The sequence below is a fragment of the Stenotrophomonas sp. NY11291 genome (genome assembly GCF_023277365.1).
Classification (GTDB): Bacteria; Pseudomonadota; Gammaproteobacteria; order Xanthomonadales; family Xanthomonadaceae; genus Stenotrophomonas; species Stenotrophomonas geniculata.
Map to the genome: position 1 here is coordinate 1 of NZ_CP096975.1, position 57297 is coordinate 57297.

Here is a 57297-nt window from a genome sequence, read left to right on the forward strand (position 1 = left end):
TAAGTAGGGGACAAGCATTCCGAAGGCGGGCGCTCGGTGGTAGTCTGAGCCATCCATTTCCCCCCTTTCCGGCCTGTGTTTGGGCGCCTTGTCGCGTCCATGCCCCGGCCACCGGACGATTATTGCTGATGGATGCTTGGTCCCGTAGTCTCGAGCGCCTCGAAGCGGAGTTCCCGCCGGAAGACGTTCATACCTGGTTGAAGCCGCTGCAGGCCGATCTGCGCGTGGACAGCCTGGTGCTGTATGCACCGAATGCCTTCATCGTCGACCAGGTCCGCGAGCTGTATCTGGCCCGGATCCGCGAACTGCTGGCGCATTTCGCCGGCTTCAGCGACGTTTTTCTTGAAATCGGCTCGCGCCCGCGCCCTGTGGAGGCGCAGAACGCGCCGGTTTCCACGTCATCGGCGCATGTGTCCAGCGAACCGCAGGTGCCCTTCGCCGGCAACCTGGACAATCACTACACGTTCGCCAACTTCGTGGAAGGCCGCAGCAACCAGCTGGGCCTGGCCGCCGCCTTCCAGGCAGCGCAGAAGCCGGGCGACCGCGCGCACAATCCGCTGCTGCTGTACGGAGGCACCGGCCTGGGCAAGACCCACCTGATGTTCGCTGCCGGCAACGCCATGCGCCAGGCCAATCCGGGGGCGAAGGTGCTGTACCTGCGTTCTGAACAGTTCTTCAGCGCGATGATCCGGGCCCTGCAGGAAAAGACCATGGATCAGTTCAAGCGCCAGTTCCAGCAGGTCGACGCGCTGCTGATCGATGACATCCAGTTCTTCGCCGGCAAGGACCGCACCCAGGAAGAGTTCTTCCACACCTTCAACGCGTTGTTCGATGGCAAGCAGCAGATCATCCTGACCTGTGACCGCTATCCGCGCGAAGTAGAGGGCCTGGAAGCGCGCCTGAAGTCGCGGCTTGCCTGGGGCCTGTCGGTCGCGATCGAACCGCCGGACTTCGAGACCCGCGCCGCGATCGTGCTGGCCAAGGCACGCGAACGCGGTGCCGAGATTCCCGATGATGTTGCGTTCCTGATCGCCAAGAAGATGCGCTCCAACGTGCGCGACCTCGAGGGTGCGCTGAATACCCTGACCGCCCGCGCCAATTTCACCGGCCGCGCGATCACCACCGAATTCGCCCAGGAAACCCTGCGCGACCTGCTGCGCGCCCAGCAGCAGGCGATCAGCATTCCCAACATCCAGAAAACCGTGGCCGACTACTACGGGCTGCAGATCAAGGATCTGCTGTCCAAGCGTCGGACCCGCTCGCTGGCCCGGCCCCGCCAGGTCGCCATGGCCCTGACCAAGGAACTGACCGAGCACAGCCTGCCCGAGATCGGCGACGCCTTTGCCGGTCGCGATCACACCACGGTGCTGCATGCCTGCCGCCAGATCCGGACCCTGATGGAAACCGACGGCAAGCTCCGCGAGGACTGGGACAAGCTGATCCGGAAGCTGAGCGAATGATGCACGGATGCCGATGAGGCGTCATCGCACAAAACGGTGCAGAATCCGGTAGCAAGCGCGGGACACGTTGTGGATAAAAATGGCGTTTGAAATCGCTCCGAATTTATCCACAGCTTTCCCCACCCCTTGGGGGTCGGTAATACAGAGAGTTTCGAGGTCTGAAATTCTTTTATTTACAAAGACTTAGCGTTGTTTTCCAGCGATTCTGTCTCTACCAGCACCACCAAGCTTTTGATTTATTCCACATTTTTTAAAGCATAGGGGCACGGAACCACATGCGTTTCACACTGCAGCGCGAAGCCTTTCTCAAGCCGTTGGCACAGGTCGTCAACGTGGTCGAACGCCGCCAGACCCTTCCGGTTCTGGCCAATTTCCTGGTCCAGGTGCAGAACGGCCAGCTGTCGCTGACCGGTACCGACCTGGAAGTGGAGATGGTGTCGCGGATCGCGGTTGAAGACGCCCAGGACGGCGAAACCACCATTCCCGCCCGCAAGCTGTTCGAGATCATCCGCGCCCTGCCCGACGGCAGCCGGATTACCGTCTCGCAGACCGGTGACAAGATCACCGTGCAGGCCGGTCGCAGCCGCTTCACCCTGGCCACCCTGCCGTCCAATGACTTCCCGTCGGTGGACGAAGTGGAAGCCACCGAGCGCGTGGCCATCGGCGAAGCGACCCTGAAGGAGCTGATCGAGCGCACCGCGTTCGCGATGGCCCAGCAGGACGTGCGCTACTACCTCAACGGTCTGCTGTTCGACTTGCGTGGCGATGCACTGCGCACCGTTGCCACCGACGGCCACCGTCTGGCCCTTTGCGAAACCGACCTGGCCAAGCCCAGCGGTTCGAAGCGCCAGATCATCGTGCCGCGCAAGGGCGTGACAGAGCTGCAGCGCCTGCTGGAAAGCGGCGATCGCGAGATCGAGCTGGAAGTCGGCCGCAGCCACGTCCGCGTCAAGCGCGACGATGTCACCTTCACTTCGAAGCTGATCGATGGCCGTTTCCCGGACTACGAAGCGGTGATCCCGATCGGTGCCGACCGCGAAGTGAAGGTGGATCGTGAAGCACTGCGTGCCTCGCTGCAGCGCGCCGCGATCCTGTCCAACGAGAAGTACCGCGGCATTCGCGTGGAAGTCTCGCCGGGCAACCTGAAGATCAGCGCGCACAACCCGGAACAGGAAGAAGCTCAGGAAGAGATCGAGGCCGACACCACGGTCAGCGATCTGGCCATCGGCTTCAACGTGAACTACCTGTTGGATGCCCTTTCCGCCCTGCGCGACGAGGAAGTGATCATCCAGCTACGCGACTCCAACTCCTCGGCGCTGGTGCGTGAATCCAGCAGCGAGAAGTCGCGACACGTGGTGATGCCGCTGCGTCTCTGACGGAAACGCTGTTTCACGTGGAACCCAGAAGCGCCCGGGACCTCCCGGGCGTTTTTTTATGTTCCACGTGGAGCATTGTCGAAACGGATCGTAGAAATCCTGGACGTGCCCTGCTCGGCCCCAAACCAACTCGATCTCGCTTGCTTGAAGCAACTCGGAATCCAGGACGTTGGGAATTCGTCTTGCAGTGCTCGTCGGGCTCCATGCCATCTGGGTTCTGGCAGCGAGCGCTTCGCATGTCCCACTTCGTTGTCCTGATCTTCAATGGTGGAAGCAGCAGATCATCTTCCCCGGGAGGAGGTCCTTCGCTTCTGCAAACGGCACTGTCCACTGGCCGGCTCGGGGGCACACTTGGGCAATCCTAGCTTCTAAATCTGGGTATAAATCTAAAGCATGGTGGTGATGGTAGAGCCAGATTTCGTGGAGAAATGTATTATCTGTTTGTTTTTAAAGGGATTTATGAGCCTGAAACCCCCTGTATAGAGGGCCCTCGGCCTGGGGGGGAACCTGTGGATAGTTTTCAGCGCTGAGCAAAAGGGCTTTTTTATCCACAGATTGCCCACACCTTGTGTATAAGTCATACATGCCTCCTGTGGACAGTGTGGAACTAGCGTCCTGGATTTCTTGAAATCTGTGGAACCCTCCAAGGCATCGGATCGCAGATTTGAAGGAATCGGCGGGGTCATCCGTCGGAACCACCCGCGAGGTGTCCCGCGATGGCCCTGCAGTGCTCATGAAATCGGCGAAATCTGAGGGCCTGGACTCTGGAACCCCGCGCAGATTTGAAGAAATTTCGGGCAGTTCCTGCCCGGAACGGGCGCGTCACCCGCATTCCACGTGGAACGCGTCCATCGATGGGTGCAGAAGCTGCACCTTCGGCTCGACCGGCCTGCCCCGCGCCCGGCTTGACCGATGCAGTAAGCTGATGGATTCCCTGCCCCTCTACCGCCTCGTGCGGATGGTCTTTCGCGCCCCATGCAGATCCGCCGCCTCGCCTTGCATCAACTGCGTCGCTTCAGTGCGGTGGACCTGTCGCCCCAGCCGGGATTGAACCTGCTGACCGGCGACAACGGTGCCGGCAAGACCAGCGTGCTCGAAGCCCTGCACCTGATGGCCTATGGGCGCAGCTTCCGTGGTCGAGTGCGCGACGGTCTGGTGCGTCAGGGCCAAGAAGCGCTGGAAATCTTCGTGGAATGGGACGAACAGCGTGCCAATCACCCGCCGCACCGCCGAAAAGCCGGGCTGCGCCACAGTGGCCAGGATTGGAAGGGGCGATTGGACGGCGAAGATGTCGCGCAGCTGGGTAATCTCTGCGCAGCACTGGCCGTGGTGACGTTCGAGCCCGGGAGCCATGCACTGGTCAGTGGTGGTGGCGAACCCCGCCGCCGCTTCCTCGATTGGGGCTTGTTCCACGTGGAACCGGATTTTCTGTCCTTGTGGCGCCGCTACTCCCGGGCGCTGAAGCAGCGCAACGCCCTGCTCAAGCAGGGCGGGCCGTCGCGGATGCTCGATACCTGGGATCACGAGCTGGCCGAGGCCGGAGAACCGCTGACAAGCCGCCGCCAGCACTACCTGGAGCGTCTGCAGCAGCGCACTGTGGCTTTGGCCGGCAGCCTGGCGCCGCAACTGGGCATCCACGGACTGGACCTGAGTCCTGGATGGCGGCGGCATGAGCTCCCCTTGGCCGATGCCTTGCTTCTGGCCCGGGAACGTGACCGGCAGGCCGGGTATACCTCGGTCGGCCCGCACCGGGCGGACTGGAGTGTGGATTTCCACAGCATTCCGGGGCGTGATGCACTGTCCCGCGGCCAGGCCAAGCTGACGGCATTGGCGTGCCTGCTGGCACAGGCCGAGGACTATGCGGAACAGCGCGGCGAATGGCCGGTGATCGCGCTGGATGATCTGGCTTCGGAACTGGATCGCACCCACCAGGCGCGGGTATTGGAGCGCCTGCTCAATGGCCCGGCACAGATCTTCATCACCGCCACCGAAACCCCGGCGGCGCTGCAGGAACTGACCCACATCGCCCGGTTCCACGTGGAACATGCACAGATCGTGGCTGTGCCATAGTGGGCACACCAGGGCCGCTCGACCCCGGCTGGTATAATTCGGGTTGGAATCCTTTCATTCTCGGCGCATCGCCCCAAGCGGTGGCCGACCTGCGGAGCCTACGGCAAGCGCAATGAGCGACGAACAGAACACCCCGGCAAACAACGGCAATTACGACGCCAACAGCATTACCGCCCTGGAAGGCCTGGAGGCTGTCCGCAAGCGTCCAGGCATGTACATCGGCGACGTGCATGACGGTACCGGTCTGCACCACATGGTGTTCGAGGTCGTCGACAACTCGATCGACGAAGCGCTGGCCGGCCACGCCGACCATGTTGCAGTGACGATCCACGCCGACGGCTCGGTCTCGGTGTCCGACAACGGCCGCGGCATTCCGACCGGCAAGCACGAGCAGATGAGCGCCAAGCTCGGCCGCGAAGTGTCTGCGGCCGAAGTGGTCATGACCGTCCTGCACGCGGGCGGCAAGTTCGACGACAACAGCTACAAGGTTTCGGGCGGCCTGCACGGCGTCGGCGTCAGCGTGGTCAACGCGCTGTCGCAGAAGCTGCTGGTGGACGTGTTCCAGAACGGTTCCCACTACCAGCAGGAATTCAGCAACGGCGCAGCCGTGACCGCGCTGGCCAAGCTGGAAGCCACCACCAAGCGTGGCACCACCGTGCGCTTCTGGCCGTCCACCGTCGCCTTCCACGACAACGTGGAATTCCACTACGACATCCTGGCCCGCCGCCTGCGCGAGCTGTCGTTCCTGAACTCCGGCGTCAAGATCGTCCTTGCCGACGAGCGTGGTGATGGCCGTCGCGATGATTTCCACTACGAGGGCGGCATCCGCAGCTTCGTGGAGCATCTGGCCCAGCTGAAGACTCCGCTGCACCCGAACGTCATCTCGGTCACCGGCGAGCACAACGGCATCGTGGTGGACGTGGCGCTGCAGTGGACCGACTCCTATCAGGAGACGATGTACTGCTTCACCAACAACATTCCGCAGAAGGACGGCGGTACCCACCTGGCCGGTTTCCGCGGTGCGTTGACCCGGGTGCTCAACAACTACATCGAGCAGAACGGCATCGCCAAGCAGGCCAAGATCAACCTGACCGGCGACGACATGCGCGAAGGCATGATCGCGGTGCTGTCGGTGAAGGTGCCGGACCCGAGCTTCTCCAGCCAGACCAAGGAAAAGCTGGTCAGCTCCGACGTGCGTCCGGCGGTGGAAAATGCCTTCGGTGCGCGCCTGGAAGAGTTCCTGCAGGAAAACCCGAACGAAGCCAAGGCGATCGCCGGCAAGATCGTCGATGCCGCCCGTGCACGTGAAGCTGCGCGCAAGGCCCGCGACCTGACCCGCCGCAAGGGTGCGCTGGATATCGCTGGCCTGCCGGGCAAGCTGGCCGACTGCCAGGAAAAGGATCCGGCACTGTCCGAACTGTTCATCGTCGAGGGTGACTCGGCAGGTGGCTCGGCCAAGCAGGGCCGCAACCGCAAGAACCAGGCGGTGCTGCCGCTGCGCGGCAAGATCCTCAACGTGGAACGCGCGCGCTTCGACCGCATGCTGTCCTCCGACCAGGTCGGTACGCTGATCACCGCGCTGGGCACCGGCATCGGCCGTGACGAGTACAACCCGGACAAGCTGCGTTACCACAAGATCATCATCATGACCGACGCCGACGTCGACGGCGCCCACATCCGCACCCTGCTGCTGACGTTCTTCTACCGTCAGATGCCGGAGCTGATCGAGCGCGGTTACGTCTACATCGGCCTGCCGCCGCTGTACAAGATCAAGCAGGGCAAGCAGGAGCTGTACCTGAAGGATGACCCGGCGCTGGACAGCTACCTGGCCAGCAGCGCAGTGGAAAACGCTGCACTGGTGCCGGCCACCGGCGAGCCCGGCATCGAAGGCCTTGCGCTGGAGAAGCTGCTGCTGGCCTACGCGGCCGCGCTGGATTCGATCGAGCGCAACGCACACCGCTACGACCGCAACCTGCTTGAAGCGCTGGTCGATTTCGTACCGATGGACCTGGAAAGCCTGCGCGCTGCCGGCGAAGGCGAGGGCCTGGATGCACTGGCCAAGCGCCTCAACCAGGGCAGCCTGGGCAGCCCGCGTTTCACGCTGGAACTGCAGGAAGCCAACGACGAGCGCCCGGCCGCTGTGCTGGTGACCCGTCGCCACATGGGCGAACAGCACATCCAGGTGCTGCCGATGTCGGCCTTCGAAAGCGGCGAACTGCGCGCAATCCACCAGGCATCGAAGCTGCTGCACGGTCTGGTCCGCGAAGGCGCGACCATTTCCCGCGGTGCCAAGTCGATCGAAGTCGACAGCTTTGCCAAGGCACAGAACTGGCTGCTCGAGGAGGCCAAGCGCGGCCGCCAGATCCAGCGATTCAAGGGCCTGGGTGAAATGAATCCGGAGCAGCTGTGGGACACCACGGTGAATCCGGAAACCCGTCGACTGCTGCAGGTGCGCATCGAAGACGCTGTCGCTGCTGACCAGATCTTCAGCACGCTGATGGGCGATGTCGTCGAACCGCGTCGCGACTTCATCGAAGACAACGCGCTGAAGGTCGCAAACCTGGATATCTGACACAATCGGGACACGGCCGGTGCGCGGGGAGGCGCGCCGGCCTTCGACTCTTGAACACAGGTACCTGATGTCCGCATCCGCCCCGGTTTCCGCTCCGCCCCCGGTTCCGCCGGCTTCTGCCGCGCCGCGTGCCGTTTCGCCGTTGGCGGGGTTCTTCATCGACCTGGGCATCGCCGCCGTCACTCTGTTCGGCCTGAGCCTGATCAGCGGCCTGCTGTGGGGCCTGTACCGTGGCGTGGTGGTCGGTTACGCGAACGCACAGGCCGGCGCTGGCGCACCCGAGGCCAGTTCGGTAGCGGCGTCACTGGGCCAGCCCGGCGCGCTTGCGCAGATTCTCATGGCGCTGTTTGCCACCGGCGGCGCCGCGCTGCTGCTGTACTTCTGGCGACGTCCGGCCAACACGGCCGAGCGCCACGCGTCGCGCCAGGCGCTGCGCCGTCCCTCCACCTGGGGCTGGACCCTGCTGGTGGCGACCCTGATCGTGCTCGGCAGCAATGGCATCGCCTTCCTGGCCAAGCAGTTCGGTATCGAGCCGGTTCCCACCAACCTGGCGCTGATGCAGAGCGCGATCGCGCGCTTCCCCTTGTTCCTGGTGCTGTTCGCGGTGGTACTGGCACCGGCCTACGAGGAGCTGCTGTTCCGCCGCGTGCTGTTTGGCCGCCTGTGGAAAGCCGGGCGTCCGTGGCTGGGCGTGGTACTGAGCAGCCTTGCTTTTGCCCTCATCCATGAAATCCCTGGCACCAGCGCCAACGGCCCGGCCGAGATTGCGCAGCTGTGGCTGGTCTATGGCGGCATGGGGGCTGCGTTCTGCTGGTTGTACCAGCGCACCGGTACGCTCTGGGCCGCGATCGCCGCGCACGCGCTGAACAACGGTGTGGCGCTTGCCGCACTTGTGTTCTTCGGGGCAACGTAACGCCGTGTCCGCTTGACGAAAGATTAAGCCGCTACGCTACACACTGCGCATATGAACACGGGGGTGGATCCATGAAACAACTGCTGCTGGCCCTTGTCATCACCACCCTGGTCAGCGCCTGCGCGACCACGACCTCCCCTACCGGCCGCCGGCAGATGGTGGGCGGGGTGTCGCAGGCGCAGCTGGATCAGCTCGGCGCTCAGGCGTTCGCCGAAACCAAGCAGAAGGAAAAGATCAGCACCGACGGCCGCCAGAACGGTTACGTGCAGTGCGTGGTCAATGCCCTGGTCGCGCAGCTGCCGCCTCAATACCGTGGCGTACGGTGGGAGACGGCGGTGTTCGTCGACAAGGAGCCCAACGCCTTCGCCCTGCCCGGCGGCAAGGTCGGCGTGAACACTGGCATCTTCACCGTCGCCAAGAACCAGGATCAGCTGGCTGCCGTAATCGGCCATGAAATCGGCCACGTCATCGCCCGCCACCACGAGGAGCGCATCACCCGGCAGATGGGCGCGCAGACCGGGCTGGCCGTGCTCGGTGCGCTGGCCGGCGCGGCCTACGGCGAAGGCGCTGCCAGCACCGTCAACCAGCTTGGTGGCATGGGCGCGCAGACCGCCTTCCTGCTGCCCGGTTCACGCACCCAGGAAAGCGAGGCCGACGTGATCGGCCAGCGACTGATGGCCCAGGCCGGCTTCAACCCGGCGCAGGCGGTCGACCTGTGGCAGAACATGATGGCTGCCAGTGGCGGTCGCAGCCCACAATGGCTGTCCACCCACCCCGACCCAGCCAACCGGATCCAGGAACTGCGACGCGATGCACCGGCTCTGACGCCGGTCTATCAGCAGGCGCAGGCGGCCGGGCTGCGGCCAAAGTGCGGATGAGTGCGCATTTCTATGCTGTATTGCAGCACATAAAACGATTTCTCACGCCATCTGTTTCTGATACGTTTGGCGGCTCAGATTTTTCTGACAGTCCGACTTTGCCGCTAACCGGCGGTTCGATCGAGGTGAACGATGATTTTCCGTAACCACAAAGCTGTGCTTTCCGTCCTCGTCGCGACCGCCCTGACCGGCGCCGTGGTCACCGATGCCTTCGCGCAGTCCTCGCGTTCCTCCGAGCGTGGCAACCGCGGCGGCAAGCAGGCCAAGGCCGAAGCGCTGTACCCGAACGCGACCCGCGAGGAGCCGACCGTCAAGGCATCGGCCAAGCTGGGCAGCAAGCTGCAGAAGATGATCGACAGCTACAACAAGGAAAAGTTCCCGGAGACGCGCACGCAGGCCGACGCGATCCTCGCTGACAGCGCCGCGAACGAGTACGACAAGTCGCTGGCCGCGCAGCTGGCCTCGCAGGCCGCCTACCAGACCGACGACACGCCGGCTGCCGTTGCCTACCTGAAGCAGGTCCTGCAGTTCAACGGCCTGGACAACAACGGCCACTTCCAGTCGATGCTGATGCTGGGCCAGCTGCAGCTGCAGGAAGACCAGACCGCCGAAGGCCTGGCGACCCTGGACAAGTACTTCGCCGAGAGCAAGTCGACCAAGCCGGAAGAACTGATCGCCAAGGGCCAGGCGCTGTACCAGCTGGAGCGCTACCAGGAAGCGATCCCGGTGCTCAAGCAGGCCATCGCCGGTGCCACCGAACCGAAGGACAACTGGAACCAGCTGCTGATGGCGGCCCTCGCCGAAGCCGGCCAGTCCGGCGAAGCGGTGAAGGAAGCCGAGGCGCTGGCCGCCAAGAACCCGAACGACAAGAAGGCCAGCTGAACCTGGCCAGCATGTACATGCAGGCCGACCAGATGGAAAAGGCTGCCGCGGTGATGGACAAGCTGCGCAGCAGCGGCCAGCTCACCGAAGAGCGCGAGTACAAGCAGCTGTACTCGATCTATGCCAACACCGAACACAAGGAAAAGGACGTCATCGCGGTCATCAACGAAGGGTTGCAGAAGGGCATCCTGAAGCCGGATTACCAGGTCTACCTGGCGCTGGCCCAGTCCTACTACTACTCCGACCAGGTGCCGCAGGCGATCGATGCGTGGCAGAAGGCTGCCCCGCTGTCCAAGGACGGTGAGACCTACCTGAACCTGGCACGCGTCCTGCATGCCGAAGGTCGCATCCCGGAGGCCAAGCAGGCCGCCCAGCAGGCGCTGGCGAAGGGTGTGAAGAACCAGGCTGATGCCAAAAAAATCATCAACCTGAAGTAAGTAGGAATAACGCCTGAATGCCTGCACAGTTGATGCGCAGGCGCTCAGGATTGGTATAAGCTTGGAGGTTCCTGCGGTGTCATGCACCGCTGATCAGGGATTCCGCCCCCGGCATCCCGGCCCCACTATTGAGCTCTTGGCGCATGACGGAACAACTAGTCGTTCACCGGTACGAACAACCCGATGACAAGGGGCTGAGCTGGCCTCGCATCGTCGGCATCGCGTTTGTAATTGCCCTGCATCTGGCCGCGTTCATGATGCTCCTGATCCCCGCCGTGGCTCCCAAGGCCGTGGCTGAGAAGGAGCGCAACGTCATGGTGACGATCGTCGACGCCCCGCCGCCGCCGCCCCCGCCGCCGCCGCCGCCGCCGCCGACCGATACTCCGCCGCCGCCGGTGAAGAATCTGTCGCCGCCGAAGCCGTCGCCGGTCCCGCCGCCGCCGCAGGCGCCGGTCGTGGACGTGCCGGAACCGCGCCCGAACGACATCGTCACCCCGCCGTCGCCTCCGGCGCCGCCGGCACCGCCGACCTCGATCGAGGCCAGCGTGGACATCTCCTCGAAGGCCATGAATCCGCCGCGCTACCCGCCGGCAGCCTTCCGCGCGGGTATCCAGGGCGAAGTGATCCTGATCATTGATGTCGATGCCAGCGGCAACGTCACCAATGTCACGGTGGAAAAGTCCAGCCGTAACCGCGACCTGGACCGTGCTGCGATGGAAGCGGCTCGCAAGTGGCGCTTCAACGCCGCTGAAGCAGGCGGTAAGAAGACGGCAGGTCGCGTTCGCGTTCCGGTCAACTTTGCGCTGAACTGATGCGCCCGGGTGGCCGCCTGGCCACCCCCGCTCCCGGTTCGATTGTTTAGCTTAGCTACACCCTTTATCACCACACACAACAAAGGTAAGCGTCATGCTGCAGGAAATTTTCATCGCCGCTGCTGCCGGGGGCAATCCGTCCAACGCCCTGTCGCAGATGGGCTTCGAGCACCTGATCCACGAAATGACCACCAAGCCGGGTGATTTCGCGGTTTCCTGGGTCGTGCTGCTGACCCTGGTCATCATGTCGGCCATGTCCTGGTACTGGACCGTCATCAACATCTTCCGTGCTACCCGCCTGAAGAGCGCCGCCGATCGCGTCGTCAGCCTGTTCTGGGACACCCCGAACGCGCAGGACGCCATCCGTGCGATGGAAGAACAGCCGGCTTCCGAGCCGTTCTCGAAGATCGCCCTGGACGCTGCCCAGGCGGCTGCCCACCACCAGCGCGCTGAAGGCGGCGCCACCGGCGGCGTGGGTGAGAACCTGAGCCGTTCGGAGTTCGTCGACCGCGCCCTGCGTCAGGCCGTGACCCGCGAAAGCAACAAGCTGCAGTCGGGCATGACCCTGCTGGCCACCGTCGGCGCAACCGCTCCGTTCGTCGGTCTGCTGGGTACCGTGTGGGGCATCTACGGCGCGCTGATCAAGATCGGTGCCACCGGCTCCGCTTCGATCGACGCCGTTGCCGGCCCGGTGGGTGAAGCGCTGATCATGACCGCGATCGGTCTGTTCGTCGCGATCCCGGCCGTGTTCGCCTTCAACTTCTTCAGCAAGATCAACAGCGCGACCATCAGCAAGTTCGATACCTTCGCGCACGACCTGCACGACTTCTTCGCCACCGGCTCGCGCGTCCGCTAATTGCGGCGCGCGTCACCCAGCGACGAACGTAAGTAGTCACCAAGATCTAGACGGAGCCCGTTATGGCTTTCAGTAGTGGTAACAGCGGCGGCCCCATGGCCGACATCAACGTTACGCCCCTCGTGGACGTGATGCTGGTGCTGCTGATCATCTTCATCATCACGGCGCCCCTGATGTCCCACAAGGTCAAGGTGGATCTGCCGGAAGCCAACCTGATCCAGAAGCCGGAAGATGCTGAAAAGCGTTCCGGACCGATCACCCTGGCAGTCAAGGAAGACGGCTCGATCTACTGGAACGACGAAGAAATCAACAAGCAGACTCTCGAGTCGCGCTTGGCGACCGCCGCCCAGCAGACCCCGCAGCCGCCGCTGAACCTGCGTGGTGACCGCACCACCAAGATGCGTGTCATCAACGACCTGACCAAGGTCGCGCAGGAGCAGGGCATGCTTGACGTCGGCTTCGTCGCGACCAAAGAAAAGGGGCAATAAGCCATGGCATTCAGTAGTGGTGGTGGCAAGGGCCCCATGGCAGACATCAACGTCACGCCCCTCGTGGACGTGATGCTGGTTCTGCTGATCATCTTCATCGTGACCGCGCCGATCATGACGTACCCGATCGCCGTGGACCTGCCGCAGCGCGTGCTCAACCCACCGCCGCAGCTGGTCGAACCGCCGCCGCCGATCGAACTGAAGATCGACGCCAGCAACCAGGTCTCGTGGAACAACAGCCCGATCAATACCAGCGAGCTGCAGCAGCGGATGGAGCAGGAGGTCCAGCGTGACCCGACCAACCAGCCGGAACTGCGCATCGACGCCAGCCCGGATTCCGAGTACGACGTGATGGCCAAGGTTCTGGCCGCTGCGAAGAACGCTCAGATGAAGAAGATCGGTTTTGTGCAGCAGTAATCGCTACACCGCAACACAACAGTCATGACGCGACTGCAGACGCCCCTGGAAACAGGGGCGTCTTTTTTGTTCTCATCCTGGCACACGGGTCGAGGTTGGATCCCATCGGGTGGCATGCGCCGCTATGATCGGCGGATGCTCGCCCTCTTCGACTCCCTGCGCCACTGGCTCGACGGCATCGCCCACCTCGGCACGATCCTGGCGGTAGCCTACCTGCTGTACCTGTTCGCGCTGGCGGGCTGGATCATGCTGCAGAAGCGCGAGCCGGTGGCGACGCTGAGCTGGATCCTGTCGCTGGCGCTGCTGCCGTACCTGGGCCTCTTCATCTACTACCTGCTGGGCCCACAGAAGGTGAAGCGGCAGCGTTTGCGCCGTGGCCGCGCGCGGTCGGGCATGGAGCACTACAGCGACGTCTGCCCACCCGACGCCGACTGCACCGAGCTGGCCAAGATCGCCCAGGCCACGACCGGGCTTGCGCCGAGCAGCGCCACCGAAGTGACCTGGCTGGTGGACGGCGCGGCGACCTACGCGGCGCTGCTTGAGGCCGTCGCACAGGCACGCGACCACGTGCATCTGGAGTACTACATCTTCAACCCGGACCATGCCGGAACCGCCCTGCGTGACGCGCTGGTGGAACGTGCACAGGCCGGCGTGCAGGTGCGCCTGCTGCTCGATGCCGTAGGCTCTTCCGCCCTGCCCCGCCGCTTCCTGCAGCCGCTGCTCGACGCCGGTGGCGAAGCGATCTGGTTCCACCCACGGCAGCTGCTGAAGCCGTTCAAGCGCCCGTGGTTGAACCTGCGTACCCACCGCAAGCTGGTGATCGTCGATGGGCGCCTCGCCTTCACCGGTGGCATCAACATCACCGACGACGAGGATGAAAGCCGCAGGGCGGATGCCTACCGCGACCTGCACATGCGCATCCGCGGCCACGTGGTGCGCAGCCTGCAGCTGGTGTTTGCCGAGGACTGGCTCTACGCAAGTGGGCAGGATCCCTCGCGCATGGACATCGCCCGTCTGTGGCCGGCCGACATGCCGCTGCGCGGCGATGGTGCGATCAACGCCCAGGTGCTGGTCTCCGGTCCGGACTCGGGCTGGGAAACGATCCATCGCCTGCACGTGGCGGCGATCCAGGAAGCGCATGAGCGTGTCTGGCTGGTCACGCCCTACTTCGTGCCGGGCGAAGCGGCGCGGATGGCGTTGACCTCGGCCGCGCTGGGCGGCCTGGACGTGCGCCTGCTGGTACCGAAGATGAGCGATTCCTGGTTCGTCACCCAGGCCGCCCGCTCCTACTTCGACGAGCTGCTGCATGCCGGGGTGAAGATCTACGAGTACGGCCCGCGCATGCTGCATACCAAGGCCTTCATCGCCGATGACGGCGTCTGCATCGTTGGCAGTGCCAACTTCGATCACCGCAGCTTCCGGCTGAACTTCGAGCTGTCGATGATGATCAGCGACCGTGACCGGGTGGCTTCCCTGGCCGAACTGCTGCAGGGTGAGTTCGACCGTTCCACGCGGGTGCGCGACCAGGCCGGCCGCTCGTTGTGGCTGCACCGCCTGCCCGAGGCCTTCGCCCGGCTGGCCTCGCCGCTGCTCTGACGCAGCGCTACACTGCGGCGATCACCCGGGGAGCCCCACTATGTACTGGTTGTACCTGCTGCTGGCGCTGGGCTGTTTCGCCTTCGCGCTGAAGACCCCCAGCGCCGGGCTGATGACTCTGTGCCTGCTGGCCGCCCTCGCCTTCCTGCTGGCCTGGGTACGAGGCCGCTACGTGGCCCGCTTCGGTGATCTGCAGCGCGACCCTGCCACCCTGGTCGATGCCGAGGAACTGCGCCGCCTGCGCGAGCGGGCCCAGGCCCGCCCCGGTGACGACCACAACGATCACGATCCATCCCCTCTTTCCAAGTAGTTCCGTTCCATGACCCAGCTCAGCGTCAACGTCAACAAGATCGCCGTCCTGCGCAATTCGCGCGGCGCTGCCGAACCGGACGTGGTGCGTGCCGCCCAGGCCTGCCTAGATGCCGGCGCGCATGGCATCACCGTGCATCCGCGACCGGACCGCCGCCATATCACCGCCGAGGACGTGCTTGCGCTGTCCACACTGACCCGCGCGCGCGGTGTCGAGTTCAACATCGAAGGCAACCCGTTCGCGCCGCCGCGCGAGGGTTACCCCGGCCTGCTGCCGCTGTGCGCGCAGACCCGCCCGGCGCAGGCCACCCTGGTGCCTGACGGGGACGGCCAGATCACCTCCGATCATGGTTTCGACTTCGAGCGGGATGCCGAGCGGCTGCGCCCGCTGATTGCCGAACTGAAAGCGATGGGTTGCCGCGTCAGCCTGTTTGTCGACGCGGGCAACCCGCTGCTGGAGCAGGCGGCCGAAGTCGGGGCCGATCGCATCGAGCTGTACACCGGCCCCTACGCCGAAGCCCACGCGGCCGGCGATGCTGACGCGATGCTGGTGCTGTTCGCCACTGCTGCACGCCGTGCGCAGGCCGTCGGCCTGGGCGTGAACGCCGGCCACGATCTGTCGCAGGACAACCTGCGCGATTTCCTGGCCCACGTGCCGGACGTGCTGGAGGTGTCGATCGGCCACGCGCTGATCGGCGAGGCGCTGTATGAAGGGCTGGATGCTACGGTGCGCGGCTACCTGGCGCTGCTCTGATGCATTGCAGCCGAGCGTAGGCTCGGCTCTACAAGGTCTCTGCATCAACTGTAGAGCCGAGCCCATGCTCGGCTCAGCACCGCCCTGAACCCTTCAGGCGGCCGTCGCAGCCATTGAGACGGCCACGATGTACGCTGCCACAATGGGTATTGCGATCAAGGGCCGAGGTTCCACGTCCCACCTTGCCGGGCGCTTTGAAAGCACCGTCAGCGAGGCGGTGGACGACGGCTGGGCGGTGGACGAGAGCGAGGAGTTCCTTGCCCCGCGCCTCCGCACCGAGGTGCGTGCCGAGACCGCGCGTAGCATCATCACCCGCAACACCTCGCCGGACGTCGGCTTCAGCCAGTCGGTAAATCCCTACCGCGGCTGCGAGCATGGTATCAATACCCCCTGATTGTTCACTAGATAAATACCTAGAGATCAACAACTTAGGGGAGAATCGGTAAACACATTGCTCTGGCCACAAGCCCCGCGCAGTGCCGGCCAACACGCCCATCCTGGAGGTATTGGCCAACCTTCGTGGTCTGCAAAGAGAGTTAGAGCCCTGCGGCGCGTAGCAGGGCCGACATCGACGTACCCATGCCTTTAGCCACTCGCTCCAAGGTAGCGAGAGTGAGGTTCTTTTCGCCACGTTCGATCTTGCTGTAGTAGGCGCGGTGCATCTCGATGTGGTCAGCAAAGGCTTCTTGGCTGACGCCCAGATCAATACGATGCGCTCGGATCACATCTGCAAGTTTCGCTTGGTTCGTATGCTCGACCATACGAAGCAGCTTGTGGTTCTAGTACTTTAAAGACTACGCCTCTAAAGGTAGTCTACTTATAAGTACTAATCGCCTCTCCCATGAACTTTTACCTCGTATGTCCGGAACTGGAGTTCACTCTTGAGCTTCCCTTTTCTCCCATGGGCAGGGAGCAAGTCGCAATGCAGGTGCGTCGAATGCAAGAAGAGGAAGGGCAAGCAAGAGGCTTTGAGTGCCGCCTGGCAGAAGAGCTCTCAAAGCTCATTCCCCAACTAACGGATTGGGACATCAAGCCGCCTACGGGTGCGCAGATGGCATACGCGACTTCGCTTTGCGCACAGTTGGGCATTCCACTGCCTGCAGCAACGCGTCGATCGCGGGCATTGATGCAGATCTTTTTGGCGGAAGCCAAAGCGCTCCATGGCCAACGCAGCTGACAAAGGCCTTGCCAGCCGAAGCTGTGGATAAGCTTGGGCAAAACCTCTTCGCCAGATGACCGTATGGCCTACAGCTACCTGAATTTCACGGTGTTGCGGCGCCTGTGGTTAGCAATAATACTAACAGCCAACCACCCCAAGTTGTTGTCATGGAACAGGATGCTCGAAAGGCCCAAGTTCCCCTCAAAGGTAGAGGGGCCGCATCGCGTGTCCCAAGCCGTTTCGATACCACTGCAACAGTGGGAGTCGACGATGGCTGGGAATCGGTCTACCAGGAGATGGAAAACGCGCCACGGCTGAGAACTCAGGTGCAGGAAGAGCGAGCGCGCACAGTGATCAGCCACAACTCATCCCCTGACGTTGGGTTTAGCGCGTCGGTAAACCCGTACCGCGGCTGCGAGCATGGGTGCGTTTACTGTTTTGCTCGCCCTTCTCACTCCTATTTGAGCCTCTCACCAGGCTTAGACTTCGAGACGCGCCTGTTTGCAAAGACAAATGCCCCGGAGCGGCTCAGAGCAGAAATTAGCAAGTCGAGCTACAAGTGCGCCCCGATTGCCCTGGGGATAAACACAGACGGCTATCAGCCGGTTGAAAGGAATTACCAGATTACACGCCAATGCCTTGAGGTGCTTGCCGACGCAAAGCATCCGGTGAGCTTTGTCACCAAGAGCGCCTTGATCACCAGGGACACCGAACTGCTGGCGTCGATGGCCAAGGATCGGTTGGTTACGGTCTACTTCTCGGTCACCACGCTCGACAGGAAGCTATCTGCAAAACTGGAACCACGAGCTGCTGCTCCCCACGCAAGGCTGCGAGCAATGCATCAGCTGCATGAGGCAGGAGTACCGGTAGGGGTTTTGATCGCACCGGTCATTCCCATGATCACCGACCATGACCTAGAAGCCATCCTAGAGGCTGCTCACGAACACGGCGCTCGGGCAGCAGGCTACGTGCTTCTCAGGCTACCTAACGAGATTAAGGACATTTGGAGAGAATGGCTCGAGCTGCACTTCCCGGACCGCGCTGCGCATGTGCTTAGCTTGATGCGACAGATGCATGGTGGAAAGGAATATGACGCCAGCTTTGGCACAAGGATGTCCGGAACTGGCCCTGTAGCGGACTTGATCCGGAAGCGCTTTGAAAAGAAGCATCGTGAGCTCGGTTTCACTAGGCTGCCAGCGCTGGCCACTCATCTTTTTCAACCTCCCCAAGAAAAGTCGCCACAGGGGCAACTTTTCTAGCCGAAGGGAAAACGTGGCTAGCATCAGTACAAAGCTATGGATGCAGTCCGAGCGGCGCCTACAGGGATAGGGCGTCCTGGGTTTCTGAGTACTGATACCATCTCCCCGAAAAGGAAATAGCATCTCCTCCTCAGCGAGCTTAGACGGCTCTCCAAACATATTTGGTTATCCCGCTTCCTCATGAAAAGGACCAGCGTATGCCCAAGCAAGTGAGAGGTTTATCAGTCTACCGAAGCACGATTGAGCGGCTGCCACAGTTTCGTCTTCTTAGCGGTCCAATCACAGAACACCAAGCGGCGATGCTGGGATTCGACAGCCTTCCACTCGCAGGCGCTTCCATTGTGCCAAGCGCCGAAGGACCCGCGACGTTATTCAATGCCCGAGGCAAAGAGGTCATCCGAAAGGACCTTCCGATGGTCACCAAGTCTCGATCAATCAATACCTCGTGGAAGGACTGGCACGGACGCACTCACCACGGTACCCAGACAAGATCCTATGAGACCTATCCCAGGGAATACGTTGCACCACCTGGTGAATTCCTCACTGCTGTAGATACAGACAGTGGTATCGCAATGGCTACTAGGATCATTGACCGGACGGAGCCAGAAGAGAGTATTGCAAACCTCCTCAACATCTACCTGGAATGCTTCCAACACTTCGAAATCGTTGACCCGGACCTTGCGGTGCCGGTGAGGGTCGAGAAGATCAACTGGCGCATTCTCCCGCCGGGGAAGTTCCCGTTCGATAGAGCAATGCAGGTATTGGATAGCTATCTGAAGCAGTTGACCGACAGCGACCGCGCAGTCGCTAAGCAGCGCATCCGGACCATCACTCGTCACGAGCCCGACTTCATGGCAGTCGGACTAGGCGGTTTCAGTGAGTACATCGTCTTTGGGTTCACGCGAAGGAATCGGTACGTGTTCGAGAGTCCCGAGTCAGGCAATGCCACTTACATCTTCAGGAACGAGTGGGAGGCGGTGTCTCAGCTCACCAAACGCCAGATCCTTCAAGAGCAGCTGCAGGAGACCAGGATCATCCACACCTCGCGTTGGGCCGTAGAGGTCTCAGAAGAAATCCAACGGAAGTGAAGTGGTTGGGCAAAGTTTCAGAAGGGCGTAGCCCGAACCGGTACCATGTGACCCACGCCATGGATAGGTACCTACCGATGCGTTTACTCAGGCTTAGAAGCTTAGATAGGAACTCCCAATGAAGCCAACCATCCTGGCACTGGACCTCGAAGGTACGCTCATCTCCAACGCAATCAGTCAGATTCCTCGCCCTGGGCTTCACCGGTTCCTAGAGGATGTCCGATCGCAGTTCGAGGAACTTGTACTGTTCACTACGGTTCCCGAGGCACTTGCAAGAAGAATTGCCGGACTCTTGGCTAGGGAAGGCAGTGTTCCGGCATGGTTTGTCGAACTTCGATACATCCATTGGTCTGGAAGGACAAAGGATCTTTCCTATGTCTCCCCCCGCGTGGGTGAAGCCCTTCTCTTGGATGACCATGGCCCATATGTGCATGATGGGCAGGAGAGACTGTGGGTCGAGATCCCGATGTTCGGCTCTCCGTACTCGCCAGACGATGACGGGTTGCAGAACGCAGCTGAACGCCTGACCGATCGCATCATGGAACTGCAGAGTGCATCCAACCAGGGCCACATGATCGCCGGTCATGGCTGAGCAGCGCGTTGTCTCGATGGCTCATTGAAAGAGCGCGCATGCAGCGGCCGTCCTCTCTCACATTCGGCACAGTTAGGGATCATCACGCGGGTAGCACTCGAGAAATTCTCTGATAGCGTCGCCCCGGAGAACCCGGAGAACCCGGAGAACCCGGAGAACCCGGAGAACCCGGAGAACCCGGAGAACCCGGAGAACCCGGAGAACCCGGAGAACCCGGAGAACCCGGAGAACCCGGAGACGGCCACCCAAAGGTCGCCAGCAATCAGAAGTGGTGCAGTGCCGTTGCGGCAACCCTACTTTTTCCGGCAGCAATTGAATTGGTAGCTCCAGGCGCACCCACCGCCCAGCCAACACGCTTCCCTAAAGGACGCGCAGTAGCAACCGCGGCGTCTCCCAATTGGTGATGTCAACTCACTGCCAGCCTTGGGTAGCCATTGACCGCGCGCTATCGATTGCCGCGCCAGGCGGACACGCACGTTGGTACTGAAGGGGCAAATCTAGCCTGGGCAACGAGCGAACCCACCTCTCTATTGCGCACTTCACCCGTACCAGCGAGCGGGCCTTCCTTCACACCGAACGTACCAGTAGGGTCACGATCACGCGTAAATCAATGAATCAATGGAAGTAAAAAGAAGGCATGATTCTCATTTCAGTTGTTAAAGTACCGTAAGGCTCACGGCAAAAAAAACTTCTCGTATACCTGATAGCTTTCGGCGCCATGGCCTATGACGTCGAAATATGCACCGCACGTGCGATCGCTCCGGAAGCGACAGAAATCGCGGGTACGCGAGGCGTACCCTTACCCGAGGGATTCTGCTTTTTGGTCAGCAGGGCTGATGGAACGATCGTTCAGCCCGCATTTGAATTCTTAGCAGATGCCCATCTAACGATCGGTCCAAAGCCAAAGCTTGCCTGCAGCAAGAACACGACAGCAGCTATCGCGGCGGACCTCACCGACTTCCATCACTTTCTTGACGCAAGAAAAAAGCTCGTTTCCGACGTAGATGAGGATCTCCTCAGATCCTATGCGGACACCTTGACTGACCTAGACTCAGCGGTGACCCTGGACAAGCTCGCCGCCGCGACTATTCATCGAAGATGGTCGACCCTGACCAAGCTGATCGCATTCTGCGTAAAGCGGGGATACCTGAGAAAGGCACCAGCGCTGCTGAGCAAGCAGACGAAGCGAGGAACTGTTCAAGTTCTCGACGTTGGCGTCGATCTTCCCGGGCTGAACGACGCTGACGAACTCATCACTGCGCTCCATCCCGAGACCGTCGTCGGTATTCTTGACGAACTAGGTCCCAACCCTTTGCTCGAACGGAACGGTCTCGTTGAACTAGCATTCGCTACCACCGCACAGCGACTGATGGCTGAGCTTTGCTATCAAGCAGGACTGAGGCGGGCGGAAGTATGCGATCTGAAAGCGCAGACCGTCCTTGAGACTCATACGAGAGGGCGCGATCCTTTCAGTGCAGTGGCTATCCCCGTCGTCGGGAAAGGTAACAAGAAGCGCAACGTTCCCGTTCCAGTTTGGCTACTCGAGGCGCTGAAGCGTTATGCAAAAGGTGTTCGGCAGCGCCTCATTGACCTCCGACTGGGGTACCACAAGCTCGAGGATCACGGCGTCCTCTTCGTCCTCAACGCAAACAACCGCAAGCATGCGGGCAATCCGATAACCCCGCAGATCTTCGACCGGCATTTCGCCCAGGCCAAGGACAGGCTGCTCAAACGGCTTTCCAAAGAGCTTGACCTGGCTCGCTACGAATCCACGCAGCGCGAGCGGATAACCATTCACGCCCTTCGACACACCTTCGCCTTGTACACGTACATGGAGAAGCGCGCAAACGGTGACATGGATGCGATCAAGTATGTCCAGTCAGTACTGGGACACAGTCTCAGGGATACGACCGAGTCCATCTACCTGCGAAGCGCGAACGCATTCGAGAGCGAAACCAGGGAATCGATCAGGCTGCACCTTGAAGGTCAACCCTTTATGCGAATCGGCGTCGAGGCCTGACGAGCTGGAGCGCGCACGGCTCCGCGGCCAAGGCATACGCACTAATCCTCGCATGTGACCGACTCACCTATCAAATCAGATTGAACACGGATTGGAGCGTTACGTGGCAGGAAGAAGGTCCGCCCAACTGCGGCACGCCGTAGTAGTTGAGGAAAAGGTAGGCAACACAAAGAAATGGGATGTCCGCGAGAGCGCGGGTCGCCTAGAAGTCGCGTTCAGGCGCGCCGGAGACCTGCGCGACAACATCGTCAATCTCAGCCGTTGGAAGGGCATAGGTGCAGCGGCACCGCTCTTCGCCGAGGCGTTCTGTCGAGCTAACAAGAACAGCAGGGAGACGACTAGATCCTCTTCAGCTAACAACATCGTGAGTGGCCTGGTGCAGTACCTAACCGTAAAAGGGGTAAAGATAAGCGGCCCAGACGACACTCCGATGGATCTCGGCGAATCATTTCTAACGTATCTGAAAGGTGGGGATACCACGCACCCGACAGTTCTCTCGGTGCAGACCCAGCGCCACTATTACGGGACCTTCAAGAAGGTCGTTCTTGCACTGCACGAGATGGATCCACGGTGGAAGGTGATCCGTATTCCGCCAAAGCCGTTCGCAGGACTGCCACGGAAGAGCAAGCCCAAAGAGCTGGACCGTGCGGCTTGGGCCAACGTCATGAAGGCGGCTGTCGAGGAATGCATATCGACAATGGACGAAGTGTGGCCGCTTCTAGATAGGGTTCACAGTGCCCTCGCTCAGAAGAAAAAGGGCGACGCTGTATCGCTAAGCGACCCGGCAGAGGCAATTGCTCAAATCTTGGCAAACTTTGACGGTCATCTTCCTCGCCAAGCCGCGGTTCACAAGCTCCCAGGCGTAGGAAAGATCAGCGAAAGCGAGTACTTCCGTCTGAGGAGACTAGCGCACCCCATCGGCGGCGATCTGATCCCATTCTTTCTCGTACTAGCCATGCACTCGGGCTTCAACGAGCAGCCACTTAGAACACTCACCCTAGATGGCATATCGGAGCACTACCCGCTTGGACAAAAGCGAACGGTGATCAAGTCCTCTAAGCGCAGGGCAGGAACTTCCGCTCAGGGCGCGACACAGCGAGCAGCCTTCCCCGCTAGCGATCACCCGCTAGCGCCGGAAAGATTGATCAGTTTCGTGATTGCTTGGACCAAACGAATTAGAGACTACGCTGCTGGTGAGCTTGCCAATGACTTCTTCCTCCACGCCGTTTCCGAAGGCGGGCGGCACAAGCGCCGAGGAATGCACATCGATTCCTACTCAGCCAGAACCGACGACGTGACCACGCGGGTGACCGGTTACATCACATTGTTCTGCAAACGAAGGGGGCTTAAGTACTCTGGCTCCCAAGCAAACAGGCTTGCGTTCTCCGAAGCGGTTGATGGGCTGACCGACGGCGACGCCTTCGAGCTCCGAGCAATGCTAGGCCATCGGCTATTGTCAACTGGCCAAGACAGTTACCAGACAACCACGATGCAGCGTCGGCAGAAGGAACAGCTGGCAGGAGCCCTGACGGCACAGGAGCGTTGGGTGACTTCAAACGGAAAGATTGACACGCGATCCGCGCGGAGTGACCGCGATCAAACGGCAGCAACGCAGGGCTTCTGCTGTGCAGATCCATTCCAAAGTCCTCAACCCGGGCAGCGCCATGGGAAGCTCTGCACCGCCTATGGTGCTTGCCCTGCGTGCCCACTCGCTGCGGCTGACCCAAACGAGGCCTATGCCCTCGCCCGCTTTCTTCAACTGCAGGAGCTATACGAAGAAGCCAGGGCAGACCTTGGCAGCGAGATCTGGAGGCGAAAGTTCGAGAACGCCTACCTTGCTCTCCGCGATTCATGGATTCCGGCAGTGAGCACAGCTGCGAATCAACAATCAGCGGCGATGATCATGCTGACGACCCTGCCCGGACTTGAATAGCTAGGGCGCTAACGCCACTAGCGCGTCCACTCTAGAGAGAAAGCCATGCCCGCACTAAGAAATTTCGAAAAAGCACAGGCAGAGACTCTGCATCCTTCATTCCAAGTGGACTATGACAGTGATATCTGGACCTTCGCCCAGACCACGGTCGGCCAACAGAAGGAGTTTGTCACAGTTGACTGGGCAATCCCGCTGGCGCGTGGAGAATTGCTCACAGACCACAAACACAGAGCACTCCTCGCCGAGCTGAAGTGCTACCTCAAGACCGCCATCATCGAGGACACGGTGCGCATGACGGTTGGGTCTATCCCTGCCACCTACATGGGCTTGAGGGAGCTGGTCAAGTTCATGGGGCAGCGGAAAATCCACTCCCTCTTTGACATTTCGACAGCGGTAAGCTGGGAATATATCGAAGGTCTCGAAGAGCAGTACATGACCGCTGGAGATGACACCGGTCGAGACAGGGCGTGGACGCATGCGACCGCCTACAAACTCATCCACCCACTTACACAGATCTACGAGATCGCGGACAGATTGCGCGCTAGAGGCGGACAAGCACCGTCCGAAGCGCCGTTTGACGGACGAAGGACCTATGACGTCGTGACAGAGCCGCTTGGGCTTGCTCGAACGGGTGGATTGATGCCTGTCCCGGACGAGATCTCCGTACCAATCCTTTCTTACGCATGTGAGTGGATTGACCACGGCTCTGAGGATGTGATCAGACTTCAGGCTGAGGTCATCCCTATGCTCATCGACGCACGGAGTGCCACGGGCGCGAGACGAATTGCCTGTCTTCGTCAGATCAAACGGCACATCGAGGAATTCCAGATGAGTCCGATCCCAGGGACACTAATTTCCTGGCATGAGCCATTGACCGCCATAGATCGGATTGATGACGCTGGAGACGAGCGCGGGATTAGCGGAACTCAAAGCCTGAGACGCCTAATACTGATGACTCAGAGCGCATGCAGTATCTTGCTCCAGGGATGCACTGGAATTCGAGCTCATGAGCTGATTGGCCTCTCCCTGGACCACGATCCGACGCTACAGCACGGCGTGGTCAAGTCAGTGACATCGCTAGACGGACTGATGGAAGTTTTCTCCATTTGTGGCATTTCCGCCAAAAGGGAAGCGACGCGGCATGAGTGGACTGCCGGGCTGCGCCCGTTGGGCACAAATCACCTGCCGATCGTAATAAAATCCATCGAAGTACTGGTGCGGCTAATGGAGCCTTGGCGAGCTCTATCGGGTAGTAAGTCACTGATGCTTAGCTTCTCCCACGCCAAGTCCCTTCCGTCGGGTCCCGATGGAATCGGCCGAATGACAGCCTCCAGAAATTCTCTGCTGCAGCGTGAGTTCGCCGTCGAAGCCCTCACGAAGAAGCGTGGCATCGAAACGACGCAAGCTATCTACGAGGTGAGATCCCTTCGCCCGCAGCGATGGAGGATCACCTTTGCGCACTATGTCTTCCGATCCAAGCCGGAACTAATGCCAGCGCTACGGACGCACTTCCGTCACATGAGCGAGCAGATTACGGATCAGGGGTACATTGGAAACGATGCGGCCCTGCTCGAGAACTTGGAAGGAGAGAGAGTCATGGAGACCTCTCGGTTCCTCGTTCAAATCACGCTTGGCAAGCCAATCGGAGGTGGACCGGCGCAGCGGCTTCTCATGCAGCATGCCGAATCAATGACCGAGGCACTGTCCGAGATGGACGGAGAGACGCTGATCGATAAGGCCGTGGCATACGTGAAGCTCACCGACCTGCGGATATGGACAGGGACTTACGCGAGTTGCCTGATTGATATGTTGCCTGACCGTTCCAGTTGCAACCCACAAGCAAGCCTCCTCACTGTTCGCGCCTCGCCGAACTTCGGCCTACGGTCGCCCGGGCTGTGCGCGGGGTGCAAGTGTTGCATCATCCTGCCAGAGCATAAGGACTTCTGGGAGGATCGCCTCCTGAAAAATCAGGCCATTGTCCAGGCAGAGCGGACCAACTCTAGGAATCAGCCTTCCAAGATTGCTAAGAGTCGTGTTGTTCAGAGTCGAACAGTCCTGAGGATGATATCCAACGCTACCGGGGACGCTTCCGATCGTTCCGGCGAAAGTTGACGACATTGGCTCCATCGTCTCTGTTGGTACTTCTTTTCTGAAGCCGGGACACTGCTAGTTGGAGAGATGCGTTGTGGATGTTGGTCTTGTAAAGCAGAGCCTTTAACCTTGCATTCTCAGCCTTAATCTTAGTGAGCTCTTCAGCCACCGAGCCTCGCTTCTCCTCTTCAGCCAGCTCCTGAATTTTAAGCCAGACGTGCCCAAGTCGAGCGTGCCTTGATCCAAAGCTCCCTCTATTTACCCCTGCTTCGGCAGCGACCGAGGTAGGCGTGATGATCCGATGACCTGCGGCCATCTTTGCTTTCAGCAGTTCATTGGTCGGGCGTCGCTTCACCAGGCGGTCAAGAGCCGCCAAAGCCCTGTCCTCTACTGAGTTGGGTCTGCTCATTTTGCCGTCCGCTGATGTCTCATTAGTAGGCAGATAGCGTACGCCACCTTCGCCGCCCAATCATCTATGTGGACAAGGAGGACCCTGGAATTAATCCTGATGCACTCGCTGCCCGGCGAGATCGACATGCTTCAGACCCAGATGTTCAGCAACGACTTTGGTACAGGGTCTACCGTGACCATCGCAATGACGAAGCGCCGCAAACCATCGTGCTTGATAGGGCGAGCATGGCTAGGTTAGCGGGCTATGGGGCCGGGGTCAGCGTTGAGGTGCGGGAACAGATCACCAACCCTTTCGCACCACGTGTGAGTGCTACATAGAGGTTTTGCGCGCTCATGCTCTCTGGATAAAGGACCACGGCAATGTCTGCCTCGAGACCTTTCAGCAGGAGAGTGCTGCCGACTGCTTTGCGCGCAATGGGACGGCTGAGGTGACGATTTCGCTCCCGGGCTTGAAGCGCGGCTCCCAATAGATCTTGCTCTTGGTTAATAACGCTTCGCATGGCTGATCGACAGCAGTGCAGAATCTCGGGTCGATAGACCCGAGTGCCTGTCTGTTCGGCCAAGGCGTCCACCAGCCGTAAGGCGCTAGCCATGCTCCGCTCGGACTCAAAGGCGACTGCCTCAGCTTCTACAGGAGTTGGAGGGGTCTTGGCTCTCCCTCTACGAATGGTGCCGACACGCGTCACAAGATTTGGCGCGCCGACACCCGTCATCATGAGAGCGGAAAAGGTGGCCAAGTCCTGCAGCGCAGTAGGAGCCTGAAGATTGAAATGCCTCGCGAAGTTGACGAGGTCTCGCATGTCCACGGCTTCTACCGCCATTGCCCCAGGCGTTTGGCTGGTGAGCTGATGGCGCCCTTGGACATTCATGGACTCGCCAATGACCAGAACCGTTCCTTGGCTGCCAGGCGCATTGGTTCGTGCCGCAGTCAGCCTTTGTTGCACCTCACGACCGGCAACCAGCTGGATCCACCGAACGGATGGCGGAGCCGTGGTCAGATCAATGGGTAAGCTCGCCGTAAGAGCATGCCTTTGGGAGAGCAGCCACTGGCCCAGCTCTTCGTTACCTGCAATCTGCCAGCGCCAAGGAGTTCGAAGGCTACCCTCGGCTGGGAAGGATGATTGAACGTCCCGTTCCCAGTGAACCAGCCGATTTCCGCCAAATCCGAAGATGGCCTGTAAAGGGTCTCCGAGGACGCAGGTGGGCAAAAGGGAAGCGAGGGCGGACACGATGGAGTGTTGGACGGTGCTGCAATCCTGATACTCGTCAACCAACAGCCGGGCGTAGGTGGCTGCGATGGGTTGAGCGATATGCCCCGACTCCAAGAGTCTTCGGACTGATTCACGGATCGCGGGATAGTCGCTACTCGCGTTGTTGAGCTTCAAGAGTTCGGGATGATGGCCACTGCGCGTCGGGAACTTGGCGATGAGACGCATGGCGAATCCATCAATCGTCGAGAGTCGATAGGCAGAGCAGGGAACCCCCGCGCGTTTCAAGCGTGTCCTCAACGCGGTGACGCCAGCATTTGTGTGAGTTAGAACAAGGACCGGCCTGTCCCCAGCGTGGGATTTCAGCGCGTCGGCAATCAGCTGAGTTTTGCCGCACCCTGCTGGGGCGGTAATAGATCCGCGTTGGATGGCTAGCAGATCGATGTCAGGCGGCACGGGTAAAGGCCCAGAGTTGGTCTACTACTGCCTTAAAGCTGGCGTCCGCATCGGCGTAGCCGCGAGAGACGATATCCAGGACGATTGACTGGTAAGTCGTGAGAGACTTGAACCAGCTCTTCTTTTTGGTGCGCGAGACCTCGCCAAGCAGTACGCGAATATCGAGCGGATACGGCGACTTCGGCCTCAATGCTTCGATGGACGCCAAGCTTGTTAGACCGTTCGATTTGGCAACCAGCTGTTGGTTCACAAGGTCTTCACCGACACGCTCTTTAGCCTTCAGGAGCAGGGCATCAATTGATGTGTCAGGAAGGCAGAGGAACAGCTCGTCCTCCAACGTCATTCCTGCCCGCCAAGTCGTGAGGCTGCCACCTGATTGGAGATATGCCTCTGCAACACCTGGCGCGGCGGGCTTGTCAGCGTCGATGAAGACGAGGACTCGGTAACCCAACTTCATAAGCGCAGTTGCACGGGCAAAAGCGTTATCCGGAGTGCCTCCGCCTGCGTTGACGTATGCACCACCTAAAGCCAAATAAGATGGTTCTTTGTTGGCCACTCCCCATAGATCGAGGCCACGCACAAATCCCACCTCGCTTGCTCCCTCGCACACAATCACAGACTTCGCCAGGAAAGCTTCCGGGTCAGTCCGCAGCGTGCTTTGAATCTCGTCGGTTGAGCCAGCGGAAATGACGACATGGCCAGCCGGTCGTGGTCGAACCACAAGTAGCTGCTCACCTGAAAGCTCGCGAAGTGCCACAGGGGAGTGTGTTGTGAGAAACGCTTGGAGAGGCGGGGGCGTCTCCTTGGCTCCCAAGGAATCCAGCAGCCGCATGAGCCGATGGGGTTCCAATCCATATTCCACCTCATCCACCAAGGCAATCGGCGCTGACTCCGATGCGGCCCGTTGAAGTCCAGTCACCAAGAGTCGAGAAGAACCCGTACCAAGTGACCGAAGGGGGATGCCTGCCTCGCTGTGGAGCGCGATGGCGCCTTCGCCGATGGAGACGGAGTGCGAATCGAGTAAGGCTTGCGGCATCGACCCGACGTTAACCCCAAGGCTCTGGGCCGTTGTTTGGACGATTCCGAGTGTCTGACTCAGGTGGGGCGACGCTTGAGCGCCAAAGTTGGCGCGTGCCTGACGCGCTGCGAGAGCGAGCTGGGCTCCCAATTCTGCGCGTTCGTCGGTTAGCCGGTTGAGGACCGATCCGCGGCTCCAAGACAAGTTGGAGCTTGCAAAGCTGCCTATACGTGCCGGGGCCAATGCGATTCGTTCTTTCCAAGGCAGGCTTCGTTCCAAGCCTTGTTGAAGCGACCTATCGGAAACCAGCGTCCAGCTGGGCTCAAGGTCCGCCCCGACTTGAAGCTGCAGGGTAAGCACCGTCTCCAGGCCCGCGGCGGGTTCGTCTTCGAGGGTGTCAAATACCGCATCGAACCCTCGCAAGAAGTCCCCATAGACATCAATGTCCATCAGCGATGCTGGCAGTTCCCCGAATGTCACGGCAATACGAATTGGCTCTGAGACATCGAGGCCAAAAAAGTCCATGTCGCCGAAGGAGATGCTTCGTCGAGCACCCAAGCACAGGTCGATGGCATCGAGGATGGTGGATTTGCCACTGTCGCCAGGACCGATCAAACAGTTGATGCCCGGAGCTGGCGCCCAGTCGAGTGCCTTGATGGACCGAAAATTCCGGATGGCCAAATGGCGAATTCGAGGCATGGGGGCGTCCTGTAAGAGGCATGGTCAACGATCCGTGTAGGACGCGGACTGACACCAACTTCGACCACGCCCCTGAGGCAATCCTAGCCCTAAAGCCTTCTGCCAGTCATCCGCTCATTGGTGGAACTTGGCGCCATGACAAAGCTACTTCGCGAACTGCCCCCGCTTTAGCTCGGTAACACCGAAAGAACAGTTCCAAATTCACTTCTTCCGTAGTCGCCTCGCCCCTATACAAGAAGGCTAAGCATCCTGGACGACGGAGGTCCACTCATGGCCGGAAGAGGACATCAATTAGGTCGTAAGGTAATGAAGTACCACGCTTCAAAACGCTGCCTGGGAACTTGGATTGGCCATTGCGATCGTAGTCGCCTCGCCCCTATACAAGAAGGCTAAGCATCCTGGACGACGGAGGTCCACTCATGGCCGGAAGAGGACATCAATTAGGTCGTAAGGTAATGAAGTACCACGCTTCAAAACGCTGCCTGGGAACTTGGATTGGCCATTGCGATGCCCTAGGATTATTGGGTTGACACTCTGATAAAGTTGGACCGAGCTCGAAAGATCCACAGGGAAAGGGGGGGGGGCGGCATGGCTCGAAATACGTCTGGAGCAGCTGGGCTGGTGGTGGTCGGATTTTTCGCATTACTTGTCGCAATGTGCAATGGGGGCGGGCAGCGCGACTCACAGCGCTCCTCAGTGGATCAGGCACCGGTCGCTCCTCCGGCTCAGACGGAATCCTCTCGTCCGGAGATGACAGAGACGCAGTTCGTGTCAACCAGTACGCTCAACCAACGGTCTTCTCCCAACGGACAGATCATCGGAAGGCTCGACGGCGGCGACTCTGTTGTGGTGTATGAACGCAAAGGAGCGTGGGCACGAATATCGGCCCAGGGCGCCCCTGCCAAATGGGTCAGCTCGAAGCTACTTTGTAGCGGAAGCGGCTGCTACCGGCCTAATAATCGGCCCGTGTCACCCTCGCGCGAAAAGTTCCGGCCCGCACGTACCGATTATTCTGATGGGAGCTGTCCGTGCTCTGGATCACGCGTCTGTATTGGTCCTCGCGGCGGACGCTACTGCATTACGTCTGGAGGCAACAGGCGCTACGGTGTGTGACCAATCTGGCTGCCTACGTCGGCTTCTGGCCGATAGCGGACATAGGCCCCGCGGCGAATGTCCACCTCTTCTTTGGCGATTCGGTCAGAGCTCAATTCAATCTGATCAACTGCCTACCAGCTTGTCGACTTCGCCTGCGAAATGATCTTGGGATCTGGGAAGCTACCCTTGAGAGTGCACCGAGGCGACCGCGATGCCGGCCGGATTTCCCCTCAGGCGCTATGCCAGTCTACAATATACCGTCAAATACCCAACGGATCGGCTAGCGATGACTCCACCCTGACGCTTGATTGAAGAAGCGACCCAGACACTTAGGTCTGGAAGGGTGCCTGTTTCTTTCGTTTGGCGCGCACTGCTGTGCGCGGAGATCATTTTCTATGTCTGCAATTTATCCCCTGCGCCAGCAATGGCTCGGTAACATCCGTGGTGACCTGCTGTCGGGCATTGTCGTTGCGCTAGCCCTGATTCCTGAGGCAATCGCGTTTTCCATCATCGCCGGCGTCGACCCAAAGGTAGGTTTGTATGCCTCGTTCTGCATCGCCGTCATCACCGCCATCGCCGGTGGCCGCCCTGGCATGATCTCGGCTGCGACCGGCGCCATGGCGTTGGTGATGGTCACGCTGGTGCGCGAGCACGGCATTCAGTATCTGTTTGCCGCCACCATCCTTGCCGGCGTCCTGCAGATGCTGGCCGGCGCCCTGCGGTTGGGCTCGCTGATGCGCTTTGTGTCGCGCTCGGTGGTGACCGGATTTGTGAATGCACTGGCGATTCTCATTTTCATGGCGCAGCTTCCCGAGCTCATCGGCATGCCGTGGATGGTGTATGCGATCTGTGCTGTGGGTCTGGCAATCATCTACCTGCTGCCGCTGCTGACCAAAGCCGTTCCTTCGGCATTGGTGGCGATCGTGGTTCTCACGGCCGCTTCCATGTATTTCGGCTTCCAGGTACGCACCGTAGGCGACATGGGGGCGCTGCCTGACAGCCTGCCGTCGTTCCTGATTCCGGATGTGCCATTCACCTGGGAAACACTCCAGATCCTGCTGCCGGTTTCGGCGACTTTGGCGGTCGTTGGCTTGTTGGAATCGCTGATGACCGCGCAGATCGTCGAAGACATGACCGATACCCCGAGCCAGAAGAATCGCGAATGTGCTGGCCAAGGCTTGGCTAACACCGTAACGGGCTTCTTTGGGGGCATGGCAGGCTGTGCAATGATCGGCCAGTCGGTGATCAACATCACTTCCGGTGGCCGGGGCCGTCTCTCGTGCCTTGTGGCCGGCGTGGTTTTGCTCCTTCTGGTTGTTTATGGGTCAAACCTGGTGAGTCAGATTCCAATGGCCGCACTGGTCGCGGTGATGATCATGGTCAGCATCGGCACCTTCAGCTGGCGCTCGCTGCGCGAGCTGGCCATTCATCCCAAGAGCTCTTCGGTCGTGATGATTGGCACGGTCATCGTGACCGTGGCTACCCACGACCTCGCCAAAGGCGTGTTGACAGGCGTGATCCTGTCGGCGGTGTTCTTCACCCGCAAGGTCGGCAAGATGCTGATCATCGACGACACCCAGGTCGAGACCGACTCGCGCGTCTACGTTGTGAAGGGGCAGGTGTTCTTTGCGTCTGCCGGACAGTTCGTGAGTAGCTTCAACTATCTGGATGTCCCCAAGGAGGTCATCATCGATCTGAAGGACGCCCACTTCTGGGACCTGACCGCCGTTGATGCGCTCGACCGGGTAGTGATGAAGCTGCGCGAGCACGGCGCGACCGTTGAGGTGTTCGGTCTCAACGATGCAAGTGAGACCTTGGTAGACCGCTTGGGAAAGCATCGTACGCCAGGCGCCACACGGTCGTCGGGTCATTGAACAGATGAGCGAAGCGGGCACCGAGGGGTGCCCGCTTCCTTTTCGGCAGTCATCGAGTTGACATATGGCAAGGCAATACTTCGATTATTCTAGATAAATGGTTGCGATGACATGCGTCCCCTGAATGTTCTGTTCCTTTGCACAGGCAACTCGGCGCGCAGCATTCTTGCCGAAGCACTGGCCAGCCATTTAGGGCGTGAACGTATCCGCGCTTACAGTGCGGGCAGTCATCCCAAGGGCGTAGTTCATCCGGTGGCCCTGCAGGTGCTCTCGGAGATTGGCTTCGACGTTGCCGGGCTGTCGAGCAAGCCGTGGGAGGCATTCGCAGGTCCGGAAGCACCGCAGATGGATCTCATCGTAACGGTGTGCGATCGTGCCGCGGGTGAAGCGTGTCCCGTGTGGCCAGGCCACCCGGCTACCGCCCACTGGGGCATCCCCGACCCGGCCGCAGTGCAGGGCAGCGCTGAGCAGGTCCACAAGGCGTTCCTGAGCACGCTTCACCAGCTCCAGCACCGTCTCGGATTGCTGTTGGCGCTCAAGCCTGAAGCGCTGGACCGCATGGCCCTGCAATCGCAGGTGCGGGCGCTGGGCAATGGCACCGAGGCTCAGGGGCCAGATGGCAGCGGAGAAACAGCCCCGACGTAGTCGCTGATTTGCCTTGCTGCCTCGCGCGCGTATCGGGTCATCCCAATCAGCGTGGCCGAATCGTCGGCCAGGAAGGCTGGCTCCCGTTGGGTGATCCACGTGGTCTCGGTCACCTTGGAGACTATCGAGCTCCAGCCCGCCGGCAAGAACAGATGCAGGGATTTCCACGCATGCTGCCACGCCCCGCCAAGCGACGTTTCGGCATCAACAATCACATAGGACAGCCCGCTGCGGCGCAGAAAGCAGCCAGCCGAAAGACCCACCTGGCCACCTCCGATCACCACCACATCGACGCTGTCCATCGGGACTTCCTCATGCTGCCGCACCTGGGCGGTTCAGCGGCTCCGTGCATCGGCAGGAAAGTAGCGTTTGCCCAGCCGCAGGGCGACGTGGACCAGCAGAATCAGCACGGGCACTTCCACCAGCGGGCCGATCACGGCCGCGAAGGCTACCGGGGAGGCCAGCCCGAACGCCGCGATCGCCACGGCGATGGCCAGTTCGAAGTTGTTGCCTGCTGCGGTGAACGCGATCGCGGTGGTGCGGGGGTAGTCTTTGGCGATCAGCTTGCCCATGAAGAAACTGATGACGAACTGGATGATGAAGTACAACGTCAGCGGGATCGCGATGCGTACCGCGTCCATCGGAATCCTCAGCACATCGCCGCCCTTCAGGCTGAACATCGCCACGATGGTAAACAGCAGTGCGGCGAGGGTTACCGGGCTGATGGCGGGCAGGAACGTCTCTTCATACCATTGCACGCCCTTGCGCGCCTTCAACCATCGGCGGGTGAGGAAGCCCGCCAGGAACGGGATGCCAAGGTAGATCAGAACAGCCTCGGCGATGGTCCAGAAACTGACATCGATGACGCTGCCCTGCAGACCGAACGCCGGCGGCAACCAGGACAGGAAGAACCACGCATAGACGCTGAACAGCGCAATCTGGAAGATCGAGTTGAATGCCACCAGCCCGGCGACGTACTGGCCGTCACCGCGGGCAAGCTGATTCCAGACCAGCACCATGGCGATGCACCGTGCCAGCCCGATCAGGACCAGGCCGGTCATGTACTCGGGGTAATCGCGCAGGAACAGCACGGCCAGGCCGAACATCAGGAACGGACCGACGATCCAGTTCTGCAGCAGCGAGAGCATCAGTACCCGTTTGTCGGCGAAGACCCGCGGCAGTTCCTCGTACTTCACCTTGGCCAGCGGCGGATACATCATCAGGATCAGACCAATCGCGATCGGGATGTTGGTCGACCCTATGGAGAGGCTGTTCAACGCGCTGGGTACACCTTCGAACAACGCCCCCATGCCGACGCCGAGCGCCATGGCGGCGAAGATCCAGAGCGTGAGATACCGGTCCAGGAAGGACAGGCGGGAGGTATCAGTGGTCATGGGGATTTCCGGAAAGACGGTCAGTTGATCTGTGCGATCGGGTCGAGCCGGGCCTTGAGGGCCTCGCTGTCATCCCAGACGCTGTCTGAGATCTCCAGAAACGCCTTCAGGCGCGCCTTGATGATCTGGTGCGCGCGATCGAACGCTTCGGCTTTCTGTCCGTCCGAGCCTTCAACGCCGGCCGGATCGAACAGGCCCCAGTGCACCCGTACAAAGTCGCCGAACACTACCGGGCATGCCTCGGCTGCCGCGCTGTCGCAGACGGTGACGATCAGATCCATCGGCGCGGCATCCGCTTCGGCGAACTCGTCCCACGACTTGCTGCGAAGGCCGTCCACCGGGAAACCCTCGCGCTGCAACTGAGCAATGGCAAACGGGTTGACGCGGCCGGCCGGCTGGCTGCCGGCGCTGAAGGACTCGTAGCGGCCTTGGCCCCACTTTTTCAGGGTCGATTCGGCCAACACGCTGCGAGCGGAATTACCGGTACACAAGAACAGGACGCGACGGGTCATCTGAGCAATCTCTAAGGTGGGTTGGTCAGCAGCCAGCGGGTCGTTCGCAGGCCTGTTCGTCGGCACAACAGTTCTCCGTGAGATAGGCCACCAATGCGGTCATCGCCTCGAACTCGGCCCGGTAGCAGATCGTCCGACCACGTTGCTCGGCGCTGATCAGGCCCGCAGCCAACAGTTCCTTCAGGTGGAAGGAGAGCGTGGCACCAGGCAAGCAGAGCGTCTGGGCAATGTCACCGGCCAGCTTGCCGCCTCTGCCGGCCTGTACAAGCAGGCGGAAGATCGACAGGCGGGTGGCGTGGCCCAAGGCAGCAAGAGCGCGGGTTGCAGCGTTATGTTCCATGATTCTAGAATAATAGAATCGATTCCGTAGGACAACCCCGTGCAGCAGATCCCCAACTTGGTCCCAGGTGCCTTGGACATCCCGACGGCCACCAAGCTCAACGACCCGGCCGCGCAGCCGCACCGCCCGCGCATCCTGATCCTGTACGGGTCGCTGCGACCTCAGTCGTTCAGTCGCAAGCTGGCGCTGGAGGCGCAGCGGCTGCTGGAACAGCTCGGGGCGGAAACCCGCCTGTTCGATCCACATGAGCTGCCGATGCTTGACTCGGTGCCAGCGACCCACCCAAAGGTGCAGGAGCTGCGCCAGGCCTCGCTGTGGTCGGAGGGACACGTGTGGGTCAGCCCGGAACGCCATGGCACCCTTACCGCGGTATTCAAGAACCAGATCGACTGGCTGCCACTGGAAGAGGGCAGCGTGCGCCCCACCCAAGGCCGCACGCTGGCCGTGATGCAGGTCTGCGGCGGTTCGCAGTCGTTCAACGTCGTCAACGCGCTGCGTGTGCTCGGCCGGTGGATGCGGATGGTGACGATCCCCAACCAGTCCTCGGTCGCCAAGGCCTGGCAGGAGTTCGACGACGAAGGTCGAATGAAACCCTCGGCGTACTACGATCGCGTGGTGGACGTCATGGAGGAACTGGTCAAGTTCACCCTGCTGGTACGTGGGCGCACCGACTACCTGGTGGACCGTTACAGCGAGCGCAAGGGGGCCATCGAGGCGGCGGCGCTGGCGGCCGCTGCAGGGGTGGTGGAAACTGTTTTGAACGAGGAGGAAAGTGCGTGAACGCGGTCATCTACCACAACCCCAAGTGCGGCACCTCGCGCAACACCCTGGCGATGATCCGCTTCGCCGGGATCGAGCCGGAAGTGATCGACTACCTGGCCCACCCGCCCAGCCGCGCGCGCCTGGGCGACCTCATCAGGGCCGCGGGCTTGAGCGTGCGCGACGCCCTCCGGCAGAAGGGCACTCCTTATGACGAGCTGGCACTGGGCGATGCGGCACTGAGCGACGACGCGCTGCTTGATGCCATGCTGGCGCACCCAATACTCATCAATCGTCCTTTCGTGCAAACCGATAATGGCACGCGCCTGTGCCGCCCTTCCGAACTGGTGCTGGATATCCTGCCGAAGCTTCCCGGACCATTCCGGAAGGAAGATGGAGAGTTGGTGGCCGAGCACAGGGGAAGCCCGGCGACCTAGTCTGGGTGCTGGGCCGGGCTGGCCGCCTTTGAGAACAACCGGAGATCCTGCCCCATGCCAACGCTCCATCCCGCAAAAAGCGAAAGTGCGTGGCGTGTCTTCCTGGTGTTCCTACGACTGGGACTGACCTCGTTCGGCGGCCCGATCGCCCATCTGAGCTACTTCCGCCTCGAGTTTGTCGAGCGCCGCCGGTGGCTGACGGACCGTAGCTACTCGGATCTGGTGGCCTTGTGCCAGTTACTGCCAGGCCCAGCCAGCAGCCAGGTTGGGATGGCGCTGGGCTTGGCTCGCGCCGGCTGGCTTGGCCTGCTGGCCGCCTGGGCAGGTTTTACCCTGCCATCGGCCGTACTGATGATCCTGTTCGGATTTGGCGTTGCTCGATACCAAGGCATCCTCGAATCCGGTTGGCTGCATGGCCTGAAGATCGTTGCAGTTGCCGTGGTGGCGCAGGCTGTATGGGGAATGGCCCGGACCCTATGCCCGGACCGCCTGCGGGCAGGGATGGCGCTTGTCGCCGCCGTATTGACGCTAGCACTGCCCTCGGTCTTCGGCCAGATGGTGGTGATCATCTGCAGCGGCCTGCTCGGTCGCTGGGCGCTGAAAATCGAGCCTGCCCAGGGCCAGTTAGCTTGCAGCTATCCCGTCTCGCGAAGAACGGGCTCGGTAGCGCTGATGCTGTTGGTGCTGCCGCTTGTTCTGCTGCCTGTGTGGGTGGTGGCTAGTGGCTCCCCGTTGGCTGTGCTGTTGGAGGGGACGTACCGTGCTGGTGCCTTGGTCTTTGGCGGCGGCCATGTCGTACTGCCGTTGCTGCAGACCGCGGTTGTCCAAAGCGGCACGGTGACCACTGCGGATCTGCTCGCTGGGTACGGTGCGGCGCAGGCGGTGCCAGGCCCTCTCTTCACTTTCGCGGCGTACTTGGGAGCCCTGGCCAAGGGGCCGCTGGGTGGCTGGCTTGGAGGCCTTGTGCTGTTGGCAGTCATTTTCCTGCCAGCCTTTCTTGTGCTCGTGGGGGCGCTGCCGTTCTGGGAGGCCCTGCGCCACCGAAAGGGTTTGCAAGCTTCGATTGCTGGCGTCAACACCGGGGTGGTCGGGATTCTGCTGGCTGCGTTGTACAACCCGGTGTGGACGAGTGCGATCCATGACCGATGGGATGCCGCGATGGCGCTGGTTGCGTTCGGGCTACTGGCCCTCGCGCGTACACCGCCGATCTTGGTTGTGTTGCTGGCTGCCATGACGACCTGGGCCCTGCCACGGTAACGCCGCCAGGTCAATCAGGCGCGCCTCTGCAGCACAACATAACGTCTGCTTCTGGCCAGCAGCGGTCATTCACAATCCCTCGGTCAAGTCGAGTCGCAGGACGCGAACGTGACAGGCCCTAGCTAGAGATGTTATCTCGCGCGACTATTCTCTCGACCAGTGTATTGATCGCCGCCTCCATGGCGTGGGCAGTCTTGTCGCCGCTCTGGTTGGTGATGACGAAAATGCCAAGGTCATACTTCGGCATGATGTAGATATAGCACTGCGAGCGGGGCACACCACCATGATGGGCATAGTAGGTGCCCTTCAAGTGGTCGCCGCCGACGATGTTCCAGAAATAGCCGATGCTGAACTCGGAATCGAATTCGACAAGAGTACGGTGTGATTCCGTCACGACGGGCCCACCGGCCAGCTGGAACTTGAGGAACTTCACCATTTCCGGAACGGTCGCCTTTACGTTCCCCGATGCTCCCCAAGGCAACTCCGGCATGGGCGAGGTCGGTACCGCGTTGTCACTGTGGTAGCCGACCGCAAGCCGGGGCGCCTCAGCATCGCCCAGCCTGATTCTGAGGTCCGCCATTGCCGCGGAATCGCGGAAGAATTCGCGTAACAGCGACTCATAGTCGCTCTTGTAAACCGTCTCCAGAATATGCGCCGCCAGTTGGGTTCCAGCACTGGAGTAGGCGTAATCCTTTCCGGGCACCTGGTGAATCTCGACGGCATGCAGGTCCCTGAAGAAATCCGCCTTGCCATAGCCGGCGTAAATGGCATTGAGTTCACGAGGCGTACGCTGATCGGTGAAGTCCGCGAGCACCGTGTTCGCGCGTTCCGGCAACATGTTCGGAAGACCGCTCGTATGCGACAGCAGGTGACGGATGCGGATGGGGTCGCCCTTGTACTGCAGGTTCGGATAATTGCCGTGCAGATACTCCCGGACATCGTCGTCCAGCCCCAGCCTGCGCTCCAGGACGGCATTGGCCATCAGGGTCCCTGCCATGGTCTTGCTCAACGAACCGATTTCGTAGAGGGTCGCGTCGGTCGGAGGGCTCAGCCTGCCGGCTTCCATGTTGCCGCGATGACGGATGAATTCCTGGCCCCGATATACGACTGCGATCGAGGTTGAGTGGAGCAATGGCTGCTGTATCAGTGTTGCGGCCACCTCATCGAGGTCCGCCCCGAGATCCTTTGCCGGCACATGCTCGCCCTTGCAGCCGGCAGCCAAGAACACGACGGACAATACGAAGTAGTTGAGCCACCGCCCGTTTCGAACAATCCTCGAAATCGCTTGCATGCGTCTGTGCTTGAAGGGTTGTGGCAAGAACTCTCAAGATAGCCGAACACCGAGGGCCGCACACCTGTCCCTGTTCTCGCGGCGGCCGCCCCTGGCGCCAGCCAGAAGGTGTGCGTGTGGACGTCCGCTTCGTGTCGAAAGCACACGTCGTCCCGGAGCTTCGTCGGCATCAATGGGTGGAGTCGTTCGTCCGCGACTGGTAGAACTCGCCGATGCGTCGAACAAACCGCTGCGGGTTCGCACCGGCAAGATTGGTCAGCACGATCACGGCCAAGTCTTCGTCCGGGTAGACGACGAATGCCGCGCGGGCACCGCCAATGCCTGCGACCTGGCGCGGGCGATCAGCCTTCAACACCGGCCAGCCTAAGGCCCAATCGCTTTTCGCCCCGCTGTTCAGTGGCTCTTGCTGCCACATGCGCTGGACATGTGCATCATCGATCAACTGGTCCTGCGACAGCGCAATGATCCAGCGCGACAGCTCTTCGGCCGTCGTCTGGATTCCGCCACCCGCCCACAGGCTGTAGGGCATTTCATAAATCCAATGCGACAGGCGCTCACCGTCGTCCGGTGCCAGCGAGCCCCGCGGCGACACGCTGTAGATCGTGGCGGCTCCGGCAACCAGGTCATAGCTGTCACCGAACGTGGTGGAGGGCATGCCCGCCACATCGAACTGTCGCTGCGTCACGAATCGCTCGTACGGTTGCCCGCTCAACTTGACGATGATCCGCGACAGCAGGCCGTAGTTGGTCTGGTTGTACGAAAACTGTTCGCCTGGCGATACCTCCAGAGGCCGAGCCTCGACCGCGCTCCATGCCTCCGGCTCCGTCGCACCGCCAAAGGCCCCCTGCGAGTCGATGATCTCCGGAAGGCCTGATGTATGCCCCAGCAGCTGCCGGATCCGCACCCCACGCCAGGTCGCGGGCACATCGTCCAAATAGCGTGACAAGGGGGCGTCCAGGTCCACCCGCCCGTCCTGGACCAGTTGCATCATGGCTACGCCGGTGAACGACTTGGTGGCCGAGTTGATCGGAAACAGCGTCTTGCCGGTAACAGGCACCCGGTTCTCGACATTGGCGAACCCGTAGTTCTCCAGCAGCACTACTTTCCCATATTGCACCACTGCCAACTGGAGGCCCGGAATCCGGTGCTCCTGCATGGCCTGCTGGATGAAGGCCCTGGCCTTGCTGTTGGCTGCCTTAAGAGAACCGGCCGCAAGCGCCTGGGCTGGAAGCCATGCCGACAGGGCAACGGTCAGCAAGGCGGTGCGCAAGAGTGCAGGCAGCATAGATTTCCCTGGGCCAGGTCGTCTGGAAAATGGATTGGCGAGTGCCGACGGAACCGATGCCGGCCGGCAACCTTAGGCCCAGGCACCCGGGCACGACAGTGCAAAGAGTCATGCTCACAATAAGGTGGAGCGCCTGCTGTTCGCCCGCTGTCACATCAACTGCGACTAGCTGAAATCTTTGATCGCCTACCTGGCAGGGCATTCCGCGCACCAGCATCCTGTTCGATCTGATGACTAATGATTCTCAGGACTTGCTGCGGTACCGGTGTGCGGCTACCTCGCTATCACTACTTGATCAGGAAGTCATTCAGTGATTTTCCGCTTGCTACCAGCTCGGCTATCCATCGCGGTTGCCGCCCTCGACCGGACCACGTCTGGCCGCGCACTGCAGGATTGCGGTACTTGGGAGCGATCTTGGGCACTGTCGATTTGGCAGGCCTCCGATCACCTCGCTTCTTGGCGGTTTCGGAGGGCACGATCACTGAAGCGCCGTAGAGTTCCTCTATCGTGTATCCATGATCCTTGACGTACTTGTTGATCTTGGCGCGCATCGCTGTGGCCTTAGGGCGTGACAGCACTTTGGACTGCTGCTTCTCCGCCTGAGCAATCAGTGAGCGAAGTTCCTTGGCAGAAAGGCCGCTGATATCAATAGTCATGAATTCTTCCCCGATGTCGAGGCCCTAGCCTATTCTCAAATGACATTGCGTGTCACTCCATGTCCACTATGAGTCGCTCAATCTCAGGATCGACTACTAAAAAGTTTATCGTGTTAGCTACTCTCTCACTGCACATGATTTTCACGTGGCATATGGACCTGAGGACTAAAGACGCGCAGTGAGTGATTGCTGTGGTGTCGCCAAGAGTTCTTTGAGATCGCCAGTTTGAGGCATTGGATGAATCGACGTTAGACTCAAGCGCTTTCCGTAGCAGATCAGGGAGGCAAGGCGCATAACCGTGAGATCAATTCCCTTCATTGTCGCTGCCGCGTTGGCGGGAACTTCGCTGGCTGCAGATGCTTCTGAGGATAACCTCCATAGAGATCCTTACTTTGATCCAGGAGGCGCCGTCAGGTTCAACTATGGCTGGCTCGACTACGGGCCGACCAGCCGCCTGCAGCTTGAACTGCTGCGTGCAGACCTTGACGCTGGAACCGGACCGTTTTCCTTCTCTGCCCAATACCGCTGGTACGATGGCTTCGACGCCGTGCATCACGCCTACGCGGGCTGGCAGTTCTCCGATGCTACCCAGCTCAAGGCAGGTATCCAGCAAGTCCCGTTCGGGCTGCTCCCCACCGTTTCGCAGAGTTTCTGGTTCGGCTCCGGCTACTACCTGGGCATCGAGGATGATTACGATCCGGGCCTTGTGGTGATTCACCGCAGCGGCAGCACAACTTGGCATCTTGGCTGGTTCTCCGGAGACGAATACGGGTCCGGGGCTCGCTACGATCGCTACTCCTTTGATGTCGCGCAGACCGAGGCGTTGCCGTATCGCGAGCGGCAACGACTGCATGCACGCGTGGAGAGCGCGCGCGACTGGGGCGGCGGCGAACTGTTGCTGGGCGCATCAGCGTTTGCTGGCAAGGTGCAGAACACTCAGACACGGCGTCACTACGGTCATCAGGGCGCGGCCCTCCACGCACAGTGGCAGCGCGATGGTTGGACCGCGCAGTTGCAGTGGGCGCGGTACCGGTATGCCGTGCCCGGAGATCGCATCGCAATGTCGGCGTTCCAATCCCCCTTCCAGGTTGCAGCGCAGGCGGATGTGCCAAGCGCCAACATCGCCTATTCGTTCGGCCAGAAGGGCTGGCTGGATGACATCACCTGCTATAACAACCTCAGCATGACCCGCCCGGTCGGGCACCGCGCGGGCCTTCGTGATTCGTGGCAGAACGTGACCGGTTGCAGCCTGCAGAAAGGCATCATGCTCACCTATGTCGACTGGATCGCTGGCCGCAACATGTGGTTTGCTGGTGGTGATGGTATCGGCATCGACGAAGGAGGCCCTTCCAGCTGGCATTCGCGGCTGAACCTCAATATCGGCTTCTACTTCTGATCGGCCTCGCGCAAGCCGCAGGTTTTTCCACCCAATAACACGGAGGTATCCATGCAGAGCACGGCTCCGCAACATCCCCCCGTTCGCCAGCGGATCCTTCCGCAGGTGTTCATTCCCACGGCAGCCATCGTCATCGCGCTGCTGGCGCTTGCCGCCTTCGCGCCCGAAATGGCCACGCGGTGGTTCACCGCGGCCAAGTCATGGGCCGCCAATGATGCAGGTTGGTTCACCATCCTTGCAGTAGCCGGCTTCCTGGTCTTCGTCGTCGGCGTCGCCATCAGCAGTTACGGCCGCATCAAGCTCGGCCCTGACCACAGTACGCCGGACTACAGCTACGGCTCCTGGTTCGCAATGTTGTTCGCTGCCGGCATGGGCATCGGTCTGATGTTCTTCGGCGTTGCCGAGCCCATCATGCACTACGCCACGCCGCCGGTTGGTTCGCCTGAGTCCGCCGCCGCTGCCCGCCAGGCAATGCGCATCACCTTCTTCCACTGGGGCATCCACGCATGGGCGATCTACGCGGTGGTAGCGCTGTCGCTGGCGTACTTTGCGTACCGACACAATCTCCCGCTGCGTGTCCGCTCCGCGCTGTATCCGCTCATCGGCGACCGTATCCACGGCCCGTTGGGACATGCCGTAGACACGTTTGCCGCGCTGGGTACCATCTTCGGCCTCGCCACCTCGCTGGGGCTGGGCGTCATGCAGATCAACGCCGGCCTGAACTACCTGTTCGGCCTGGAGGTCAGTACGCTCGCCCAGGTTGGCTTGATCACCGTCATCACACTGGTGGCCACCGGATCGGTCGTGGCTGGCCTGGACAGCGGCGTACGCAGGTTGTCCGAGCTCAACATGATCCTGGCGGCGGCGCTGCTGGCCTTCGTGCTGGTCTGTGGACCCACCGTGCACCTGATGCAGGCACTGGTGCAGAACACCGGCATGTACGTTTCCCAGCTGTTCTCGATGACCTTCAACCTTTATGCCTACGAACCCACGGGTTGGCTGGGTGGCTGGACGCTGTTCTACTGGGGCTGGTGGATTGCGTGGTCGCCCTTCGTTGGCATGTTCATCGCGCGCATCTCACGTGGACGCACCGTCCGTGAGTTCGTGGTGGGGGTGCTGCTCGTACCGCTTGGCTTCACATTCCTGTGGATGACCATCTACGGCAACACCGCGTTGCACATGGTGCGGGCGGAGGGAATCCAGCAGTTGGTGCAGGCGGTCTCAACCGACAGCTCGATGGCGCTCTTCGAGTTCCTGGAGCACCTGCCGCTGACCATGCTGACCTCTTCGCTGGCGGTCATCCTGGTTGCGCTGTTCTTCGTAACCTCAGCGGACTCCGGTGCCCTGGTAATCGACATGCTCACCTCGAAGGGTGAGGAGGAATCACCGGTCTGGCAGCGAATCTTCTGGGCGCTGCTGGTCGGCGGCCTGGCGATTGCCCTGCTGGTGGCCGGCGGGCTGGAATCGTTGCAGGCAGCCACCATTGCCAGCGCGTTGCCATTTACGATCGTCATGATCCTGATGTGCTGGGGACTGCTGAAGGCCATGCATCTGGATGCCACCAAGCGCTCGATCCTGCGGGAGGCACGTATCCTGCCGGGCACCAGCGAGGATTGGCGGGCGCGCCTGCGCCTGCTGGCGCACAACCCGTTGAAGATCGAGGTGACCGGCTTCATCGAGCAGCGCGTCATTCCTGCATTGGAAGAGGTTGCTGCTGAGCTTCGCAAGCAGGATCTGCCGGTCCAGGTCTCCAAGGGAGAGGATGGTCGTGCGTGGCTACAGGTTGGCCATGGCGAGGAGATGGACTTCTTCTACTCCGTACGGCCCCAGCCCTATGAGCCGCCGACGTTCGCCCTGCAGGATCCCCGTCGGCCGGTCAGCGAGGGCACCCGTCATTACCGTGCGGAGGTCTATCTGCGGGAGGGCGGGCAGGACTACGACGTCATGGGGTGGACCAAGGTTCAGCTCATCCACGATGTGCTCGATCAATACGAACGCCACCGTCAGTTCCTGGACAAGGTGCGCTCGTAGAATCCGTACACAGATGCCGCCCGGAGGGGCGGCATCTGCCTTGGGCCGGGCATGACCCTGCCTTTGACGTGGCCTCGGCACCCGACCGTGCTATTGATGGTCGAACTGCCCAGGAAGTAGCCCATGCTCACCCGACTGAGGCTCGCAGCCAGCAAAGTTACCAAGCGGATGTGGTTCCGTTCGACCCTGTATGGCGCCCTGGGCATCATCACGGCGTTGGCCGGCGCGTTCCTGAAGTTCCTCATTCCCGTTGGCCTTGCCGCACGGATCGGCGCAGATTCCGTCGGCAACATCCTTGGCATACTTGCCGCGTCAATGCTGACGGTCACCACCTTCTCGCTGTCCACCATGGTCTCGGCATACGGCTCCGCATCCAGCAGCGCCACCCCGCGCGCGGCCCGCCTGCTGATCGAAGACGCCCGGGCCCAAGGTGCGCTGGCCACCTTCATTGGTGCCTTCCTGTTCTCGATCGTGGGCCTCATCGCGCTCAGCACCGGCATCTACGGGGACAGCGGCCGGCTTGTGCTGTTCGGGGCAACCATCGCGGTCATCATTGTCATCACAGTGACGTTGCTCAGGGCTATCGAGCAGTTCTCACGCTTTGGCCGCGTTGGCGAAACCATCGATCTGGTGGAGCGGGCGACCAAAGCGGCAATGAAGCGCCGCGCCGCGGAGCCTCGGCTCGGCGGAGCCAGTGCTGTCCCGGTAGGGGAGGGGGCGGTACTGCTGGTTGGCGATCAGGTTGCCTACGTTGAACATGTGGACGTCGCCCGGATCGACGGCATTGCACAGGAACATGATCTGCGCGTTCATCTGCTCTGCCAGCCGGGTACGTTCGCAACTCCGGCCCGTCCCTTGATAGCCATCGAGGGAAATCCACTTCCGGACGTGCAGAGTGAAGTGATCTCAGCCATTTCCTTCAGTGACGCGCGCTCCATTGAGAATGACCCACGGTTCGGACTGGTCGTGCTTGCGGAAATTGCCCAGCGAGCCATGTCACCTGCGGTGAACGACCCTGGGACCTGCATCGACGTCATCGGGACATGTGTCAGGCTGCTCTGTGCATGGTCCAGCCACGCAGGGGACGCTGCGACAGGCGAGGTGCTGTATCCGCGCGTGCACGTGCAGTGTCTCGACGTACGCGACATGTTTGAGGACGCGTTCACTCCGATTGCCAGGGATGCCGCCGCGTCCCTGGAGGTCAGTATCCGGCTGCAGAAGGCCTTCGCAGCGTTGGCAGGGTCCTCGAATGAAGCGACAAGAGTCGCATCACAGGCGCATGCCCGCATCGCGTTGGAGCGCGGCCTATTGGCCATGGATTTCGAAGCTGATCGCGAGGCGCTTCGAGCCGTCGCATCTTATTTGACTCTGGAAGATGTGGACCGCCGTTCGTAGTATCTTCCTATCAAAGCCCTTGAAGCGCTGCGCTGGCTATCAGTGCTCGACTGTGGTCTGGAGCACATCCGGTCAGCTCACCTTCCACAGCATGTATGCGGCAGTAATGAAGATCAGTACTGCAAATACCGTGTTCAGAGCTCCACGATAGTTGGCCAGCTTCGTCGAAGTTGCTGCACCTGCAATACCGCCAGCCACGCCGGCAACGACGAAAACTGCCGCGAGCTTCCAGTTGACCAGACCTGTACGCGCGTAGTTCAGTGCGGTGGTCATGCCAAATGCGGCGACGGCGACGAGCGAGCTTCCGACTGCGGCGATCATCGGCATGCCCGTCGCGGCCACCAGTGCGGGCACGATGAGAAAGCCTCCGCCAATGCCAAAGAAGCCAGAAAGCCCGCCGGCGGTGGCGCCCAGCCCAATCAGCGCGGGCGCGTTGCCTCTGCCGAGCCGCGCGTCCGTGAGTCCAGGCGTGTTGCGCCTGCGAAGCATGGCGATGCCGACAACGATCATAGCCACAGCAAACAGCGCCAACAGGCTCCTGCCGTCGAACGCCTTGCCCAAGCTGGAACCCAGGTATGCGCCCGCGATCCCCGCCAGAGCGAAGACCGAGGCACAAGGCCAGCGAACGTTCCCTCTACGGGCATGTATCACCAGATTCGACACCGCATTGACCGCTACTGCCAGGGCGCTGGTGCCGATAGCCACATGCGGATCTCCCACTCCGACCACGTAGAGCATCAGTGGTACCGCCAGGATGGATCCGCCCCCACCGACCACGCCCAGGACGAAGCCGACCAGGACGCCAGACAGGCCGCCCAGAACCAACTGCAGCAGAGATAGCGCTTCCATATGTCAGTCGCCGGACGCCGGGCCTTGCTGCAGCCGTGTTGCGATGGAAGAAAGGTCATAGCCTGCATCCGAAGCAACAGACAGAACGTGGTCAAACGCCGCTCCATTGTGAACGACTTCCGACAGCGCCCAAAGCATCGCAGCACGGGTGCCGGTTCTGCAGTACGCGGCAACAGGGCTTGGCAGCGCTTCGATCAACCTGGCAAAGGTATGCACCTGATCATCGGTAATGACGCCAGGCAGCGCAGGAAGATAGGCAAACTGCATGCCCGCCTGGTGGCAGGCGGCCTGCAGCGCATGGTGACTGGGCTGCTCCGGCTGTTCATCGTCGGGGCGGTTGCAGATCACGCTCGCAAAGCCCTGCTCCTTCAGGGCTTCAATGTCCTTTGGCAGGAGCTGGCCGGACACCTTGAGGCTGGCGGAGAGTGGCTTGAGGTTCATGGTTTTCCCGTAGTTGCAGTGGGGCGGTGAATGTGGCCATGCAGGAGCACGCCAGCGATCATTGCCGTGGCGAAGATGATCGCGAAGGGCTGGCCGGTTCCCAGCAACGCGATGGCTGGGCCGGGACATAGTCCGGCCAGACCCCAACCCAGGCCGAATATCGCCGCACCGATCACCAGGCGCCGATCGATGATGCGATGGGTGGGAATGTGCAGCGATACGGCAAGCAGCGGCGTTCTGCGGGCGCGTATCCACAGGTAGGCTGCGCCGGAAGGGATCAGTGCGCCCAGCATGACCAGCGCCAGGGAGGGGTCCCAGGCGTCGCTCACATCAAGGAAAGCAAGCACGCGGGCTGGGTTGGCCATACCGGATACGACCAGTCCCAGTCCGAAGAGTGCGCCGCACAGGAACGCGGCGAGACGGATCATGCCGTGCCCCCCGCCACAATCCGTACCAGGGTCGCCGTGGCCATGCCCACGAGCATGAACACGCAGGTCGCCACCACTGACCGCGGCGACGCCCGGCCCAGGCCGCAGACACCGTGTCCACTGGTACAGCCCGCCCCAAGGCGAGTTCCGTAACCCACCAGCAGTCCGGCAATCACCAATACCACTGCTCCGTTTGCGGAGAGCGCCGGCAATAGTATGGGCCTGGCCGCCAATGCCAAGCCTGACGCCAGGGCAAGTCCCGCCAGGAATAGGGCTGCGCTCCCGCGTCCGCCGTCACCCGGCATGCCCAGTGTCTTGGCAAGTAGACCCGAGATGCCGGCAACGCGGCCGAGAAGGACCAGATAGGCACCGGCCGCTGTTCCAATCATGGCACCGCCAGCGAGTGGCCAGTACCAAGCCAAATGAGAGAGCGTCATAGCAGGTCCACCGGCAGCTTGAGGTAGCGCACGCCGTTGTCCTCGGGTTCGGGCAGATGGCCGGCGCACATGTTGACCTGCACTGAAGGCAGGATCAGTCGCGGCATCGGGAGCGTCGCGTCACGGGCTTCCCGCATTTCCACGAACATGGCTTCGGTCACGCCCTCGTGCACATGCAGGTTGGTTGTCCTTTCGGCACGGATGGTTGTTTCCCATACGAAATGGTTTCGACCGGTGGCCTTGTAGTCATGGCACAAGAAGACGCGGGTGGCGTCGGGCAGGGACAGAAGGCGCTGGATCGAGCGATACAACTGGCGAGCCGAGCCACCTGGAAAGTCGCATCGGGCGGTGCCGTAGTCCGGCATGAACAGCGTGTCTCCAGGAAATACGGCGTCGCCGATCACGTACGCCAGACAAGCGGGAGTATGGCCTGGCACGTGCAGCGACATCGCCTGCAGATTACCGATGCGGAAGGAGGCACCGTCAGCGAACAGGTGATCGAATTGGCTGCCATCACGCTTGAACGCAGTACCGGCATTGAAGACCTTGCCGAAGGTTTCCTGGACAGTGGTGATGCGCTCGCCGATGGCCAGCGTACCTCCCACCTGGCCCCGCAGCCATGGTGCTGCTGAGAGGTGGTCGGCATGCGCGTGGGTTTCCAGCAACCATTGCACCTGTAGGCGCTCGGCCCGCACGTAGTCCACCAACGCCGATGCGGAGGCAGTGGAGGTGCGGGCTGCGGCCATGTCGAAGTCAAGGACGCTGTCGATGATGGCGCACGCTGAAGAAGATGGATCGCGTACGACGTGACTGGCAGTGAAAGTGGCAGGATCGAAGAAGGTCTTTACATGAGGCGAGGGGAGCAGGCCGGCACGCGCATCGTTGACGACGCGGACAGCCTGCTCCAAGGGGGCGTCTACCGCTACGGATTGGTTCACGACTGGCTCCGGGGGGGATTGGTTGCTTAATACTTACATGGTTACATAAGGTGTGCAACTATAGAAGAATGCTAGACTGGACGCCTTCCCCATGGTGTTTGCATCACATCACCCGGCCAAGTTGCCCTTACCCGTGACCAGCCCCCCATTCAGCCCGTCAGACCTAGCCACGATGAAGGAGCGCGTGCCCGAGGTGGCCGAGTTGCTGCGCTTCATGGCCACTCCCTCCCGCCTGTTGCTGCTGTGCCAGCTCGCGCAAGGTGAAATGACGGTGAGCGGACTGGAGGACGCCACCGGCATCCGACAGCCGGCGCTCTCCCAGCAACTGGCCGAACTCCGCCAACGAAAGCTTGTAGCGACCCGACGGGAATCGCGGTCGATCGTCTACCGCATGGCAGACCCGCGCGTTGCAGCACTGCTGGGCGCGATGCATGGGATCTTCTGTGCGGACGATACATCAACTTGAAGTGGCCTAAGGCGTCTAGAAGGGACGGGCTACACTCACTGACCTAGGGGAATTTAGGCCATCGGCGTAGTCTGCCCCAAAACCAATTGACCGCAGCAGGCTCGAGGTCTGCTGCGGCCTAGGGATGTTTATCAGGGATGGGGTGGATGTCTGCTTATGGCCGGAAGCGGACATCGGCGACGCCGAAAATTGAGGCGAGCGACGTCGAGCCTGCAGCCAGATCTGGGCGCGAAAGGCTGCCCATTGCTGAGAGTAGAGATTTTCAGGGCGAGGGCTCTGCACAAGCATTCCGCAGCGTGAGAACCAGTGCATCCCATACGGGGCCCTGTCACTTTGTATTCCAGAGAAAAGTAACGGGTCGCCGTCCAAGTCGTCGCTACTGATACTTGGCCCTCGGTCCGCTTAGCGGCGGCACGCATACGATCAGTAACTGAGGAGCCCGAGGCGCACAGGGCCGTGCATGGCTCATTCCCCCTAGATCACTAGCGTGCGCGAGCCGTCCACTAGACCTTGGCCGCACCACTAAGCTCACAGATGGACATTGAGATCAAAAGGGCGCAGCGTTTGCTTCTCGCCCCAAAGGGCTACTGATTTCGGAGAGCGCAAATGAGCAGAACAAGTATCTCCCATCCACTGAAGATTGCCACCTTACCTGTCGGCACGAACGGCGGTGGGATCGGCGTCACCTTTGCACCAGGAAAACATCAGGAAGTAGCAATGACTGGCTCTTGGGCTCGAGACCTGGACGTCGACCTCGCGTCGATCGCGGAGTGGGGAGCACAGCACCTGATCACGTTGATTGAGCCGTGGGAGTTCGAGGAGCTGCGAATCACCTCGTTGGCGGAACGTGCCAGAGCCCACGGTTTGATGTGGTACGGCCTGCCAATTACAGATGGTGCGGCTCCTGACGCGCGACTCCTTGGGCCATGGCGATCCCTAGGGCCACAGTTCGCAGCCAAGCTCTTGTCTGGAACCAGGATCGTGGTGCATTGCAAAGGCGGGCTGGGTCGGGCCGGCACCGTGGCGTCGATGCTCCTCATTGAAACAGGCTTTGCCTCAGATGGCATCGATGCAATTGCTAAGGTTCGCTCGGTGCGACCTGGTGCGGTGGAGACGGCGGAGCAGGAGGAATTCATCCTGAACTGGTCTAATCGCGGAGCCCGGAGACTGAGCTAGCCACAACACCCCACTAACCTACCCGTCATTGCCTTGGGCTGGAGCACAAGATGCCTGTATTGCGCAGTTAGTCTGTGGAGGGCTTCTCTCCAGAGTGCGAAGCGCTGAACACTTTTCTCCAAACACATATAGTGCTGCTGCTCCTACTGCTTCGCGCGCCCCTCGCATGCCTATCTGAACCTGTCGCCGGGCCTGGACTTCGAGACCAAGCTGTTCGCCAAGACCAATGCCCCCCAGCTGCTGCGCAAGGAGCTGTCGAAGCCGGGTTACGTGCCGCAGCCGATCGCACTGGGCATCAATACCGATGCGTACCAGCCGATCGAGCGCAAGTTCAAGCTGACCCGCCAGCTGATCGAAGTGATGCTGGAGACCAAGCATCCTTTTTCGCTGATCACCAAGAACGCACTGGTCGAGCGCGATATCGATCTGCTTGCACCGCTGGCGGCGGAGAACCTGGTCAGCGTGCACTTCTCGGTGACCACGCTGGACCCGCATCTTTCCGCAAAGCTGGAACCGCGCGCATCGGCGCCGCATGCACGGCTGCGTGCGATGAAGCGTCTGCATGAAGCGGGCATTCCGGTCGGTGTGATGGTGGCGCCGGTGATCCCATGGATCAACGACAGCGAGCTGGAGGCCGTGCTGGAGGCTGCGCACGACGCTGGCGCCAGTACCGCTGGTTACGTGCTGCTGCGCTTGCCGCTTGAAGTGGCGCCGTTGTTCCGCGACTGGCTGGACACCCATCATCCCGATCGTGCCGCGCATGTGATGAGCACCATCCAGCAGCTGCGTGGCGGCAAGGACTACGACAGCCAGTTCGGAACCCGCATGCGGGGCCAGGGTGTGTATGCGGATCTGTTGAACAACCGCTTCAAGCTGGCGCGCAAGCGCCTCGGCTTCAACGCGCAGAACAGTCATTGGCCGAAGCTGGATTGCAGCCGGTTCCTGAAGCCGTTGCCGCCGAAGAAGGATTCGCCGCAGGGGTCGTTGTTCTGAGTCCATCCGTCGAGCATGGCTCGACTCTACATCCGAGGCCGACGAGCCGCTCGGCGTCACCCCCCGAACAACTTCTGCGCACTCTGGAACAGGATCCAGCTGGTCGCGATGAACTTGTCCCCACCCTGCGGGCGATTGCCACGATGGGTATGAGTGAACGCAGTCGGCGCAATCAGCAGGCTGCCGGTACGAGGTGCGATCTTCCGCCCCTGGAACAGGAACTCGGTCTCGCCTTCGTCAAAGTCGTCGTTGAGGTACAGCGTCCACAACACGTGCCGATGCAGGGTCTCGGCCTGCGCATCCTTGGGGTACAGCTCGCAGTGCCAGTACGGATAGCCGCCCTCGCCTGCCGCATACCACTGCAGGTTGATCGCACCCGGACGCAGGCAGGTGCGAGCCAGGTCGGCCAGCTGCTGCGGTGGCATGTCAGGGAAGTCCTCGGCAGACAGGCGTCGCGGTTGGCCGTTGCTGTCCTGGATCTGCAACATCAGCGGCGCAATCAACGCCTGTGGATAACGGCGTAGATAAGTCAGCAAGCCATTGAACACCGCGATCTGCAGCTGCTGGTCGACATCCTGCCAGCCGTCCAGGCCACTGATACGCAGATCCTTGCTGTGCTTGAGTTCCGGGAACACGCCACTGCCCACGGCACCGGGCTGCAGGCCACGCGTGGCGCGCAGGCGTTCAACGATGGCCGCGCAGACCTCGCTGGGGACGGCGTTGTGGATGACTTCGATGAAATCGACCGGGCCCTGCTCGTGCATGCGTGCATTCCTTAGGCGGCAACGGCTTGATGGTGCCGTTTGCCGCCCTTGGTGTCACCCCACGGTCATGTCATCGATCTGCCATGACCGCTGTCAGGCGGCAGGCCGTCAGCCCTGTGCGTCGTCGTGCGCGTGGTGGTAGCGCACGGCTTCGGCCACTTCCTCGCGCGAACCGAGGAACACCGGCACGCGCTGGTGCAGCTGGTCGGGCTGGATGTCGAGGATGCGCTCGCGGCCGGTCCAGGCAGCACCGCCGGCCTGTTCGACCAGCAGGCCCATCGGGTTGGCTTCGTACATCAGGCGCAGCTTGCCGGCCTTGGACGGGTCCTTCTTGTCCCACGGATAGATGAAGATGCCGCCGCGGGTCAGGATGCGATGCACGTCGGCCACCATGCTGGCGATCCAGCGCATGTTGAAGTTCTTGCCGCGCGCGCCTTCCTTGCCCGCCAGCAGGTCGCCCACGTAGGCCTGCATCGGCGCTTCCCAGTGACGCTGGTTGGACATGTTGATGGCGAACTCCTGGGTTGCCGCCGGGATCTGCATGTTCTCGGTGGTCAGCACGAACTCGCCCTTCTCGCGGTCCAGGGTGAAGGCATGGGTACCGTGGCCGACGGTCAGCACCAGCTGGGTGCTGGGCCCGTAGATGCAGTAGCCGGCGGCGATCTGCTTGCTGCCCGGCTGCAGGAAGGCGTCATCGCCCGGAAGTTCGACGTTGGTCGGGCAGCGCAGTACCGAGAAGATGGTGCCGACGGAGACGTTGACGTCGATGTTGGAGCTGCCGTCGAGGGGATCGAACAGCAGCAGGAAATCACCACGCGGGTAGATGTCCGGCACCGGCTGGCTGTGGTCCATTTCTTCGGAGGCGCAGGCGGCGAGGTGGCCACCCCAGGCGTTGGCTTCGAGCAGGATCTCGTTGCTGATCACATCCAGCTTCTTCTGCGCTTCGCCCTGCACGTTGCCGGTACCGGCGTCGCCGAGCACGCCACCGAGGGCGCCCTTGCTGACGGCGATGGAGATGCTGGTGCAGGCGCGGGCGACCACGGCGATCAGCTGGCGCAGGTCGGCATTGATGCGGCCGGCGTGCTGTTCCTGGATCAGGAAGCGGGTCAACGAAGTACGGGACATGGTCGGGCAGGTCTCGGCAGCGGGAAAACGCCTATTGTCGCCCGTATGGCGGGGCCGTGCGTGAGCGCGGGAAGGCGTAATCGTTTCCAGATGCGTTGCGCTCGTGGCGCCTTCCTTCATGGAGGCGCAGGGCGAGGCACACCGTGGCCAGGACACGCCGTAAACCCCACTCCGTGGTCCGGCCCAGCCGCTGGCGGCTGTGCGTTCTGGCGCTTGCGAGGCATGCCTCGCAGGCAAAGCGCCCTCACCCATGGGGGCTCGATCGGCGCATCCATGCGCCTCACGGTCCTGGCCACGGTGTGCCTCGCCCTGCGCTTCAGGGTTCGCCGCGAGCGCGGTGAGGAAGGCAAAGGCAAGAGCAAGAGAAAAAACAAAGGCGCCTTTCGGCGCCTTTGTTCTCAAACCAGTGCAGTGTTGCTTCAGCCCTTGGCGACGGTGGCCACGGCCTTGGCGACGTACTCCAGGTTGTTCTGGTTCAGCGCGGCCACGCAGATGCGGCCGGTGCCGACGGCGTAGATGCCGAACTCGTCGCGCAGGCGCTCGACCTGCTCACGGCTCAGGCCGGAGTAGGAGAACATGCCGGCCTGTTCGTTGATGAAACCGAACTGCGGTGCGCCAGCGGCAGCCAGCTTCTCGACCAGGCCCTGGCGCAGGGCGTGGATGCGCTCGCGCATCTCGGTCAGCTCCTGCTCCCACATCGCACGCAGTTCCGGGTTGGTCAGCACGCCGGCCACCAGCGCGGCACCGTGGGTGGACGGGCTGGAGTAGATGGTGCGGATCACGCGCTTGACCTGCGACTGCACGGCCTTGGCGTCAACGGCGGTCGGCGCCACCATCGACAGCGCACCCACGCGCTCGCCGTACAGCGAGAACGACTTGGAGTACGAGTTGGCGACGATGAAGCTGTCGATGCCTGCTTCGGCGATGATGCGCACCGCGGCGCCGTCCTGTTCGATGCCCTTGTCGAAGCCCTGGTAGGCCATGTCGATGAAGGGGAACAGCTGGCGGTCCTTCAGCAGCTGCGCGACCTGCTTCCACTGGCTGACCGTGAGGTCGGCACCGGTGGGGTTGTGGCAGCAGGCATGCAGCAGCACCACGGTGCCGGCTTCCAGCTTGCCCAGGTCGGCCAGCATGCCGTCGAAATCAACCCCATGGGTGGTCGGGTCGAAGTAGGTGTAGTCCAGCACCTCGAAACCGGCCGCGCTGAACACGGCGCGGTGGTTTTCCCAGCTCGGGTTGCTCAGCGCAACGGTGGCGTGCGGCAGCAGCTTCTTCAGCACGTCGGCGCCGACGCGCAGCGCACCGCTGCCACCAACGGTCTGTGCGGTGGTGACGCGGCCGGCGGCCAGCAGCGGCGAGTCCTTGCCGAACACCAGCTCACGCGTGGCCTGCGTGTACGCCGGCAGGCCATCGATCGGCAGATAGCCGCGCGGTTTGGCTTCAGCGGCGAGCTGCTGCTCGATCTGCTTGACGGCGCGCAGCAGCGGAATGCGGCCGCTCTCGTCGTAGTAGATGCCCACACCCAGGTTGACCTTGGTCGGGCGGCTGTCGGCGTTGTACGCCTCGGTCAGGCCCAGGATCGGGTCGCCTGGGACCAGTTCCACGTTTGCAAAGAAGGACACGGCGGTACTCGTTCGGTAGACGGAAAGGGGGAGGAATTGCGCCACGCGGTTCGCGGCTTTTCGGCCGGAAACAGCCCATCGTAACAAAGCCTGCCGGGGCTGGCCGCCGCCATCGTCATCCGCGGCCCCGTACCATGGCGTGCGTTGCCGCCCGATCCATCAACCTGAATCATGAATCCCGCCGCACGACGCTGTTGCCTTCCGCTGTCTGCCCTGCTGCTGTCGCCCTGGACAGCGGTGGCCGAGCCTGCGCCCACCGCCCTGCCTGCGGTGCAGGTACAGGCTGCTCGGGTGCCGGGCATCGACCCGTTCGCGCTGCCGGCCAGCCAGGACACGGTCTGGATCGATGCCAGCCGCGCTGGCACCGGCGCGCAGCTGTCCGAGGCGCTGGCCGGGGTACCGGGGCTGCTGGCACGCGACCGGCAGAACTTCGCCCAGGACACGCAACTGTCGATCCGTGGCTTCGGCGCGCGCTCGACCTTCGGTGTGCGCGGGGTGCGGGTGTTGATCGACGGCGTGCCGGCCACCATGCCTGACGGCCAGGGCCAGCTGTCGCATGCCAGCCTGTTGGGCGCTGAACGCATCGACGTGCTGCGCGGGCCGTTCTCGGCGCTGTACGGCAACTCCTCCGGTGGCGTGCTGCAGGTCTGGAGCGCGCAGGGCCAGGCCGGCGACCCGTGGCGGTTGCGGCTCAACGCTGGCGCCGACAACACGCTCAGTGTCGGCGCGCAGCTGAAGGGTGCCGGCCAACTGCTGGACTACAACATCGCCGCCAATCACCTCCGCACCGATGGCTGGCGGGACCACAGCCGTGCGCGCCGTGAATCGCTCAACGCACGCATCGGTGGTGCGCTGGGCGGTGGGCGGCTGGAGCTGTTGCTCAATGTGCTCGATGCCCCCGATGCACAGGATCCGCTGGGCCTGACCCGTGCCCAGGTGGCGGCTGATCCGCGCCAGGCCACGGCGGTGGCGCACCCGTACAACACCCGCAAATCGGTGCGCCAGCAGCAGGCCGGCCTGCGCTGGACCCGTGAAACGGGAGCGCAGCGCTGGCAGTTGATGGGCTATGCCGGGCAGCGCGCGGTGACCCAGTTCCTGCCCATTCCGCCCACGGCGCAGGCCAATCCGCTGCATGCCGGCGGCGTGATCGGTCTGGACGCCGGCTACGGCGGGCTGGACGCGCGCTGGGGCTGGCACGGCGATCTGGCCGGGCGACCGCTGGACCTGGTGGCCGGGCTCAGCGCCGACCGCCAGCGCCAGCATCGGACCGGCTACGAGAACTTCATCGGCAGCACGCTGGGCGTACGTGGGCGCCTGCGCAGAGACCAGATCGACACCGTGCATAACGTCGATCAGTTCGCGCAGGCGTGGTGGCAGTGGAGTCCACGCTGGTCATTGCTGGCTGGCCTGCGCCACAGCACCGTGCGCTTCGAATCCGACGACCGCTACATCATCGGCCGCAACCCGGATGACAGTGGCCGCCGGCGCTACCAGGCCACCACGCCGGTGGCCGGGATCAGCTTTGAGGCCAACCCGCAGTGGCGGCTGCATGCTGCGGTCGGCCGCGGTTTCGAAACCCCCACCTTCAACGAACTGGGCTATCGCGCCGACGGGCAGGCGGGATTGGCACTGGACCTGGCGGCCGCCCGCAGCCGCAATCTGGAGATTGGCAGCAAGTGGCACGCGCAGAGCGGAATCCAGCTCGATATCAGCCTGTTCCGTGCAGATACCGACGATGAGCTGGCCGTTGCCAGCAACACCGGAGGGCGCAGCACCTATCGCAACATTGGCCTCACCCGCCGCCAGGGCGTGGAACTGCAGTACCGACAGCCGCTGGCCGAGCAATTGGAACTGCAGTTGGCCTGGACCTGGCTGCAGGCGCAGGTGCGCTCGCCTTACCTGAACTCGAACAACGTGGTCGCGGCGGGCAGTCGCTT

Annotated in this window: 51 protein-coding genes and 3 pseudogenes (1 of these 54 only partly in view); 35 read left to right on the top strand and 19 right to left on the bottom strand. The window is 61.6% G+C overall.

Going from position 1 to position 57297, the window contains the following annotated elements; translation table 11 throughout:
• Positions 1-128: 128 nt before the first annotated feature.
• The 15 genes and pseudogenes from dnaA to M1L61_RS00075 all read left to right on the top strand — a co-directional run.
• Positions 129-1460 carry a chromosomal replication initiator protein DnaA gene (dnaA, locus tag M1L61_RS00005; RefSeq protein WP_057503118.1) on the top strand — a complete coding sequence of 444 codons (1332 nt, stop codon included), beginning with the start codon at positions 129-131 and terminating at the stop codon, positions 1458-1460.
• A gap of 275 nt (positions 1461-1735) precedes the next feature.
• Positions 1736-2836 (top strand): DNA polymerase III subunit beta, encoded by a 1101-nt coding sequence (gene dnaN, locus M1L61_RS00010; RefSeq protein WP_005411731.1) that lies wholly within the window; start codon positions 1736-1738, stop codon positions 2834-2836.
• Positions 2837-3811: 975 nt separating this feature from the next.
• On the top strand, positions 3812-4906 hold the full coding sequence (gene recF, locus M1L61_RS00015; protein ID WP_248854164.1) for a DNA replication/repair protein RecF: 1095 nt from the start codon (positions 3812-3814) through the stop codon (positions 4904-4906).
• 112 nt (positions 4907-5018) lie between these two features.
• The gene (gene gyrB / locus M1L61_RS00020; RefSeq protein ID WP_010487426.1) at positions 5019-7478 is read left to right on the top strand and encodes a DNA topoisomerase (ATP-hydrolyzing) subunit B; all 2460 of its coding nucleotides are present in this window, start codon (positions 5019-5021) and stop codon (positions 7476-7478) included.
• Positions 7479-7545: 67 nt separating this feature from the next.
• Positions 7546-8391 carry a CPBP family intramembrane glutamic endopeptidase gene (locus M1L61_RS00025; RefSeq protein WP_010487423.1) on the top strand — a complete coding sequence of 282 codons (846 nt, stop codon included), beginning with the start codon at positions 7546-7548 and terminating at the stop codon, positions 8389-8391.
• 71 nt (positions 8392-8462) lie between these two features.
• Positions 8463-9269, top strand: coding sequence for a M48 family metallopeptidase (locus M1L61_RS00030; protein ID WP_010487422.1), 807 nt, complete (start codon positions 8463-8465; stop codon positions 9267-9269).
• Positions 9270-9401: 132 nt separating this feature from the next.
• A pseudogene (locus M1L61_RS00035) lies at positions 9402-10588 on the top strand (tetratricopeptide repeat protein).
• Between the two features lie 254 nt (positions 10589-10842).
• Positions 10843-11400: an energy transducer TonB gene (locus M1L61_RS00040; RefSeq protein WP_026346893.1), complete on the top strand. Its 558-nt coding sequence runs from the start codon at positions 10843-10845 to the stop codon at positions 11398-11400.
• A gap of 94 nt (positions 11401-11494) precedes the next feature.
• Positions 11495-12256 (top strand): TonB-system energizer ExbB, encoded by a 762-nt coding sequence (exbB, locus tag M1L61_RS00045; protein ID WP_049420916.1) that lies wholly within the window; start codon positions 11495-11497, stop codon positions 12254-12256.
• A 62-nt stretch (positions 12257-12318) separates the two neighbouring features.
• On the top strand, positions 12319-12744 hold the full coding sequence (locus M1L61_RS00050) for a biopolymer transporter ExbD (protein WP_005411739.1): 426 nt from the start codon (positions 12319-12321) through the stop codon (positions 12742-12744).
• Positions 12745-12747: 3 nt separating this feature from the next.
• Entirely contained in the window at positions 12748-13161 is a 414-nt protein-coding gene (locus M1L61_RS00055) for a biopolymer transporter ExbD (protein WP_005411740.1), read from the top strand.
• A gap of 135 nt (positions 13162-13296) precedes the next feature.
• Entirely contained in the window at positions 13297-14757 is a 1461-nt protein-coding gene (cls, locus tag M1L61_RS00060) for a cardiolipin synthase (RefSeq protein WP_248854165.1), read from the top strand.
• A 40-nt stretch (positions 14758-14797) separates the two neighbouring features.
• Positions 14798-15067, top strand: coding sequence for a hypothetical protein (locus M1L61_RS00065; RefSeq protein WP_010487410.1), 270 nt, complete (start codon positions 14798-14800; stop codon positions 15065-15067).
• A 9-nt stretch (positions 15068-15076) separates the two neighbouring features.
• Positions 15077-15820, top strand: a complete 744-nt coding sequence (locus M1L61_RS00070) for a pyridoxine 5'-phosphate synthase (protein WP_241883568.1) — start codon at positions 15077-15079, stop codon at positions 15818-15820.
• Between the two features lie 142 nt (positions 15821-15962).
• Positions 15963-16199, top strand: a pseudogene (locus tag M1L61_RS00075) (radical SAM protein); the annotation flags it as partial.
• Between the two features lie 157 nt (positions 16200-16356).
• Here the strand turns inward: M1L61_RS00075 and M1L61_RS00080 are convergent.
• On the bottom strand, positions 16357-16581 hold the full coding sequence (locus M1L61_RS00080) for a helix-turn-helix transcriptional regulator (protein ID WP_049452997.1): 225 nt from the start codon (positions 16579-16581) through the stop codon (positions 16357-16359).
• A gap of 80 nt (positions 16582-16661) precedes the next feature.
• On the opposite strand from M1L61_RS00080, the gene M1L61_RS00085 reads away from it, so the two are divergent.
• The 8 genes from M1L61_RS00085 to M1L61_RS00120 all read left to right on the top strand — a co-directional run bounded on the left by M1L61_RS00085 (position 16662) and on the right by M1L61_RS00120 (position 25983).
• Complete coding sequence (locus M1L61_RS00085) at positions 16662-16997, top strand: hypothetical protein (RefSeq protein WP_049452996.1); 336 nt, start codon at positions 16662-16664, stop codon at positions 16995-16997.
• Positions 16998-17146: 149 nt separating this feature from the next.
• Positions 17147-18238, top strand: a complete 1092-nt coding sequence (locus M1L61_RS00090) for a PA0069 family radical SAM protein (RefSeq protein ID WP_049452994.1) — start codon at positions 17147-17149, stop codon at positions 18236-18238.
• A gap of 413 nt (positions 18239-18651) precedes the next feature.
• The gene (locus M1L61_RS00095) at positions 18652-19326 is read left to right on the top strand and encodes a hypothetical protein (RefSeq protein WP_229653729.1); all 675 of its coding nucleotides are present in this window, start codon (positions 18652-18654) and stop codon (positions 19324-19326) included.
• Positions 19327-19444: 118 nt separating this feature from the next.
• On the top strand, positions 19445-19918 hold the full coding sequence (locus tag M1L61_RS00100; RefSeq protein ID WP_049452990.1) for an NIF family HAD-type phosphatase: 474 nt from the start codon (positions 19445-19447) through the stop codon (positions 19916-19918).
• 24 nt (positions 19919-19942) lie between these two features.
• Positions 19943-20242, top strand: a complete 300-nt coding sequence (locus tag M1L61_RS00105; protein WP_154261791.1) for a hypothetical protein — start codon at positions 19943-19945, stop codon at positions 20240-20242.
• 394 nt (positions 20243-20636) lie between these two features.
• Positions 20637-21938, top strand: a complete 1302-nt coding sequence (locus tag M1L61_RS00110) for a tyrosine-type recombinase/integrase (RefSeq protein WP_049453416.1) — start codon at positions 20637-20639, stop codon at positions 21936-21938.
• A gap of 91 nt (positions 21939-22029) precedes the next feature.
• Positions 22030-23871: a hypothetical protein gene (locus tag M1L61_RS00115; protein WP_199801528.1), complete on the top strand. Its 1842-nt coding sequence runs from the start codon at positions 22030-22032 to the stop codon at positions 23869-23871.
• Positions 23872-23916: 45 nt separating this feature from the next.
• Positions 23917-25983 carry a hypothetical protein gene (locus tag M1L61_RS00120; RefSeq protein WP_049453419.1) on the top strand — a complete coding sequence of 689 codons (2067 nt, stop codon included), beginning with the start codon at positions 23917-23919 and terminating at the stop codon, positions 25981-25983.
• On the opposite strand, the gene M1L61_RS00125 is transcribed toward M1L61_RS00120, so the two are convergent.
• The 3 genes from M1L61_RS00125 to M1L61_RS00135 all read right to left on the bottom strand — a co-directional run bounded on the left by M1L61_RS00125 (position 25946) and on the right by M1L61_RS00135 (position 29754).
• Positions 25946-26371 carry a hypothetical protein gene (locus M1L61_RS00125; RefSeq protein ID WP_136191726.1) on the bottom strand — a complete coding sequence of 142 codons (426 nt, stop codon included), beginning with the start codon at positions 26369-26371 and terminating at the stop codon, positions 25946-25948. The two genes, M1L61_RS00120 and M1L61_RS00125, sit on opposite strands and share 38 nt — an antisense overlap.
• A 244-nt stretch (positions 26372-26615) precedes the next feature.
• Positions 26616-28037, bottom strand: a complete 1422-nt coding sequence (locus M1L61_RS00130; protein WP_049453421.1) for a UvrD-helicase domain-containing protein — start codon at positions 28035-28037, stop codon at positions 26616-26618.
• The gene (locus M1L61_RS00135; protein ID WP_049453423.1) at positions 28027-29754 is read right to left on the bottom strand and encodes an ATP-binding protein; all 1728 of its coding nucleotides are present in this window, start codon (positions 29752-29754) and stop codon (positions 28027-28029) included. Before M1L61_RS00135 ends, M1L61_RS00130 begins: the two co-directional genes overlap by 11 nt.
• A 1490-nt stretch (positions 29755-31244) precedes the next feature.
• Between M1L61_RS00135 and M1L61_RS00140 the strand changes: the two genes are divergently transcribed.
• Both M1L61_RS00140 and M1L61_RS00145 read left to right on the top strand, forming a co-directional pair.
• Positions 31245-32723 carry a SulP family inorganic anion transporter gene (locus tag M1L61_RS00140; RefSeq protein ID WP_049453246.1) on the top strand — a complete coding sequence of 493 codons (1479 nt, stop codon included), beginning with the start codon at positions 31245-31247 and terminating at the stop codon, positions 32721-32723.
• Positions 32724-32834: 111 nt separating this feature from the next.
• Positions 32835-33368 (top strand): arsenate reductase ArsC, encoded by a 534-nt coding sequence (locus tag M1L61_RS00145; RefSeq protein WP_080353442.1) that lies wholly within the window; start codon positions 32835-32837, stop codon positions 33366-33368.
• Here M1L61_RS00145 and M1L61_RS00150 read toward each other — a convergent pair.
• From M1L61_RS00150 to M1L61_RS00165, 4 genes are read right to left on the bottom strand one after another with little or no spacing between them, the layout of a single operon-like run.
• Complete coding sequence (locus M1L61_RS00150) at positions 33329-33670, bottom strand: FAD-dependent oxidoreductase (RefSeq protein WP_049453249.1); 342 nt, start codon at positions 33668-33670, stop codon at positions 33329-33331. The genes M1L61_RS00145 and M1L61_RS00150 overlap by 40 nt on opposite strands.
• Before the next feature lie 33 nt (positions 33671-33703).
• Positions 33704-34762 (bottom strand): ACR3 family arsenite efflux transporter, encoded by a 1059-nt coding sequence (gene arsB, locus M1L61_RS00155; RefSeq protein WP_049453252.1) that lies wholly within the window; start codon positions 34760-34762, stop codon positions 33704-33706.
• A 20-nt stretch (positions 34763-34782) separates the two neighbouring features.
• Positions 34783-35274 (bottom strand): arsenate reductase ArsC, encoded by a 492-nt coding sequence (locus M1L61_RS00160; RefSeq protein ID WP_024957947.1) that lies wholly within the window; start codon positions 35272-35274, stop codon positions 34783-34785.
• 25 nt (positions 35275-35299) lie between these two features.
• A complete protein-coding gene (locus M1L61_RS00165) occupies positions 35300-35614 on the bottom strand; it encodes a metalloregulator ArsR/SmtB family transcription factor (RefSeq protein WP_049453254.1) in 315 nt (104 codons plus the stop codon).
• A 39-nt stretch (positions 35615-35653) separates the two neighbouring features.
• On the opposite strand from M1L61_RS00165, the gene arsH reads away from it, so the two are divergent.
• Genes arsH through chrA form a run of 3 tightly spaced genes read left to right on the top strand, consistent with a single transcriptional unit; the run spans position 35654 to position 38067 of the window.
• Positions 35654-36394, top strand: a complete 741-nt coding sequence (arsH, locus tag M1L61_RS00170; protein ID WP_024957945.1) for an arsenical resistance protein ArsH — start codon at positions 35654-35656, stop codon at positions 36392-36394.
• Entirely contained in the window at positions 36391-36810 is a 420-nt protein-coding gene (gene arsC / locus M1L61_RS00175; RefSeq protein ID WP_049468421.1) for an arsenate reductase (glutaredoxin), read from the top strand. The genes arsH and arsC overlap by 4 nt, the downstream gene beginning before the upstream one ends.
• A 54-nt stretch (positions 36811-36864) precedes the next feature.
• On the top strand, positions 36865-38067 hold the full coding sequence (gene chrA, locus M1L61_RS00180) for a chromate efflux transporter (protein ID WP_049453256.1): 1203 nt from the start codon (positions 36865-36867) through the stop codon (positions 38065-38067).
• Between the two features lie 118 nt (positions 38068-38185).
• Here chrA and M1L61_RS00185 read toward each other — a convergent pair whose 3' ends face one another.
• From M1L61_RS00185 to M1L61_RS00195, 3 genes are all read right to left on the bottom strand, one after another.
• Positions 38186-39358, bottom strand: coding sequence for a serine hydrolase domain-containing protein (locus tag M1L61_RS00185; RefSeq protein ID WP_049453258.1), 1173 nt, complete (start codon positions 39356-39358; stop codon positions 38186-38188).
• Between the two features lie 169 nt (positions 39359-39527).
• Entirely contained in the window at positions 39528-40643 is a 1116-nt protein-coding gene (locus tag M1L61_RS00190) for a serine hydrolase domain-containing protein (protein WP_049453260.1), read from the bottom strand.
• Positions 40644-40930: 287 nt separating this feature from the next.
• Positions 40931-41299, bottom strand: coding sequence for an H-NS histone family protein (locus M1L61_RS00195; protein ID WP_049461414.1), 369 nt, complete (start codon positions 41297-41299; stop codon positions 40931-40933).
• 298 nt (positions 41300-41597) lie between these two features.
• Between M1L61_RS00195 and M1L61_RS00200 the strand changes: the two genes are divergently transcribed.
• From M1L61_RS00200 to M1L61_RS00210, 3 genes are all read left to right on the top strand, one after another.
• A complete protein-coding gene (locus M1L61_RS00200; RefSeq protein ID WP_049453262.1) occupies positions 41598-42695 on the top strand; it encodes a hypothetical protein in 1098 nt (365 codons plus the stop codon).
• Positions 42696-42746: 51 nt separating this feature from the next.
• The gene (gene betT / locus M1L61_RS00205; protein WP_049468424.1) at positions 42747-44726 is read left to right on the top strand and encodes a choline BCCT transporter BetT; all 1980 of its coding nucleotides are present in this window, start codon (positions 42747-42749) and stop codon (positions 44724-44726) included.
• Positions 44727-44849: 123 nt separating this feature from the next.
• Positions 44850-46121, top strand: a complete 1272-nt coding sequence (locus M1L61_RS00210) for a DUF2254 domain-containing protein (protein WP_049453264.1) — start codon at positions 44850-44852, stop codon at positions 46119-46121.
• A gap of 72 nt (positions 46122-46193) precedes the next feature.
• On the opposite strand, the gene M1L61_RS00215 is transcribed toward M1L61_RS00210, so the two are convergent.
• Genes M1L61_RS00215 through M1L61_RS00235 form a run of 5 tightly spaced genes read right to left on the bottom strand, consistent with a single transcriptional unit; the run spans position 46194 to position 49142 of the window.
• A complete protein-coding gene (locus M1L61_RS00215) occupies positions 46194-46955 on the bottom strand; it encodes a sulfite exporter TauE/SafE family protein (protein WP_080353444.1) in 762 nt (253 codons plus the stop codon).
• Positions 46956-46973: 18 nt separating this feature from the next.
• Entirely contained in the window at positions 46974-47411 is a 438-nt protein-coding gene (locus M1L61_RS00220; protein ID WP_049453266.1) for a TIGR01244 family sulfur transferase, read from the bottom strand.
• A complete protein-coding gene (locus tag M1L61_RS00225; protein WP_049453268.1) occupies positions 47408-47839 on the bottom strand; it encodes a YeeE/YedE family protein in 432 nt (143 codons plus the stop codon). Before M1L61_RS00225 ends, M1L61_RS00220 begins: the two co-directional genes overlap by 4 nt.
• Positions 47836-48276, bottom strand: a complete 441-nt coding sequence (locus tag M1L61_RS00230; protein WP_049453270.1) for a membrane protein — start codon at positions 48274-48276, stop codon at positions 47836-47838. Before M1L61_RS00230 ends, M1L61_RS00225 begins: the two co-directional genes overlap by 4 nt.
• Positions 48273-49142, bottom strand: coding sequence for an MBL fold metallo-hydrolase (locus M1L61_RS00235; RefSeq protein ID WP_197574817.1), 870 nt, complete (start codon positions 49140-49142; stop codon positions 48273-48275). The genes M1L61_RS00230 and M1L61_RS00235 overlap by 4 nt, the downstream gene beginning before the upstream one ends.
• 244 nt (positions 49143-49386) lie before the next feature.
• On the opposite strand from M1L61_RS00235, the gene M1L61_RS00240 reads away from it, so the two are divergent.
• The 3 genes and pseudogenes from M1L61_RS00240 to M1L61_RS00250 all read left to right on the top strand — a co-directional run.
• The gene (locus M1L61_RS00240) at positions 49387-49680 is read left to right on the top strand and encodes a metalloregulator ArsR/SmtB family transcription factor (protein ID WP_021202108.1); all 294 of its coding nucleotides are present in this window, start codon (positions 49387-49389) and stop codon (positions 49678-49680) included.
• A 606-nt stretch (positions 49681-50286) separates the two neighbouring features.
• Positions 50287-50856 carry a cyclin-dependent kinase inhibitor 3 family protein gene (locus M1L61_RS00245; protein WP_049453273.1) on the top strand — a complete coding sequence of 190 codons (570 nt, stop codon included), beginning with the start codon at positions 50287-50289 and terminating at the stop codon, positions 50854-50856.
• Between the two features lie 138 nt (positions 50857-50994).
• Positions 50995-51849: pseudogene (locus M1L61_RS00250) on the top strand (PA0069 family radical SAM protein); the annotation flags it as partial.
• Between the two features lie 56 nt (positions 51850-51905).
• On the opposite strand, the gene M1L61_RS00255 reads toward M1L61_RS00250, so the two are convergent.
• The 3 genes from M1L61_RS00255 to M1L61_RS00265 all read right to left on the bottom strand — a co-directional run bounded on the left by M1L61_RS00255 (position 51906) and on the right by M1L61_RS00265 (position 55360).
• Complete coding sequence (locus tag M1L61_RS00255; RefSeq protein WP_019337497.1) at positions 51906-52613, bottom strand: 2OG-Fe(II) oxygenase; 708 nt, start codon at positions 52611-52613, stop codon at positions 51906-51908.
• Between the two features lie 108 nt (positions 52614-52721).
• Complete coding sequence (locus M1L61_RS00260; RefSeq protein ID WP_014035428.1) at positions 52722-53738, bottom strand: class 1 fructose-bisphosphatase; 1017 nt, start codon at positions 53736-53738, stop codon at positions 52722-52724.
• A gap of 419 nt (positions 53739-54157) precedes the next feature.
• The gene (locus M1L61_RS00265; protein ID WP_049453882.1) at positions 54158-55360 is read right to left on the bottom strand and encodes an amino acid aminotransferase; all 1203 of its coding nucleotides are present in this window, start codon (positions 55358-55360) and stop codon (positions 54158-54160) included.
• 171 nt (positions 55361-55531) lie between these two features.
• On the opposite strand from M1L61_RS00265, the gene M1L61_RS00270 reads away from it, so the two are divergent.
• Positions 55532-57297, top strand: the 5' portion of a protein-coding gene (locus M1L61_RS00270; RefSeq protein ID WP_248854166.1) for a TonB-dependent receptor. The gene runs 325 nt beyond the window's last position; the window shows 1766 of its 2091 coding nt (coding positions 1-1766); the start codon lies at positions 55532-55534; its stop codon lies beyond the right edge, outside the window.

What these genes read in the sequence shown, in the direction of transcription:
- M1L61_RS00225 (WP_049453268.1), bottom strand. Translation starts at nt 47,839, where the DNA reads ATGATCCGTCTCGCCGCGTTCCTGTGCGGCGCACTCTTCGGACTGGGA.
- M1L61_RS00145 (WP_080353442.1), top strand. Translation starts at nt 32,835, where the DNA reads ATGCGTCCCCTGAATGTTCTGTTCCTTTGCACAGGCAACTCGGCGCGC.
- dnaN (WP_005411731.1), top strand. Translation starts at nt 1,736, where the DNA reads ATGCGTTTCACACTGCAGCGCGAAGCCTTTCTCAAGCCGTTGGCACAG.
- M1L61_RS00150 (WP_049453249.1), bottom strand. Translation starts at nt 33,670, where the DNA reads ATGGACAGCGTCGATGTGGTGGTGATCGGAGGTGGCCAGGTGGGTCTT.
- dnaA (WP_057503118.1), top strand. Translation starts at nt 129, where the DNA reads ATGGATGCTTGGTCCCGTAGTCTCGAGCGCCTCGAAGCGGAGTTCCCG.
- exbB (WP_049420916.1), top strand. Translation starts at nt 11,495, where the DNA reads ATGCTGCAGGAAATTTTCATCGCCGCTGCTGCCGGGGGCAATCCGTCC.
- M1L61_RS00100 (WP_049452990.1), top strand. Translation starts at nt 19,445, where the DNA reads ATGAAGCCAACCATCCTGGCACTGGACCTCGAAGGTACGCTCATCTCC.
- M1L61_RS00240 (WP_021202108.1), top strand. Translation starts at nt 49,387, where the DNA reads ATGAAGGAGCGCGTGCCCGAGGTGGCCGAGTTGCTGCGCTTCATGGCC.
- chrA (WP_049453256.1), top strand. Translation starts at nt 36,865, where the DNA reads ATGCCAACGCTCCATCCCGCAAAAAGCGAAAGTGCGTGGCGTGTCTTC.
- M1L61_RS00080 (WP_049452997.1), bottom strand. Translation starts at nt 16,581, where the DNA reads ATGGTCGAGCATACGAACCAAGCGAAACTTGCAGATGTGATCCGAGCG.
- M1L61_RS00245 (WP_049453273.1), top strand. Translation starts at nt 50,287, where the DNA reads ATGAGCAGAACAAGTATCTCCCATCCACTGAAGATTGCCACCTTACCT.
- M1L61_RS00095 (WP_229653729.1), top strand. Translation starts at nt 18,652, where the DNA reads ATGGTCACCAAGTCTCGATCAATCAATACCTCGTGGAAGGACTGGCAC.
- M1L61_RS00025 (WP_010487423.1), top strand. Translation starts at nt 7,546, where the DNA reads ATGTCCGCATCCGCCCCGGTTTCCGCTCCGCCCCCGGTTCCGCCGGCT.
- M1L61_RS00220 (WP_049453266.1), bottom strand. Translation starts at nt 47,411, where the DNA reads ATGAACCTCAAGCCACTCTCCGCCAGCCTCAAGGTGTCCGGCCAGCTC.
- M1L61_RS00165 (WP_049453254.1), bottom strand. Translation starts at nt 35,614, where the DNA reads ATGGAACATAACGCTGCAACCCGCGCTCTTGCTGCCTTGGGCCACGCC.
- M1L61_RS00255 (WP_019337497.1), bottom strand. Translation starts at nt 52,613, where the DNA reads ATGCACGAGCAGGGCCCGGTCGATTTCATCGAAGTCATCCACAACGCC.
- M1L61_RS00070 (WP_241883568.1), top strand. Translation starts at nt 15,077, where the DNA reads ATGACCCAGCTCAGCGTCAACGTCAACAAGATCGCCGTCCTGCGCAAT.
- gyrB (WP_010487426.1), top strand. Translation starts at nt 5,019, where the DNA reads ATGAGCGACGAACAGAACACCCCGGCAAACAACGGCAATTACGACGCC.
- M1L61_RS00190 (WP_049453260.1), bottom strand. Translation starts at nt 40,643, where the DNA reads ATGCTGCCTGCACTCTTGCGCACCGCCTTGCTGACCGTTGCCCTGTCG.
- M1L61_RS00135 (WP_049453423.1), bottom strand. Translation starts at nt 29,754, where the DNA reads ATGCCTCGAATTCGCCATTTGGCCATCCGGAATTTTCGGTCCATCAAG.
- M1L61_RS00210 (WP_049453264.1), top strand. Translation starts at nt 44,850, where the DNA reads ATGCTCACCCGACTGAGGCTCGCAGCCAGCAAAGTTACCAAGCGGATG.
- M1L61_RS00055 (WP_005411740.1), top strand. Translation starts at nt 12,748, where the DNA reads ATGGCATTCAGTAGTGGTGGTGGCAAGGGCCCCATGGCAGACATCAAC.
- arsB (WP_049453252.1), bottom strand. Translation starts at nt 34,762, where the DNA reads ATGACCACTGATACCTCCCGCCTGTCCTTCCTGGACCGGTATCTCACG.
- M1L61_RS00085 (WP_049452996.1), top strand. Translation starts at nt 16,662, where the DNA reads ATGAACTTTTACCTCGTATGTCCGGAACTGGAGTTCACTCTTGAGCTT.
- cls (WP_248854165.1), top strand. Translation starts at nt 13,297, where the DNA reads ATGCTCGCCCTCTTCGACTCCCTGCGCCACTGGCTCGACGGCATCGCC.
- M1L61_RS00120 (WP_049453419.1), top strand. Translation starts at nt 23,917, where the DNA reads ATGCCCGCACTAAGAAATTTCGAAAAAGCACAGGCAGAGACTCTGCAT.
- M1L61_RS00160 (WP_024957947.1), bottom strand. Translation starts at nt 35,274, where the DNA reads ATGACCCGTCGCGTCCTGTTCTTGTGTACCGGTAATTCCGCTCGCAGC.
- M1L61_RS00065 (WP_010487410.1), top strand. Translation starts at nt 14,798, where the DNA reads ATGTACTGGTTGTACCTGCTGCTGGCGCTGGGCTGTTTCGCCTTCGCG.
- M1L61_RS00030 (WP_010487422.1), top strand. Translation starts at nt 8,463, where the DNA reads ATGAAACAACTGCTGCTGGCCCTTGTCATCACCACCCTGGTCAGCGCC.
- M1L61_RS00260 (WP_014035428.1), bottom strand. Translation starts at nt 53,738, where the DNA reads ATGTCCCGTACTTCGTTGACCCGCTTCCTGATCCAGGAACAGCACGCC.
- M1L61_RS00140 (WP_049453246.1), top strand. Translation starts at nt 31,245, where the DNA reads ATGTCTGCAATTTATCCCCTGCGCCAGCAATGGCTCGGTAACATCCGT.
- M1L61_RS00125 (WP_136191726.1), bottom strand. Translation starts at nt 26,371, where the DNA reads ATGAGCAGACCCAACTCAGTAGAGGACAGGGCTTTGGCGGCTCTTGAC.
- betT (WP_049468424.1), top strand. Translation starts at nt 42,747, where the DNA reads ATGCAGAGCACGGCTCCGCAACATCCCCCCGTTCGCCAGCGGATCCTT.
- M1L61_RS00040 (WP_026346893.1), top strand. Translation starts at nt 10,843, where the DNA reads ATGATGCTCCTGATCCCCGCCGTGGCTCCCAAGGCCGTGGCTGAGAAG.
- recF (WP_248854164.1), top strand. Translation starts at nt 3,812, where the DNA reads ATGCAGATCCGCCGCCTCGCCTTGCATCAACTGCGTCGCTTCAGTGCG.
- M1L61_RS00185 (WP_049453258.1), bottom strand. Translation starts at nt 39,358, where the DNA reads ATGCAAGCGATTTCGAGGATTGTTCGAAACGGGCGGTGGCTCAACTAC.
- M1L61_RS00110 (WP_049453416.1), top strand. Translation starts at nt 20,637, where the DNA reads ATGGCCTATGACGTCGAAATATGCACCGCACGTGCGATCGCTCCGGAA.
- M1L61_RS00195 (WP_049461414.1), bottom strand. Translation starts at nt 41,299, where the DNA reads ATGACTATTGATATCAGCGGCCTTTCTGCCAAGGAACTTCGCTCACTG.
- M1L61_RS00230 (WP_049453270.1), bottom strand. Translation starts at nt 48,276, where the DNA reads ATGACGCTCTCTCATTTGGCTTGGTACTGGCCACTCGCTGGCGGTGCC.
- M1L61_RS00090 (WP_049452994.1), top strand. Translation starts at nt 17,147, where the DNA reads ATGGAACAGGATGCTCGAAAGGCCCAAGTTCCCCTCAAAGGTAGAGGG.
- M1L61_RS00050 (WP_005411739.1), top strand. Translation starts at nt 12,319, where the DNA reads ATGGCTTTCAGTAGTGGTAACAGCGGCGGCCCCATGGCCGACATCAAC.